Annotated in this window: 60 protein-coding genes, 1 tRNA gene and 1 pseudogene (1 of these 62 cut by a window edge); 56 read left to right on the top strand and 6 right to left on the bottom strand. The window is 68.0% G+C overall.

From position 1 onward, the window contains the following. Together ACZ499_RS17190 and ACZ499_RS17185 are read right to left on the bottom strand one after the other, a co-directional pair. Positions 1 to 78: the beginning of an adenosine deaminase gene (locus ACZ499_RS17190; RefSeq protein WP_468675780.1), read on the bottom strand. 942 nt of this gene lie to the left of the window's left edge; 78 of the gene's 1,020 nt are visible here — the first part of the coding sequence; the start codon lies at positions 76 to 78; its stop codon lies beyond the left edge, outside the window. A gap of 122 nt (positions 79 to 200) precedes the next feature. Then, the gene (locus tag ACZ499_RS17185; protein ID WP_385540260.1) at positions 201 to 1,427 is read right to left on the bottom strand and encodes a pyridoxal phosphate-dependent aminotransferase; all 1,227 of its coding nucleotides are present in this window, start codon (positions 1,425 to 1,427) and stop codon (positions 201 to 203) included. Positions 1,428 to 1,653: 226 nt separating this feature from the next. Here ACZ499_RS17185 and ACZ499_RS17180 point away from each other — a divergent pair. The 17 genes from ACZ499_RS17180 (at position 1,654) to tuf (ending at position 22,832) form a co-directional block, all read left to right on the top strand. Beyond that, positions 1,654 to 1,726: transfer RNA gene (locus ACZ499_RS17180), tRNA-Trp, on the top strand. Between the two features lie 106 nt (positions 1,727 to 1,832). Beyond that, positions 1,833 to 2,129, top strand: coding sequence for a preprotein translocase subunit SecE (gene secE / locus ACZ499_RS17175; RefSeq protein ID WP_385540262.1), 297 nt, complete (start codon positions 1,833 to 1,835; stop codon positions 2,127 to 2,129). Between the two features lie 76 nt (positions 2,130 to 2,205). Continuing rightward, the gene (gene nusG, locus ACZ499_RS17170; RefSeq protein ID WP_468675777.1) at positions 2,206 to 3,123 is read left to right on the top strand and encodes a transcription termination/antitermination protein NusG; all 918 of its coding nucleotides are present in this window, start codon (positions 2,206 to 2,208) and stop codon (positions 3,121 to 3,123) included. A gap of 169 nt (positions 3,124 to 3,292) precedes the next feature. Next, the gene (rplK, locus tag ACZ499_RS17165) at positions 3,293 to 3,727 is read left to right on the top strand and encodes a 50S ribosomal protein L11 (protein ID WP_053731185.1); all 435 of its coding nucleotides are present in this window, start codon (positions 3,293 to 3,295) and stop codon (positions 3,725 to 3,727) included. Between the two features lie 87 nt (positions 3,728 to 3,814). Beyond that, positions 3,815 to 4,537: a 50S ribosomal protein L1 gene (rplA, locus tag ACZ499_RS17160; RefSeq protein ID WP_385540265.1), complete on the top strand. Its 723-nt coding sequence runs from the start codon at positions 3,815 to 3,817 to the stop codon at positions 4,535 to 4,537. Positions 4,538 to 4,707: 170 nt separating this feature from the next. Then, positions 4,708 to 5,619 carry an SCO4651 family lipoprotein gene (locus ACZ499_RS17155; protein WP_468675776.1) on the top strand — a complete coding sequence of 304 codons (912 nt, stop codon included), beginning with the start codon at positions 4,708 to 4,710 and terminating at the stop codon, positions 5,617 to 5,619. A 131-nt stretch (positions 5,620 to 5,750) separates the two neighbouring features. Further along, the gene (locus ACZ499_RS17150; RefSeq protein WP_468675774.1) at positions 5,751 to 6,719 is read left to right on the top strand and encodes an SCO4651 family lipoprotein; all 969 of its coding nucleotides are present in this window, start codon (positions 5,751 to 5,753) and stop codon (positions 6,717 to 6,719) included. 278 nt (positions 6,720 to 6,997) lie between these two features. Continuing rightward, entirely contained in the window at positions 6,998 to 7,528 is a 531-nt protein-coding gene (gene rplJ, locus ACZ499_RS17145; RefSeq protein WP_358833573.1) for a 50S ribosomal protein L10, read from the top strand. A gap of 110 nt (positions 7,529 to 7,638) precedes the next feature. Further along, positions 7,639 to 8,022: a 50S ribosomal protein L7/L12 gene (rplL, locus tag ACZ499_RS17140; RefSeq protein WP_283142066.1), complete on the top strand. Its 384-nt coding sequence runs from the start codon at positions 7,639 to 7,641 to the stop codon at positions 8,020 to 8,022. Positions 8,023 to 8,627: 605 nt separating this feature from the next. Next, positions 8,628 to 12,113: a DNA-directed RNA polymerase subunit beta gene (gene rpoB, locus ACZ499_RS17135; RefSeq protein WP_371654185.1), complete on the top strand. Its 3,486-nt coding sequence runs from the start codon at positions 8,628 to 8,630 to the stop codon at positions 12,111 to 12,113. 97 nt (positions 12,114 to 12,210) lie between these two features. After that, entirely contained in the window at positions 12,211 to 16,110 is a 3,900-nt protein-coding gene (locus tag ACZ499_RS17130) for a DNA-directed RNA polymerase subunit beta' (RefSeq protein WP_468413640.1), read from the top strand. Positions 16,111 to 16,233: 123 nt separating this feature from the next. Further along, positions 16,234 to 16,518, top strand: coding sequence for a hypothetical protein (locus tag ACZ499_RS17125; RefSeq protein ID WP_468675771.1), 285 nt, complete (start codon positions 16,234 to 16,236; stop codon positions 16,516 to 16,518). A gap of 187 nt (positions 16,519 to 16,705) precedes the next feature. Beyond that, complete coding sequence (locus ACZ499_RS17120; RefSeq protein ID WP_468675769.1) at positions 16,706 to 17,143, top strand: helix-turn-helix domain-containing protein; 438 nt, start codon at positions 16,706 to 16,708, stop codon at positions 17,141 to 17,143. A gap of 1,322 nt (positions 17,144 to 18,465) precedes the next feature. Further along, complete coding sequence (gene rpsL, locus ACZ499_RS17115) at positions 18,466 to 18,837, top strand: 30S ribosomal protein S12 (RefSeq protein WP_007265893.1); 372 nt, start codon at positions 18,466 to 18,468, stop codon at positions 18,835 to 18,837. A 2-nt stretch (positions 18,838 to 18,839) separates the two neighbouring features. Next, complete coding sequence (gene rpsG, locus ACZ499_RS17110; protein WP_189821113.1) at positions 18,840 to 19,310, top strand: 30S ribosomal protein S7; 471 nt, start codon at positions 18,840 to 18,842, stop codon at positions 19,308 to 19,310. Positions 19,311 to 19,348: 38 nt separating this feature from the next. Beyond that, entirely contained in the window at positions 19,349 to 21,475 is a 2,127-nt protein-coding gene (fusA, locus tag ACZ499_RS17105) for an elongation factor G (RefSeq protein ID WP_385540279.1), read from the top strand. A gap of 163 nt (positions 21,476 to 21,638) precedes the next feature. Then, the gene (gene tuf, locus ACZ499_RS17100; protein WP_371654191.1) at positions 21,639 to 22,832 is read left to right on the top strand and encodes an elongation factor Tu; all 1,194 of its coding nucleotides are present in this window, start codon (positions 21,639 to 21,641) and stop codon (positions 22,830 to 22,832) included. Between the two features lie 89 nt (positions 22,833 to 22,921). Here tuf and ACZ499_RS17095 read toward each other — a convergent pair whose 3' ends face one another. Next, a complete protein-coding gene (locus ACZ499_RS17095; protein WP_468675766.1) occupies positions 22,922 to 25,069 on the bottom strand; it encodes a PIG-L family deacetylase in 2,148 nt (715 codons plus the stop codon). Between the two features lie 199 nt (positions 25,070 to 25,268). Continuing rightward, a pseudogene (locus ACZ499_RS17090) lies at positions 25,269 to 26,030 on the bottom strand (hypothetical protein); the annotation flags it as partial. 278 nt (positions 26,031 to 26,308) lie between these two features. Between ACZ499_RS17090 and ACZ499_RS17085 the strand changes: the two are divergent. The 33 genes from ACZ499_RS17085 (at position 26,309) to ACZ499_RS16925 (ending at position 45,849) form a co-directional block, all read left to right on the top strand. Then, entirely contained in the window at positions 26,309 to 26,617 is a 309-nt protein-coding gene (locus ACZ499_RS17085; protein WP_468675764.1) for a hypothetical protein, read from the top strand. A gap of 546 nt (positions 26,618 to 27,163) precedes the next feature. Then, entirely contained in the window at positions 27,164 to 27,472 is a 309-nt protein-coding gene (gene rpsJ, locus ACZ499_RS17080; protein ID WP_003948644.1) for a 30S ribosomal protein S10, read from the top strand. Between the two features lie 14 nt (positions 27,473 to 27,486). Next, entirely contained in the window at positions 27,487 to 28,131 is a 645-nt protein-coding gene (gene rplC, locus ACZ499_RS17075) for a 50S ribosomal protein L3 (RefSeq protein WP_067163147.1), read from the top strand. A gap of 7 nt (positions 28,132 to 28,138) precedes the next feature. Beyond that, positions 28,139 to 28,789 carry a 50S ribosomal protein L4 gene (gene rplD / locus ACZ499_RS17070; protein ID WP_371654199.1) on the top strand — a complete coding sequence of 217 codons (651 nt, stop codon included), beginning with the start codon at positions 28,139 to 28,141 and terminating at the stop codon, positions 28,787 to 28,789. Next, entirely contained in the window at positions 28,789 to 29,109 is a 321-nt protein-coding gene (gene rplW / locus ACZ499_RS17065; RefSeq protein WP_371654200.1) for a 50S ribosomal protein L23, read from the top strand. Before rplD ends, rplW begins: the two co-directional genes overlap by 1 nt. Before the next feature lie 39 nt (positions 29,110 to 29,148). Further along, positions 29,149 to 29,985, top strand: coding sequence for a 50S ribosomal protein L2 (gene rplB / locus ACZ499_RS17060; protein ID WP_101389600.1), 837 nt, complete (start codon positions 29,149 to 29,151; stop codon positions 29,983 to 29,985). Positions 29,986 to 29,997: 12 nt separating this feature from the next. Further along, positions 29,998 to 30,279, top strand: coding sequence for a 30S ribosomal protein S19 (gene rpsS, locus ACZ499_RS17055; protein WP_067163154.1), 282 nt, complete (start codon positions 29,998 to 30,000; stop codon positions 30,277 to 30,279). Positions 30,280 to 30,319: 40 nt separating this feature from the next. Continuing rightward, on the top strand, positions 30,320 to 30,667 hold the full coding sequence (gene rplV / locus ACZ499_RS17050; protein ID WP_004571827.1) for a 50S ribosomal protein L22: 348 nt from the start codon (positions 30,320 to 30,322) through the stop codon (positions 30,665 to 30,667). After that, positions 30,667 to 31,509: a 30S ribosomal protein S3 gene (gene rpsC / locus ACZ499_RS17045; protein WP_358835979.1), complete on the top strand. Its 843-nt coding sequence runs from the start codon at positions 30,667 to 30,669 to the stop codon at positions 31,507 to 31,509. The genes rplV and rpsC overlap by 1 nt, the downstream gene beginning before the upstream one ends. A 5-nt stretch (positions 31,510 to 31,514) precedes the next feature. Beyond that, positions 31,515 to 31,934, top strand: coding sequence for a 50S ribosomal protein L16 (gene rplP / locus ACZ499_RS17040; protein ID WP_053727610.1), 420 nt, complete (start codon positions 31,515 to 31,517; stop codon positions 31,932 to 31,934). Next, positions 31,934 to 32,158 carry a 50S ribosomal protein L29 gene (gene rpmC, locus ACZ499_RS17035; protein WP_067163159.1) on the top strand — a complete coding sequence of 75 codons (225 nt, stop codon included), beginning with the start codon at positions 31,934 to 31,936 and terminating at the stop codon, positions 32,156 to 32,158. Before rplP ends, rpmC begins: the two co-directional genes overlap by 1 nt. Continuing rightward, a complete protein-coding gene (gene rpsQ / locus ACZ499_RS17030) occupies positions 32,158 to 32,442 on the top strand; it encodes a 30S ribosomal protein S17 (RefSeq protein ID WP_283142059.1) in 285 nt (94 codons plus the stop codon). Before rpmC ends, rpsQ begins: the two co-directional genes overlap by 1 nt. 98 nt (positions 32,443 to 32,540) lie before the next feature. Further along, entirely contained in the window at positions 32,541 to 32,909 is a 369-nt protein-coding gene (rplN, locus tag ACZ499_RS17025) for a 50S ribosomal protein L14 (RefSeq protein ID WP_053727611.1), read from the top strand. A gap of 2 nt (positions 32,910 to 32,911) precedes the next feature. Further along, the gene (rplX, locus tag ACZ499_RS17020) at positions 32,912 to 33,235 is read left to right on the top strand and encodes a 50S ribosomal protein L24 (RefSeq protein ID WP_067163164.1); all 324 of its coding nucleotides are present in this window, start codon (positions 32,912 to 32,914) and stop codon (positions 33,233 to 33,235) included. After that, complete coding sequence (gene rplE, locus ACZ499_RS17015) at positions 33,235 to 33,792, top strand: 50S ribosomal protein L5 (RefSeq protein ID WP_067163167.1); 558 nt, start codon at positions 33,235 to 33,237, stop codon at positions 33,790 to 33,792. Before rplX ends, rplE begins: the two co-directional genes overlap by 1 nt. A gap of 5 nt (positions 33,793 to 33,797) precedes the next feature. Continuing rightward, positions 33,798 to 33,983 carry a type Z 30S ribosomal protein S14 gene (locus ACZ499_RS17010; protein WP_030890724.1) on the top strand — a complete coding sequence of 62 codons (186 nt, stop codon included), beginning with the start codon at positions 33,798 to 33,800 and terminating at the stop codon, positions 33,981 to 33,983. Between the two features lie 212 nt (positions 33,984 to 34,195). Beyond that, positions 34,196 to 34,594, top strand: a complete 399-nt coding sequence (gene rpsH, locus ACZ499_RS17005; protein WP_003966947.1) for a 30S ribosomal protein S8 — start codon at positions 34,196 to 34,198, stop codon at positions 34,592 to 34,594. A gap of 21 nt (positions 34,595 to 34,615) precedes the next feature. Further along, positions 34,616 to 35,155: a 50S ribosomal protein L6 gene (gene rplF / locus ACZ499_RS17000; protein WP_371654204.1), complete on the top strand. Its 540-nt coding sequence runs from the start codon at positions 34,616 to 34,618 to the stop codon at positions 35,153 to 35,155. A gap of 3 nt (positions 35,156 to 35,158) precedes the next feature. Then, the gene (gene rplR, locus ACZ499_RS16995) at positions 35,159 to 35,542 is read left to right on the top strand and encodes a 50S ribosomal protein L18 (protein ID WP_067163175.1); all 384 of its coding nucleotides are present in this window, start codon (positions 35,159 to 35,161) and stop codon (positions 35,540 to 35,542) included. A gap of 46 nt (positions 35,543 to 35,588) precedes the next feature. Then, complete coding sequence (gene rpsE, locus ACZ499_RS16990) at positions 35,589 to 36,191, top strand: 30S ribosomal protein S5 (protein WP_030214033.1); 603 nt, start codon at positions 35,589 to 35,591, stop codon at positions 36,189 to 36,191. After that, the gene (gene rpmD / locus ACZ499_RS16985; RefSeq protein ID WP_007826007.1) at positions 36,191 to 36,373 is read left to right on the top strand and encodes a 50S ribosomal protein L30; all 183 of its coding nucleotides are present in this window, start codon (positions 36,191 to 36,193) and stop codon (positions 36,371 to 36,373) included. Before rpsE ends, rpmD begins: the two co-directional genes overlap by 1 nt. A 1-nt stretch (position 36,374) precedes the next feature. Beyond that, positions 36,375 to 36,830 (top strand): 50S ribosomal protein L15, encoded by a 456-nt coding sequence (rplO, locus tag ACZ499_RS16980; RefSeq protein ID WP_067163177.1) that lies wholly within the window; start codon positions 36,375 to 36,377, stop codon positions 36,828 to 36,830. 216 nt (positions 36,831 to 37,046) lie between these two features. Next, positions 37,047 to 38,360 carry a preprotein translocase subunit SecY gene (gene secY / locus ACZ499_RS16975; RefSeq protein WP_468413617.1) on the top strand — a complete coding sequence of 438 codons (1,314 nt, stop codon included), beginning with the start codon at positions 37,047 to 37,049 and terminating at the stop codon, positions 38,358 to 38,360. Next, complete coding sequence (locus tag ACZ499_RS16970) at positions 38,360 to 39,019, top strand: adenylate kinase (protein WP_468675755.1); 660 nt, start codon at positions 38,360 to 38,362, stop codon at positions 39,017 to 39,019. Before secY ends, ACZ499_RS16970 begins: the two co-directional genes overlap by 1 nt. A 144-nt stretch (positions 39,020 to 39,163) precedes the next feature. Beyond that, positions 39,164 to 40,009 carry a type I methionyl aminopeptidase gene (gene map, locus ACZ499_RS16965; protein ID WP_385540314.1) on the top strand — a complete coding sequence of 282 codons (846 nt, stop codon included), beginning with the start codon at positions 39,164 to 39,166 and terminating at the stop codon, positions 40,007 to 40,009. A gap of 302 nt (positions 40,010 to 40,311) precedes the next feature. Then, a complete protein-coding gene (gene infA, locus ACZ499_RS16960; RefSeq protein ID WP_003956442.1) occupies positions 40,312 to 40,533 on the top strand; it encodes a translation initiation factor IF-1 in 222 nt (73 codons plus the stop codon). 28 nt (positions 40,534 to 40,561) lie between these two features. After that, positions 40,562 to 40,675 (top strand): 50S ribosomal protein L36, encoded by a 114-nt coding sequence (gene rpmJ / locus ACZ499_RS16955; RefSeq protein ID WP_003956441.1) that lies wholly within the window; start codon positions 40,562 to 40,564, stop codon positions 40,673 to 40,675. Between the two features lie 201 nt (positions 40,676 to 40,876). Beyond that, positions 40,877 to 41,257 carry a 30S ribosomal protein S13 gene (gene rpsM, locus ACZ499_RS16950; protein ID WP_356886083.1) on the top strand — a complete coding sequence of 127 codons (381 nt, stop codon included), beginning with the start codon at positions 40,877 to 40,879 and terminating at the stop codon, positions 41,255 to 41,257. A 66-nt stretch (positions 41,258 to 41,323) separates the two neighbouring features. Continuing rightward, positions 41,324 to 41,728 (top strand): 30S ribosomal protein S11, encoded by a 405-nt coding sequence (gene rpsK / locus ACZ499_RS16945; protein WP_003956432.1) that lies wholly within the window; start codon positions 41,324 to 41,326, stop codon positions 41,726 to 41,728. 180 nt (positions 41,729 to 41,908) lie between these two features. Next, complete coding sequence (locus tag ACZ499_RS16940) at positions 41,909 to 42,931, top strand: DNA-directed RNA polymerase subunit alpha (protein WP_003956430.1); 1,023 nt, start codon at positions 41,909 to 41,911, stop codon at positions 42,929 to 42,931. 82 nt (positions 42,932 to 43,013) lie between these two features. Further along, positions 43,014 to 43,505, top strand: coding sequence for a 50S ribosomal protein L17 (gene rplQ, locus ACZ499_RS16935; RefSeq protein WP_371654208.1), 492 nt, complete (start codon positions 43,014 to 43,016; stop codon positions 43,503 to 43,505). A gap of 100 nt (positions 43,506 to 43,605) precedes the next feature. Continuing rightward, entirely contained in the window at positions 43,606 to 44,472 is an 867-nt protein-coding gene (gene truA / locus ACZ499_RS16930) for a tRNA pseudouridine(38-40) synthase TruA (protein ID WP_468675751.1), read from the top strand. A gap of 75 nt (positions 44,473 to 44,547) precedes the next feature. Beyond that, a complete protein-coding gene (locus ACZ499_RS16925) occupies positions 44,548 to 45,849 on the top strand; it encodes a hypothetical protein (protein ID WP_468675749.1) in 1,302 nt (433 codons plus the stop codon). A gap of 114 nt (positions 45,850 to 45,963) precedes the next feature. Here the strand turns inward: ACZ499_RS16925 and ACZ499_RS16920 are convergent, their stop codons facing one another. Next, a complete protein-coding gene (locus ACZ499_RS16920; RefSeq protein WP_468675748.1) occupies positions 45,964 to 46,827 on the bottom strand; it encodes a hypothetical protein in 864 nt (287 codons plus the stop codon). Positions 46,828 to 46,883: 56 nt separating this feature from the next. Between ACZ499_RS16920 and ACZ499_RS16915 the strand changes: the two genes are divergently transcribed. From ACZ499_RS16915 to glmM, 4 genes are all read left to right on the top strand, one after another. Then, the gene (locus ACZ499_RS16915; protein WP_468675747.1) at positions 46,884 to 48,506 is read left to right on the top strand and encodes an ATP-binding cassette domain-containing protein; all 1,623 of its coding nucleotides are present in this window, start codon (positions 46,884 to 46,886) and stop codon (positions 48,504 to 48,506) included. Positions 48,507 to 49,565: 1,059 nt separating this feature from the next. Then, a complete protein-coding gene (rplM, locus tag ACZ499_RS16910; RefSeq protein WP_385549891.1) occupies positions 49,566 to 50,009 on the top strand; it encodes a 50S ribosomal protein L13 in 444 nt (147 codons plus the stop codon). 44 nt (positions 50,010 to 50,053) lie between these two features. Next, positions 50,054 to 50,572: a 30S ribosomal protein S9 gene (gene rpsI / locus ACZ499_RS16905; RefSeq protein ID WP_358836279.1), complete on the top strand. Its 519-nt coding sequence runs from the start codon at positions 50,054 to 50,056 to the stop codon at positions 50,570 to 50,572. A 131-nt stretch (positions 50,573 to 50,703) separates the two neighbouring features. Continuing rightward, positions 50,704 to 52,062 (top strand): phosphoglucosamine mutase, encoded by a 1,359-nt coding sequence (gene glmM / locus ACZ499_RS16900; RefSeq protein WP_468675745.1) that lies wholly within the window; start codon positions 50,704 to 50,706, stop codon positions 52,060 to 52,062. Positions 52,063 to 52,145: 83 nt separating this feature from the next. On the opposite strand, the gene coaA is transcribed toward glmM, so the two are convergent. Further along, positions 52,146 to 53,138, bottom strand: coding sequence for a type I pantothenate kinase (gene coaA, locus ACZ499_RS16895; protein ID WP_385549897.1), 993 nt, complete (start codon positions 53,136 to 53,138; stop codon positions 52,146 to 52,148). 121 nt (positions 53,139 to 53,259) lie between these two features. Here coaA and glmS point away from each other — a divergent pair, with 121 nt between their 5' ends. Together glmS and ACZ499_RS16885 are read left to right on the top strand one after the other, a co-directional pair. Next, entirely contained in the window at positions 53,260 to 55,107 is a 1,848-nt protein-coding gene (glmS, locus tag ACZ499_RS16890; RefSeq protein ID WP_385549900.1) for a glutamine--fructose-6-phosphate transaminase (isomerizing), read from the top strand. Next, a complete protein-coding gene (locus ACZ499_RS16885; RefSeq protein WP_385549903.1) occupies positions 55,104 to 55,472 on the top strand; it encodes a holo-ACP synthase in 369 nt (122 codons plus the stop codon). Before glmS ends, ACZ499_RS16885 begins: the two co-directional genes overlap by 4 nt. Positions 55,473 to 55,676: the final 204 nt, after the last annotated feature.

Here is a 55,676-nt window from a genome sequence, read left to right as displayed (position 1 = left end):
CGTGGGGCGCATCGACCCCGTGAAGTGCAGGTGCAGATGGGCCTTCGGCAGGTCTCGTACGTCGCGAACGTGCTCCATCGGCTGATCTTGCCGCACCCCGGGCCCGTCCGACAGCCCCTTTCCCCGATCGGGACCTTGCCCGAACGCAGGAACGGGCCACCGACTCATGTGAGTCGGTGGCCCGTTCCGGACGGAGCGCCTCAGTCGCGCGCTTCCGCCAGCAGCTTCTGGATCCGCGAGACGCCCTCGACCAGGTCCTCGTCGCCCAGCGCGTAGGACAGACGCAGATAGCCCGGGGTGCCGAAGGCCTCGCCCGGGACGACCGCGACCTCGGCCTCGTCCAGGATCAGCGCGGCGAGCTCGACGGAGGTCTGCGGGCGCTTGCCGCGGATCTCCTTGCCGAGCAGGCCCTTCACCGAGGGGTACGCGTAGAACGCGCCCTCGGGGGTCGGGCAGATCACGCCGTCGATCTCGCTGAGCATCTTCACCATGGTCTGGCGGCGGCGGTCGAAGGCCTTGCGCATCTCGGCGACCGCGTCGAGGTCACCGGAGACCGCGGCGAGCGCCGCCACCTGGGAGACGTTGGCCACGTTGGACGTGGCGTGCGACTGCAGGTTGGTCGCGGCCTTGATGACGTCCTTGGGGCCGACGATCCACCCGACCCGCCAGCCGGTCATCGCGTACGTCTTGGCGACGCCGTTGACCACGATGCACTTGTCGCGCAGCTCGGGCAGGAGCGCAGGCAGCGAAACGGAGACGGCGTCCCCGTAGACCAGGTGCTCGTAGATCTCGTCGGTCAGCACCCACAGGCCGTGCTCGACGGCCCAGCGGCCGATGGCCTCGGTCTCGGCCTCGGTGTAGACCGAGCCGGTCGGGTTGGACGGGGAGACGAAGAGGACGACCTTGGTCTTCTCCGTACGAGCGGCCTCCAGCTGCTCGACCGAGACCCGGTAGCCGGTGGTCTCGTCGGCGACGACCTCGACCGGGACGCCGCCCGCGAGGCGGATCGACTCCGGGTAGGTGGTCCAGTACGGCGCCGGGACGATGACCTCGTCGCCCGGGTCCAGGATCGCCGCGAACGCCTCGTAGATCGCCTGCTTGCCGCCGTTGGTCACCAGGATCTGGGACGGGTCGACCTCGTAGCCGGAGTCGCGCAGGGTCTTCTCGGCGATGGCCTTCTTGAGCTCGGGCAGGCCGCCCGCCGGCGTGTAGCGGTGGTACTTCGGGTCGTGGCAGGCCGCGGCGGCCGCCTCGACGATGTAGTCCGGGGTCGGGAAGTCGGGCTCACCGGCGCCGAAGCCGATCACCGGCCGCCCGGCGGCCTTGAGGGCCTTGGCCTTGGCGTCGACGGCGAGGGTCGCGGACTCGGAGATCGCGCCGATGCGCGCGGACACCCGGCGCTCGGTCGGAGAAGTTGCAGCGCTCATACGGCCCATCGTCCCAGACCTGCCGCACCCCGGGCACACCGGTTTCATGGACCGGACGGGGCAGTTGCACAGTGCTTTCGGCGCATCCGCGCGGAGCTGTCAGCAGCTATCTGTTCGACGCCGGGCCCCGGACCACGTACACTCACCTGTCGTTGGCCTCCACCAACCGATCGACTGCGGGCACTCGGTGCACTCGGTCGGATGCGGTAGGTTGGGGGAACCACAAAGGGTCGTAGCTCAATTGGTAGAGCACTGGTCTCCAAAACCAGCGGTTGGGGGTTCAAGTCCCTCCGGCCCTGCTACACACACCTTCGCCAGGATGTGTGCGCATGTACGTACTTCTATGCACCGCCGTGCGGCTCCACCGGGCGCGGCACGGCCACGACCCGGAATCAGGTGAGAAGCGTGACGGACGCCGTGGGCTCCATCGACATGCCTGATGCCCAGGACGAGGCGTCTGCGGACCAGGAGTCCAAGAAGAAGGCCCGCAAGGGCGGCAAGCGCGGCAAGAAGGGCCCCCTGGGCCGTCTCGCGCTCTTCTACCGCCAGGTCGTCGCCGAGCTCCGCAAGGTGGTCTGGCCGACCCGAAACCAGTTGTCGACGTACACCACCGTGGTGATCGTGTTCGTCGTCATCATGATCGGGATCGTGACCACGATCGACACCGGATTCCAGCACGTCGTCAAGTACGTCTTCGGCTGATCCGCTGCGTAAGGGCGCCCACCCGGCGCCTTTTTCGCATTGTTCCACCCATCTGTAGCCAGGAAGAAGCAGCCACGTGTCTGACCCGAACCTGAACGACGCCATCGAGTCGGCGGAGTCCGTGGAGGACCAGCTCGACATCGTCGAGGCGGCGGACGCCGTGGACCCGGACCAGGCCGAGGCTGCCGACGCCGATGCGGGCGAGGCGGCCGAGCAGGCCGCGCTCCACGTCGAGGACGAGGACGAGCTGGAGGCCGCCGAGTCCGAGGACGCGGCCGCCGAGGCCGTCGCTGACGTCGAGGACGAGGACGCCACCGAAGCCGAGGCCGACGAGGACGAGGACGCCGAGGAGGCTCCCGCGGAGCCCGCCGCGCCCGTCGACGCGGTCGAGGCGCTCCGCCAGGAGCTGCGCGGCCTGCCCGGCGAGTGGTACGTCATCCACACCTACGCGGGCTACGAGAAGCGGGTGAAGGCGAACCTCGAACAGCGTGCCGTCTCGCTGAACGTCGAGGAGTTCATCTACCAGGCCGAGGTGCCCGAGGAAGAGATCGTCCAGATCAAGAACGGCGAGCGCAAGAACGTCCGGCAGAACAAGCTGCCCGGTTACGTTCTCGTCCGCATGGATCTGACGAACGAGTCCTGGGGCGTCGTCCGCAACACCCCGGGCGTCACCGGCTTCGTGGGCAACGCCTACGACCCGTACCCGCTGACCCTGGACGAGATCGTCAAGATGCTCGCCCCGGAGGCCGAGGAGAAGGCCGCCCGCGAGGCCGCCGAGGCCGAGGGCAAGCCGGCTCCGGCCCGCAAGGTCGAGGTCCAGGTGCTCGACTTCGAGGTCGGCGACTCGGTCACCGTCACCGACGGCCCGTTCGCCACGCTCCAGGCCACGATCAACGAGATCAACGCCGACTCGAAGAAGGTCAAGGGCCTCGTCGAGATCTTCGGCCGAGAGACTCCGGTCGAGCTCAGCTTCGACCAGATCCAGAAGAACTAGTTCCTTCCGGACCACACGTCTTCCGAACAGGTCAGACGGGCTCTTCAAAGCCCGTCTGACCTGCTCGGTTTTTAGCCGCAGACAGATACCCGTTATCGTTGTGCGGTATGCCTCCATCCGGATGACCGGATGCCAGGCGGTTCACTCTCACTAGGACCCGGAGAGAGCAATGCCTCCCAAGAAGAAGAAGGTCACGGGGCTTATCAAGCTCCAGATCAACGCCGGTGCGGCGAACCCGGCCCCGCCGGTCGGCCCCGCGCTCGGCCAGCACGGCGTCAACATCATGGAGTTCTGCAAGGCCTACAACGCGGCGACCGAGTCGCAGCGTGGCTGGGTGATCCCGGTGGAGATCACGGTCTACGAGGACCGCTCCTTCACCTTCATCACCAAGACTCCGCCGGCCGCGAAGATGATCCTCAAGGCCGCGGGTGTGGAGAAGGGCTCCGGCGAGCCGCACAAGACCAAGGTCGCGAAGATCACCGAGGCCCAGGTCCGCGAGATCGCCACGACGAAGCTCGCCGACCTGAACGCCAACGACCTGGACGCCGCGTCCAAGATCATCGCTGGCACCGCCCGTTCCATGGGCATCACGGTCGAGGGCTGATCCCAGCCTTCCCCGTAGTACCCCAGTGGTAGGACCAAGCGCTGGTCCGCACCACGACTCCATGCCTGAACCAACACAGGAGCAGAAGTGAAGCGCAGCAAGACTCTCCGCGCTGCGGACGCCAAGATCAACGCGGACAAGCTCTACGCCCCGCTTGAGGCCGTCCGTCTCGCCAAGGAGACCTCCGCGACCAAGTTCGACGGCACCGTCGAGGTCGCCTTCCGCCTGGGTGTCGACCCGCGCAAGGCCGACCAGATGGTCCGTGGCACCGTGAACCTCCCGCACGGCACCGGTAAGACCGCCCGGGTCCTGGTCTTCGCGACCGGTGACCGTGCCGAGGCCGCGCGTGCCGCCGGCGCCGACATCGTCGGCTCCGACGAGCTCATCGACGAGGTCGCCAAGGGCCGCCTGGACTTCGACGCCGTCGTCTCCACCCCGGACCTCATGGGCAAGGTCGGCCGCCTCGGCCGCGTGCTCGGTCCGCGTGGTCTGATGCCGAACCCGAAGACCGGTACGGTCACCCCCGACGTCGCCAAGGCCGTCGAGGAGATCAAGGGCGGCAAGATCGAGTTCCGCGTCGACAAGCACTCGAACCTGCACTTCATCATCGGCAAGGTGTCCTTCGACGACGCCAAGCTGGTGGAGAACTACGGCGCCGCTCTGGAGGAGATCCTCCGTCTGAAGCCGTCCGCCGCCAAGGGCCGGTACATCAAGAAGGCGACCCTCACCACCACGATGGGTCCCGGTATCGCGCTCGACTCCAACCGCACCCGCAACCTCCTCGTCGAGGAGGACCCGGCCGCGGTCTGAGCCTGACGGCTCGCATCGGCTGGTCCAGAGCCGGGCCCCGCACCTCTTCGGAGGTGCGGGGCCCGGCTTTTTGTCGCAACCGCGTCCCAACAGCCCCGGGCGGGCGCGGTGTTGTCGTACCCCTGCGCTACCGTCGACGGGCAAGGGAAAAGGCATTCGAGGGGGGACGCATGAACACCAGGTCCGTACGGCGTACGTGTATTTCGCTGGTGGCGGTGGGCGCGGCGCTCTCGGGGCTCGCCGCCTGCGGTGGCTCCGACAGCGGGGACAAGAAGAGCGCGCCCGCCAAGGAGCAGCACAAGGCCGGGTCGGACTTCAGCCCGGTCGCGGCCCTCCAGGCGGTGCAGAAGAAGACCGACGGGGTGGGCTCCGCCAAGGTCGAGACGACGATGTCCATGGGCACCGTGATGGGCCTTGAGGGCACCGGCACCCTGGCGTGGGGCAACGGGACGACCGGCGCCATGCGGATGAAGTACACCCAGGGCACCATGGCGCAGACCATGAAGCAGATGGGCAGCGACAGCATCGACGCCCGCTATCTGCGCGACGCCTACTTCGCGAACATGGGCCCCGCGTTCGCCAAGTCCCTCGGCGGCAAGCACTGGATCCGTTACGGCTATGACGACATGGCCAAGCTGATGGGCCCCAGCGGCGCCGTCATGAAGGACCAGATGCAGAACTCGACGCCCCAGCAGGGCGTGAAGGTGCTGCTCGCCTCGGGCGACGTCAAGAAGGTCGGCACCGAGGACGTCCGCGGCGTCCAGGCCACGCACTACTCGGGCACGGTCGACATGGCCAAGCTGGTGGGCAGCAGCTCGGGCCTGGACGCGAAGACGCTGGAAGCCTTCAAGTCCCAGATGACCAAGAGCGGCATCTCCACCGACACGGTCGACATCTGGGTGGACAAGGACGACCTCCTGGTGAAGAAGACCGAGCGGGCCGCGACGAAGAACGGTGAGATGAACACCACCGCCTTCTACTCGGACTACGGAGTGAAGGTCTCCGCCGAGGCCCCGGCGGCTTCCGACACCGTGGACTTCACGAGCCTGATCAAGCCCAAGTCGCCCACCCAGCAGTCGTAACCGCACAACAGCGGTCGCAACCCACGCAACAGCGGCCATATTCAGTCTCGCCCGTCACACCCTTGGGTTACGGTGCAGATGATCGACCCGATCTACGGGATCACGGCACGGGGGAACAAGGGGTGGGGTACATGAGCAGGTCCGGATGGACGCGGGCGGCGCTGGCGACGGCGACGGCCGCCCTGGTGGTGGCCGGGGCCGCGGGCTGCGGTGGCGACGACAAGAAGGCCGAGGGCGCGGGGGGCGCCAAGAAGGCCGCCGCCGCGCCGCAGTCCCGTACCGCCGCGTCGCAGGTGCTCGCGGCGGCGTACAAGAAGACCGCCGCGGCCAAGTCCGCGAAGGTTCGGATGACCATGTCGGCGCCCGCTGCTGCAGGGGCGGGCGCGGAGAAGACCGAGACCAGCGGTGTCATGGCCTGGAACCCGACGGCCATGGACCTCACCGTGACCTCCTCGGCGGCCAAGGGCATGGCGGGCGCGCCCGAGAAGACCCGCATGCTCTGGGTGAACAACGTCATGTACATGGACATGGGCGCCATGGGCGAGTCCGCCAAGGAGTTTGGCGGCAAGCGCTGGATCAAGTTCGACCTGACGGCGCTCGCCAAGCAGTCGGGCAAGGACCAGCTGGTCAAGCAGATGACCGCCGGCATGGAGAACATGAACCAGGACCCGGCCCAGCAGCTCGCCCTGCTGCTCGACTCGCCGAACCTGAAGCACCTGGGCGCCGAGCAGGTCGACGGGGTCTCGTCCGAGCACTACAAGGGCACGCTCACCATCGACGAGATGATGAAGAGCAACAAGATGCTGGACACCCTGACCCCCAAGGAGCGCGAGCAGCTCCTGGCCAACATGAAGAAGACCGGGGTCCAGGGGTACGACACCGAGGTCTGGGTCAACACGGACGGCTACCCGGTCCGGATGGACGTCAACATGAGCAGCCCCCAGGGCAAGGTCGTCACGTCCACGCACTACTCGGACTACGGCACCAAGGCCCAGGTCACGGCCCCGTCCGCGGGCGAGACCACCGACCTGTTCGAGATGCTGAAGGGCCTGGGCGACCTGGGCAAGGACGCCGGAACGGGCGGCCTCGGCGGCGCCTGACGGCCCGGGCCGACCGCCCCGTACGACCGGATTTGCTCGATCCGCCACCCGTCACGTATTCTTCCACAGAAGCCAAAGACCGCTGGTCGTTGCCGTTCCTTCGCAAGAGGGGGCGGTGGCCGAAGGATCCGCTGCATGCGGACGACCCGCGCAGGTGACTGTGGAAAGTTCCCGGACTCGTTCCGGTCGAGCTACGCCCCGTGCACTTGCGCCGGGGCGTTTTTCATGTTGCGGCCCCTTCTGAGCGGTCCTCATCACCCGGAAGGAGGCCGACGCCCATGGCAAGGCCCGACAAGGCTGCCGACGTAGCCGAGCTTGAGGACAAGTTCCGCAGCTCGAACGCCGTCGTGCTGACCGAGTACCGGGGTCTCACCGTGGCGCAGCTCAAGACGCTGCGCCGTTCGCTCGGTGAGAACGCCCAGTACGCCGTGGTGAAGAACACGCTGACCAAGATCGCGGCGAACAACGCCGGGATCACCTCGCTCGACGACCAGTTCACTGGTCCGACGGGTGCCGCCTTCATCACCGGTGACCCGGTGGAGTCGGCCAAGGGTCTGCGTGACTTCGCCAAGGAGAACCCGAACCTGATCATCAAGGGCGGTGTCCTTGACGGTAAGGCGCTGTCCGCCGATGAGATCAAGAAGCTTGCGGACCTTGAGTCCCGCGAGGTTCTGCTCAGCAAGCTGGCCGGCGCGTTCAAGGGCAAGCAGTCTCAGGCTGCCTCGCTCTTCCAGGCGCTGCCGTCGAAGTTCGTCCGCACTGCGGAAGCGCTTCGCGTCAAGCTCGCCGAGCAGGGCGGTGCCGAGTAATTCGGCTCGCGCAGTGATCTACGCCGCCTAGTGCGTAGGTCGTAGCGGGCCGTTACGCCCGCCTCTATATACAACCGGCACCTGCCGAATTAGTGGAAGGATCGCCCATCATGGCGAAGCTCTCTCAGGACGACCTCCTCGCCCAGTTCGAGGAGATGACCCTCATCGAGCTCTCCGAGTTCGTGAAGGCCTTCGAGGAGAAGTTCGACGTCACCGCCGCCGCGGCCGTCGCCGTTGCCGGCCCCGCCGCCGGTGGCCCCGCCGCCGAGGCCGAGGAGGAGAAGGACGAGTTCGACGTCATCCTCACCGGTGCGGGCGACAAGAAGATCCAGGTCATCAAGGTCGTGCGTGAGCTGACCTCGCTGGGTCTGAAGGAGGCCAAGGACCTCGTCGACGGCACCCCGAAGCCGGTCCTCGAGAAGGTCAACAAGGAGGCCGCCGAGAAGGCTGCCGAGTCCCTCAAGGCTGCCGGTGCGGCCGTCGAGGTCAAGTGACCTTGTGAGTCTTCTGACTCTTCTGTGCGTGACGTCCACGGGCGTGTAACGCGCACACACTGAAGGGCGATCACCCATCTGGGTGGTCGCCCTTCGGCGTACCCGGGCGACGCGTCACGGCTGCCTTGCACGGAGGGCGACAGGGAGTATGGTGATCATCGCCGTACGCCCCGTGTGCGCCTCGTAGCCGTAGCAGCCGTAACGGAGCGATCTCTGCGGAGCTGAGGGGTCTTGACGAACCGCACGCAGCGCGCAATTCTCAGGACGCGTCGTCACAAGGATCCGGATCCGAGGCATGGATCGACGGCGAAGAGGGCAGTAACGATGTGCGTCGTCACGGCGCGTGGCTTGCCGAGGTACTGAGAAGAACAATGAGGGTCGCGAAAAACCCGCCCTGGACATCAGTGGGCCGATTGGCTACACTGACCCTTTGCGCTGCCTGTTAGCTGCCCCCTGCCCGTCACCAGGGGCATGCCCTCGCTTGAGCATCGTTGATTGAACTGCCCTGACCTGGCCTTTCAGCCTCCATCAGGAAATGTCTCTCTCTGTGCCCTCGTGGGACCGGTACGCGCGTAGTGAGTCCGAGCCCTCGGAAGGACCCCCTCTTGGCCGCCTCGCGCAACGCCTCGACCGCCAATACGAACAACGGCGCCAGCACCGCCCCGCTGCGCATCTCCTTTGCAAAGATCAAGGAGCCCCTCGAGGTTCCGAACCTCCTTGCGCTGCAAACCGAGAGCTTTGACTGGCTGCTCGGCAACGCCGCTTGGAAGGCTCGTGTCGAGTCGGCCCTGGAGAACGGACAGGACGTCCCCACCAAGTCCGGTCTGGAGGAGATCTTCGAGGAGATCTCCCCGATCGAGGACTTCAGCGGGTCGATGTCGCTGACCTTCCGCGACCACCGCTTCGAGCCGCCCAAGAACTCGATCGACGAGTGCAAGGAGCGCGACTTCACGTTCGCGGCCCCGCTCTTCGTCACCGCCGAGTTCACCAACAACGAGACCGGCGAGATCAAGTCCCAGACGGTCTTCATGGGCGACTTCCCGCTCATGACCAACAAGGGCACCTTCGTCATCAACGGCACCGAGCGTGTCGTCGTGTCGCAGCTCGTCCGCTCGCCGGGTGTCTACTTCGACTCCAACATCGACAAGACGTCCGACAAGGACATCTACACGGCCAAGATCATCCCGTCCCGGGGTGCCTGGCTCGAGATGGAGATCGACAAGCGCGACATGGTCGGTGTCCGTATCGACCGCAAGCGCAAGCAGTCCGTCACCGTCCTCCTGAAGGCTCTCGGCTGGACCACCGAGCAGATCCTTGAGGAGTTCGGCGAGTACGAGTCGATGCGCGCCACCCTGGAGAAGGACCACACCCAGGGCCAGGACGACGCGCTGCTCGACATCTACCGCAAGCTGCGCCCGGGCGAGCCGCCGACGCGCGAGGCCGCTCAGACGCTGCTCGAGAACCTCTACTTCAACCCGAAGCGCTACGACCTCGCGAAGGTCGGCCGCTACAAGGTGAACAAGAAGCTCGGCGCGGATGAGCCGCTGGACGCCGGCGTCCTCACCACGGACGACGTCATCGCGACCATCAAGTACCTGGTCAAGCTGCACGCGGGCGAGACCGAGACCACCGGTGAGTCGGGTCGGAACATCGTCGTCGAGACCGACGACATCGACCACTTCGGCAACCGTCGTCTGCGCAACGTCGGCGAGCTCATCCAGAACCAGGTCCGTACGGGTCTGGCGCGTATGGAGCGAGTCGTCCGCGAGCGGATGACGACCCAGGACGTCGAGGCGATCACGCCGCAGACCCTGATCAACATCCGGCCGGTCGTCGCCTCCATCAAGGAGTTCTTCGGCACCAGCCAGCTGTCGCAGTTCATGGACCAGAACAACCCGCTGTCGGGTCTCACCCACAAGCGCCGTCTGTCGGCGCTTGGCCCGGGTGGTCTCTCCCGTGAGCGGGCCGGCTTCGAGGTCCGTGACGTGCACCCGTCCCACTACGGCCGCATGTGCCCGATCGAGACCCCTGAAGGCCCGAACATCGGTCTGATCGGTTCGCTCGCCTCGTACGGCCGCGTCAACGCGTTCGGCTTCATCGAGACGCCGTACCGCAAGGTCGTCGACGGCCAGGTCACCGACGAGGTCGACTACATCACGGCCGACGAGGAAGACCGCTTCGTCATCGCGCAGGCCAACGCCGCGCTCAACGACGAGCTCCAGCTCACCGAGGCCCGCGTCCTGGTCCGCCGTCGTGGCGGCGAGGTCGACTACGTGCCGCCGGCCGAGGTGGACTACATCGACGTCTCGCCGCGCCAGATGGTGTCGGTCGCGACCGCGATGATCCCCTTCCTGGAGCACGACGACGCCAACCGTGCCCTCATGGGCGCGAACATGATGCGCCAGGCCGTGCCGCTCATCAAGTCCGAGGCGCCGCTCGTCGGCACCGGCATGGAGTACCGCTGCGCCACCGACGCGGGCGACGTGCTCAAGGCCGAGAAGGACGGTGTGGTCCAGGAGGTCTCCGCGGACTACATCACCATCGCCAACGACGACGGCACGTACACCACGTACCGCCTGCACAAGTTCTCCCGCTCGAACCAGGGCACCTCGGTCAACCAGAAGGTTGTCGTGGACGAGGGCGCGCGGATCATCGCGGGCCAGGTCCTCGCCGACGGTCCGGCGACCGAGAACGGCGAGATGGCGCTGGGCAAGAACCTGCTCGTGGCGTTCATGCCGTGGGAGGGTCACAACTACGAGGACGCGATCATCCTGTCGCAGCGCCTCGTGCAGGACGACGTCCTCTCCTCGATCCACATCGAGGAGCACGAGGTCGACGCCCGTGACACCAAGCTCGGCCCGGAGGAGATCACCCGGGACATCCCGAACGTCTCCGAGGAGGTCCTCGCCGACCTCGACGAGCGCGGCATCATCCGTATCGGTGCCGAGGTCGTCGCCGGCGACATCCTCGTCGGCAAGGTCACGCCCAAGGGTGAGACCGAGCTGACGCCGGAGGAGCGCCTGCTCCGCGCGATCTTCGGTGAGAAGGCCCGTGAGGTCCGTGACACCTCGCTGAAGGTGCCGCACGGCGAGACGGGCAAGATCATCGGCGTCCGCGTCTTCGACCGTGAAGAGGGCGACGAGCTGCCGCCGGGCGTGAACCAGCTGGTTCGTGTCTACGTGGCGCAGAAGCGCAAGATCACGGACGGTGACAAGCTCGCCGGCCGTCACGGCAACAAGGGTGTCATCTCCAAGATCCTGCCGATCGAGGACATGCCGTTCCTGGAGGACGGCACCCCGGTCGACATCATCCTCAACCCGCTGGGTGTCCCGTCCCGAATGAACCCGGGACAGGTCCTGGAGATCCACCTCGGCTGGCTCGCCAGCCGCGGCTGGGACGTCTCCGGTCTGGCCGACGACTGGGCCCAGCGCCTCCAGGCCATCGGCGCCGACCAGGTCGCCCCCGGCACCAACGTCGCGACGCCGGTCTTCGACGGCGCCCGCGAGGACGAGATCGCCGGTCTCTTCGAGGCCACGATCCCGAACCGCGACGGGGACCGCCTGGTCCAGCCGTCCGGCAAGGCCAACCTGTTCGACGGCCGCTCCGGCGAGCCGTTCCCGGACCCGATCTCGATCGGGTACATGTACATCCTGAAGCTGCACCACCTGGTCGACGACAAGCTTCACGCCCGCTCGACCGGTCCGTACTCGATGATCACCCAGCAGCCGCTGGGTGGTAAGGCCCAGTTCGGTGGCCAGCGCTTCGGTGAGATGGAGGTGTGGGCGCTGGAGGCATACGGCGCCGCCTACGCCCTCCAGGAGCTGCTGACCATCAAGTCCGACGACGTCACCGGCCGCGTGAAGGTCTACGAGGCCATCGTCAAGGGCGAGAACATCCCTGAGCCCGGCATTCCCGAGTCCTTCAAGGTGCTCATCAAGGAAATGCAGTCGCTCTGCCTCAACGTGGAGGTGCTGTCCTCGGACGGCATGTCCATCGAGATGCGCGACACGGACGAGGACGTCTTCCGCGCTGCGGAGGAGCTCGGTATCGACCTGTCCCGGCGCGAGCCGAGCAGCGTCGAAGAGGTCTGACGGGTCTGGTGGGGGCTCTCCCGTAGAGCCCCCACCGTCCCCGGACCCCCCTCAGACCATCTTGAAGAATCGACCCCGAAAGAGGGATTGACGACAAGTGCTCGACGTCAACTTCTTCGACGAGCTGCGGATCGGCCTTGCTACCGCTGACGACATCCGTCAGTGGTCCCACGGTGAGGTCAAGAAGCCGGAGACCATCAACTACCGCACCCTCAAGCCCGAAAAGGACGGACTCTTCTGCGAGAAGATCTTCGGTCCGACCCGGGACTGGGAGTGCTACTGCGGTAAGTACAAGCGCGTTCGCTTCAAGGGCATCATCTGTGAGCGCTGTGGCGTCGAGGTCACGCGCGCCAAGGTGCGCCGTGAGCGGATGGGCCACATCGAGCTTGCCGCTCCCGTCACCCACATCTGGTACTTCAAGGGCGTCCCCTCGCGCCTTGGCTACCTGCTCGACCTCGCGCCGAAGGACCTTGAGAAGGTCATCTACTTCGCCGCGTACATGATCACGTTCGTGGACGAGGAGCGCCGTACGCGCGACCTGCCGTCGCTGGAGGCCCACGTCTCCGTCGAGCGCCAGCAGATCGAGAACCGCCGCGACGCCGACCTCGAAGCCCGCGCCAAGAAGCTCGAGACGGACCTCGCCGAGCTTGAGGCCGAGGGTGCCAAGGCCGATGTGCGCCGCAAGGTGCGCGAGGGCGCCGAGCGCGAGATGAAGCAGCTGCGCGACCGTGCGCAGCGCGAGATCGACCGTCTGGACGAGGTCTGGTCGCGCTTCAAGAACCTCAAGGTCCAGGACCTTGAGGGCGACGAACTGCTCTACCGCGAGCTGCGTGACCGCTTCGGCACGTACTTCGACGGCTCGATGGGTGCCGCTGCCCTGCAGAAGCGCCTGGAGACCTTCGACCTCGACGAGGAGGCCGAGCGCCTCCGCGAGATCATCCGCACCGGCAAGGGCCAGAAGAAGACCCGTGCGCTCAAGCGCCTCAAGGTCGTCTCCGCGTTCCTGCAGACCAGCAACAGCCCCAAGGGCATGGTGCTGGACTGCGTCCCGGTCATCCCGCCGGACCTTCGCCCGATGGTGCAGCTGGACGGTGGCCGCTTCGCGACCTCCGACCTGAACGACCTGTACCGCCGTGTGATCAACCGCAACAACCGTCTGAAGCGTCTGCTCGACCTCGGTGCCCCCGAGATCATCGTGAACAACGAGAAGCGGATGCTCCAGGAGGCGGTCGACGCCCTCTTCGACAACGGCCGTCGCGGTCGCCCGGTCACGGGCCCCGGCAACCGTCCGCTGAAGTCCCTCAGCGACATGCTGAAGGGCAAGCAGGGTCGATTCCGTCAGAACCTGCTCGGCAAGCGTGTGGACTACTCCGCGCGTTCCGTCATCGTCGTCGGTCCGCAGCTGAAGCTGCACCAGTGCGGTCTGCCCAAGGCCATGGCGCTGGAGCTCTTCAAGCCGTTCGTGATGAAGCGCCTGGTCGACCTGAACCACGCGCAGAACATCAAGAGCGCCAAGCGGATGGTCGAGCGCGGCCGCACGGTCGTGTACGACGTCCTCGAAGAGGTCATCGCCGAGCACCCGGTTCTGCTGAACCGTGCGCCCACGCTGCACCGCCTCGGCATCCAGGCCTTCGAGCCCCAGCTGGTCGAGGGCAAGGCCATCCAGATCCACCCGCTCGTCTGCACCGCGTTCAACGCGGACTTCGACGGTGACCAGATGGCCGTGCACCTGCCGCTCTCCGCGGAGGCGCAGGCCGAGGCCCGCATCCTGATGCTGTCCTCGAACAACATCCTGAAGCCGGCCGACGGTCGTCCCGTCACCATGCCGACCCAGGACATGGTGCTCGGCCTCTTCTTCCTCACCACGGACGAGGAGGAGCGCGAGGTCAAGGGTGAAGGCCGCGCGTTCAACTCCACGGCTGAAGCGATCATGGCGTTCGACGCCCGGGAGCTCTCGCTCCAGGCGAAGGTCGACATCCGCTTCCCGATCGGCACCGTCCCGCCGCGTGGCTGGACCCCGCCGGTGGACCAGGACGGCGAGACGACCTGGCAGCAGGGCGACTCGTTCCGTCTGCGCACCTCCCTGGGCCGCGCGCTCTTCAACGAGCTGCTGCCCGAGGACTACCCGTTCGTCGACTACTCGGTGGGCAAGAAGCAGCTCTCCGAGATCGTCAACGACCTGGCCGAGCGCTACCCCAAGGTCATCGTGGCGGCGACGCTCGACAACCTGAAGGCGGCCGGCTTCTTCTGGGCGACCCGTTCCGGCGTCACCGTCGCCGTTTCGGACATCGTCGTCCCGGAGGCCAAGAAGGCCATCGTCCAGGGCTACGAGGCCCAGGACGAGAAGGTCCAGAAGCAGTACGAGCGCGGTCTGATCACCAAGGACGAGCGCACGCAGGAGCTCATCGCGATCTGGACCAAGGCGACCAACGAGGTTGCCGAGGCGATGAACGCGAACTTCCCGAAGACGAACCCCATCTTCATGATGGTTGACTCGGGTGCCCGAGGAAACATGATGCAGATGCGTCAGATCGCGGGTATGCGTGGTCTGGTGTCGAACGCGAAGAACGAGACCATCCCGCGTCCGATCAAGGCGTCCTTCCGTGAGGGCCTCACCGTTCTGGAGTACTTCATCTCCACGCACGGTGCCCGTAAGGGTCTGGCGGACACCGCCCTGCGTACCGCCGACTCGGGCTACCTGACCCGTCGTCTGGTGGACGTCTCGCAGGACGTGATCATCCGCGAGGAGGACTGCGGCACCGACCGCGGCCTGAAGCTGAAGATCGCGGTCAAGGGCGAGGACGGTGTGCTCCGCAAGACGGAGGACGTCGAGACCTCGGTCTACGCCCGCATGCTCGCCGAGGACGTCGTCGTCGACGGCAAGGTCATCGCGCCGGCCAACGTGGACCTCGGTGACGTGCTCATCGACGCGCTGGTCAACGCGGGCGTCGAGGAGGTCAAGACCCGCTCGGTCCTGACCTGTGAGTCGGCCGTCGGCACCTGTGCCTTCTGCTACGGCCGCTCGCTGGCCACCGGCAAGCTGGTCGACATCGGTGAGGCGGTCGGCATCATCGCCGCCCAGTCCATCGGTGAGCCCGGTACCCAGCTGACGATGCGTACCTTCCACACCGGTGGTGTGGCCGGTGACGACATCACCCAGGGTCTGCCCCGTGTCGTCGAGCTCTTCGAGGCTCGTACGCCGAAGGGTGTCGCCCCGATCTCCGAGGCGGACGGTCGCGTCCGTATCGAGGAGACCGAGAAGACCAAGAAGATCGTCATCACCCCCGACGACGGCAGCGACGAGACGGCGTTCCCGATCTCGAAGCGCGCCCGTCTGCTGGTGGGCGAGGGCGACCACGTCGGGGTGGGCCAGAAGCTCACCGTGGGTGCCACCAACCCGCACGACGTGCTCCGGATCCTCGGTCAGCGCGCGGTCCAGGTCCACCTGGTCGGCGAAGTCCAGAAGGTCTACAACTCGCAGGGCGTGTCGATCCACGACAAGCACATCGAGATCATCATCCGGCAGATGCTGCGCCGCGTGACGATCATCGAGTCCGGCGACGCGGAGCTGCTGCCGGGCGAGCTGGTCGAGCGCGGCAAGTTCGAGACCGAGAACCGTCGGGTCGTGACGGAAGGCGGCCACCCGGCCTCCGGCCGTCCGCAGCTGATGGGTATCACCAAGGCCTCGCTGGCGACGGAATCCTGGCTGTCGGCCGCCTCCTTCCAGGAGACGACCCGAGTCCTGACGGATGCGGCGATCAACGCCAAGTCCGACAGCCTCATCGGCCTCAAGGAGAACGTCATCATCGGTAAGCTCATCCCGGCCGGTACGGGTCTGTCCCGCTACCGCAACATCCGGGTGGAGCCGACCGAGGAGGCCAAGGCCGCGATGTACTCGGCCGTCGGCTACGACGACATCGACTACTCGCCGTTCGGCACCGGTTCCGGCCAGGCCGTTCCGCTGGAGGACTACGACTACGGTCCGTACAACCAGTAAGGCGTACGTCCACTGAAGGGCGCCCACTCCGTTTCACACGGGGTGGGCGCCCTTCGGCGTATCGTGGGTGGCCTTGTCGAACGCATATGCGAAATGTGAGCAGCGGGAGAGGCGGTGCGGCCGATGACGGCGGGTGCTCAGGAGCGGCTGGTGGACGTGGTGGTGGCCGCGGTGGAGGTGGCGGCCGAGGCGGGGGAGTCCGGTACGTACACCGCCGATGTCGGCCGGACGCTCGGGGCGGTCGTGGCCAAGGTGGGGGCGCGGATCGCCGTCGACGGGGAGGCGCGGGGGTTCTCCAGCGGGTGGCGGGAGGCCATGGCGTTCGTGTCCGGGGGTGGCGCTGAGGGCGGGGCGCGGGTGGTGCGGATGCCGGTGCGCGGGGGAGAGGGTGAGGTCACTCCCGGGTGAGCGGCACGTGCCCCGGGAAGTTGCGGGGGCGCACGCTGGTGGCGTGCGAGCGTGCACGCAAATACGGAGGAGAGTGACAAGGCCCGGAATCTTGGCACAAAACTCTTGCAGCGCTGGCCGGGCGGGCCATTAATTCCTTGCGCGCAAGCGCGATAGTCTGGTCCTTGCCGCGGAGGAGGCGATCACCATGACCACCAGCGAGCTGGACCGGTTCGCGACCTGGATCGAAGACCTGATCCGTCGGCGCGGCTTCGACATCGACAGCCCGCGCGGTGGCGGCAGGTCGCGCCTCGCCGATGAGGCCGGGGTGCACAGGGCCGCCGTCACCCGTCTGCTGCAGCGCCAGAGCATGCCCGACCTGGAGACCACCCGGCGGCTGGCGCATGTGCTCCAGGTGCCGGTACGGGAGATGCTGATCCGCTCCGGGCGGCTCACCGAGGACGATCTTCCGCTGCCGTCCCTGCGCGGTGCCTGCGCGGGTGGTGGCGGGGCGCCGTGGCAGCTGACCCTGGAAGAGGCGGCTGTCGGGCTCGGCGTGCCGCCGGAGCAGCGGGCGATGTTCATCAAGGTCGCGGGGCAGTTCCTGCCGGACGCGGCCTCCCGGGGGTCTGTGGAGTCCCGCTAGGGCCTGTTCCGGGGGATCTGGTCGCCTGCGAGGTGCCTGCGCCTTCCGGTCCTGGTGAGCGGGGTCCTGGCACGCCCTCCCCCCTGGCCCTTGAGGCCTTGCGGGAGGGCGTGCCAGGACCCCGCGTCCCAGACAAGATCCGCCGGACAGGCCCCAGGTGCGGCTCTGGGGGGTGATCGCCCGCGGACCGTGCGCGGCTGATCGCGCCCACGCGACGGGGCCGCACAACGTCACAGCCCCGCGCCCCCAAGGGTGCTCGCAAGCACGTCTCGTACCGACAAGGGTGGCTCGGGGCCCCGCCCAGTAAGCTGTCACGGCCTGTCCCACGTCCCATGGGCGGGACTGGCGGCGAGGGGACGCGAGAGAGAGCCGTGCATGGCTGAGAGCGACGGGTTCTCCCGGCCCAGCGGCGACCGAGCCGGTCGTGCGGGCCGCGATCCCGGGTCCCGTCCACCCGACGACCGCCGCGACCCGCGCCCCGCCTCCCCGTACGACCGCCCGGAAGGTGCCTCGACGGGTGCTGGGGCCTCCGGGGGCCTGCCGCCGCCCCCGGACAGTCTGTCCGGGCTGCTGGCCTCCTTGGGGGCCCATCTCGAACGCCACTCCGCCGAGGAGCTGGTCGTCATGCTCCGGGACGAGCTGGAGCGGCGTGAGCTGCGGGCGTACGCGGCCGGCTGGCGCGACGCGGCCGCCCAGTACCAGCTCGCCCTGGACGAGACCGCCTCGGCCGCCAGGGCGCGGAGCTTACGGAGGGTGGGCCGCCGGGCCGGGCAGGGCGAGGTCATCCCGCTGCACAGGGAGTCCCGTACGCCGCCGGATCCGGGAGAGATACCCGACACCCCGGAAGCCCCCGAGCCGTCCGCCTCCCCGCCGCGGCCCCGTGCCGAGGACGCCGCGCCCGGGGCCGCGCCCGACCCCGACGCCCCGCCCGGCACGCCAGGGCTCGTGCCCAAGAGCCCGCGTTCCAGGGCGCCGACGATCCCCCGGCTGGCCGCGCCCCGGCGGGAGCGGGGACGGGGGGCCGACGAGTCTTCGGAGGAGGGGCCCGCGTGAGACGCGTCTCACCGGGTCCGCAGGGTGTCCCGCGTGTGGGTATTTGTTTTGACCCAAGTCGATGAGGTAGGTACGCTCAGACCTTGTGCCTGGGGTGTGCCTGGGCTCCCCTGCGTGCCTACGTCCGCAGGACGAGCCAGATACGGCCACCGCAATCTGCGCCCTCTCCGTGCCCACGGTGAGACCCGCAGCATTCGACACACCCGACCGCGTGGGTCGGCGACGTTCCAGGTTAGTTTCACCAACGGCACACAGAAACCGGAGAAGTAGTGCCTACGATCCAGCAGCTGGTCCGGAAGGGCCGGCAGGACAAGGTCGAGAAGACGAAGACGCCCGCGCTTGAGGCCTCGCCCCAGCGTCGCGGCGTCTGCACGCGTGTGTTCACGACCACCCCGAAGAAGCCGAACTCGGCGCTGCGGAAGGTCGCGCGTGTGCGTCTGACCTCCGGCATCGAGGTCACGGCCTACATTCCGGGTGAGGGACACAACCTGCAGGAGCACTCGATCGTGCTCGTGCGTGGTGGCCGTGTGAAGGACCTGCCGGGTGTTCGTTACAAGATCATCCGCGGTGCGCTTGACACGCAGGCTGTCAAGAACCGCAAGCAGGCCCGCAGCCGCTACGGCGCCAAGAAGGAGAAGTAAGAATGCCTCGTAAGGGCCCCGCCCCGAAGCGCCCGGTCATCATCGACCCGGTCTACCAGTCTCCTCTTGTCACCTCGCTGATCAACAAGATCCTGCTGGACGGCAAGCGCTCCACCGCCGAGCGCATCGTCTACGGCGCCATGGAAGGCCTCCGCGAGAAGACCGGTGCTGACCCGGTCATCACGCTGAAGCGCGCGCTGGAGAACGTCAAGCCGTCCCTTGAGGTCAAGTCCCGCCGTGTCGGTGGCGCGACCTACCAGGTGCCGATCGAGGTCAAGCCCGGCCGCGCCGCCACCCTCTCGCTCCGCTGGATCGTGGGTTACTCCCGCGCCCGCCGCGAGAAGACCATGACCGAGCGCCTCATGAACGAGCTGCTCGACGCCTCCAACGGTCTTGGCGCTGCCGTCAAGAAGCGCGAGGACACGCACAAGATGGCCGAGTCCAACAAGGCCTTCGCGCACTACCGCTGGTAGTCGCAACCCACATCGAGACCGAGAGAAGACTGAGCCTTATGGCCACCACTTCGCTTGACCTGGCCAAGGTCCGCAATATTGGGATCATGGCCCACATCGACGCGGGCAAGACGACCACCACTGAGCGGATCCTGTTCTACACCGGCGTTTCGTACAAGATCGGTGAAGTCCACGACGGCGCTGCCACGATGGACTGGATGGAGCAGGAGCAGGAGCGCGGCATCACCATCACGTCCGCCGCGACGACCTGTCACTGGCCGCTCGAGGACGTCGACCACACCATCAACATCATCGACACCCCGGGTCACGTGGACTTCACGGTCGAGGTGGAGCGTTCGCTCCGCGTCCTCGACGGTGCCGTCACCGTGTTCGACGGTGTCGCGGGTGTGGAGCCGCAGTCCGAGACGGTCTGGCGTCAGGCCGACCGTTACGGCGTTCCGCGCATCTGCTTCGTCAACAAGCTCGACCGCACCGGCGCCGAGTTCCACCGCTGCGTCGACATGATCGTGGACCGCCTCGGCGCGACCCCGATCGTGATGCAGCTGCCGATCGGTGCCGAGGCGAACTTCGAGGGTGTTGTCGACCTCGTTCGTATGAAGGCTCTTGTCTGGTCCGCCGAGGCCACCAAGGGCGAGATGTACGACGTCGTCGACATCCCGGCCACACACGTCGAAGCCGCTGAAGAGTGGCGCGGCAAGCTGGTCGAGACCGTCGCGGAGAACGACGACCAGATCATGGAGCTGTTCCTGGAGGGCGTCGAGCCCACCGAGGAGCAGCTGTACGCCGCGGTCCGTCGTATCACCATCGCGTCCGGCAAGGGCGGGGACACCACGGTGACCCCCGTCTTCTGCGGCACCGCGTTCAAGAACAAGGGCGTTCAGCCCCTGCTCGACGCGGTCGTGCGCTACCTGCCTTCGCCCCTGGACGTCGAGGCCATCGAGGGCCACGACGTCAAGGACGCCGAGGTTGTCGTCAAGCGCAAGCCGTCGGACGACGAGCCGCTGTCGGCTCTCGCGTTCAAGATCGCGAGCGACCCGCACCTCGGCAAGCTCACCTTCATCCGGATCTACTCCGGTCGCCTGGAGGCCGGCACCTCGGTGCTGAACTCCGTCAAGGGCAAGAAGGAGCGCATCGGCAAGATCTACCGCATGCACGCGAACAAGCGTGAGGAGATCGAGGCGGTGGGCGCCGGCGACATCGTCGCCGTCATGGGCCTGAAGCAGACCACCACCGGTGAGACGCTGTGCGACGAGAAGAACCCGGTCATCCTGGAGTCCATGGACTTCCCGGCGCCGGTCATTCAGGTCGCCATCGAGCCCAAGTCCAAGGGTGACCAGGAGAAGCTGGGTGTCGCCATCCAGCGTCTCGCGGAGGAGGACCCCTCCTTCCAGGTGCACTCGGACGAGGAGACCGGCCAGACCATCATCGGTGGTATGGGCGAGCTTCACCTCGATGTCCTCGTCGACCGTATGCGTCGCGAGTTCAAGGTCGAGGCGAACGTCGGCAAGCCGCAGGTCGCGTACCGCGAGACGATCCGCAAGGCCGTCGAGCGTCATGACTACACCCACAAGAAGCAGACCGGTGGTACCGGTCAGTTCGCCAAGGTGCAGATCGCGATCGAGCCCATCGAGGGCGGCGAGGCGTCGTACGAGTTCGTGAACAAGGTCACCGGTGGCCGCATCCCCCGGGAGTACATCCCGTCGGTGGACGCGGGTGCGCAGGAGGCCATGCAGTTCGGCATCCTGGCCGGCTACGAGATGACTGGCGTCCGCGTCATCCTTCTCGACGGTGGCTACCACGAGGTCGACTCCTCCGAGCTCGCGTTCAAGATCGCCGGTTCGCAGGCCTTCAAGGAGGCCGCGCGCAAGGCTTCCCCGGTGCTCCTTGAGCCGATGATGTCCGTCGAGGTCACCACGCCCGAGGACTACATGGGTGAAGTCATCGGTGACATCAACTCCCGCCGTGGCCAGATCCAGGCCATGGAGGAGCGCAGCGGCGCTCGCGTCGTGAAGGGCCTCGTGCCCCTCTCGGAGATGTTCGGCTACGTCGGAGACCTCCGCAGCAAGACCTCGGGTCGCGCAAGCTACTCGATGCAGTTCGACTCCTACGCCGAGGTTCCGCGGAACGTCGCCGAGGAGATCATCGCGAAGGCCAAGGGCGAGTAACTCTTCCGAGTTCAATCGCTTTAGGCTTGTCACCGGAGCCCAGTGGGGCATTCGGCGCAATGCGAGAGTATTGCGGTGAATGCCCCCGGCCCCGGCATCCCAGCAAAGATCACCTGGCGCCGATGAGTAAGGCGTACCAGAACCACTCCGCAGGAGGACCCCAGTGGCGAAGGCAAAGTTCGAGCGGACTAAGCCGCACGTCAACATCGGCACCATCGGTCACATCGACCACGGTAAGACGACCCTCACGGCCGCCATTACCAAGGTGCTGCACGACGCGTACCCGGACCTGAACGAGGCCTCGGCCTTCGACCAGATCGACAAGGCTCCCGAGGAGCGCCAGCGCGGTATCACGATCTCGATCGCGCACGTCGAGTACCAGACGGAGTCGCGTCACTACGCGCACGTCGACTGCCCGGGTCACGCTGACTACATCAAGAACATGATCACGGGTGCGGCGCAGATGGACGGCGCCATCCTCGTGGTCGCGGCCACCGACGGCCCGATGCCGCAGACCAAGGAGCACGTGCTCCTGGCCCGCCAGGTCGGCGTTCCGTACATCGTCGTCGCCCTGAACAAGGCCGACATGGTGGACGACGAGGAGATCCTGGAGCTCGTCGAGCTCGAGGTCCGTGAGCTCCTCTCCGAGTACGAGTTCCCGGGCGACGACCTTCCGGTCGTCCAGGTCTCGGCGCTCAAGGCTCTTGAGGGCGACGCCAAGTGGGGCCAGACCGTTCTCGACCTGATGAAGGCCGTCGACGAGTCCATCCCGCAGCCCGAGCGTGACGTCGACAAGCCGTTCCTGATGCCGATCGAGGACGTCTTCACGATCACCGGTCGTGGCACCGTCGTCACCGGTCGTATCGAGCGTGGTGTCCTCAAGGTCAACGAGACCGTCGACATCATCGGCATCAAGACCGAGAAGACCACCACCACGGTCACCGGCATCGAGATGTTCCGCAAGCTGCTCGACGAGGGCCAGGCCGGTGAGAACGTCGGTCTGCTCCTCCGTGGCATCAAGCGCGAGGACGTCGAGCGCGGCCAGGTCATCATCAAGCCGGGTTCGGTCACGCCGCACACCGAGTTCGAGGCCCAGGCGTACATCCTGTCCAAGGACGAGGGTGGCCGTCACACGCCGTTCTTCAACAACTACCGCCCGCAGTTCTACTTCCGTACGACTGACGTGACCGGTGTCGTTACCCTCCCCGAGGGCACCGAGATGGTCATGCCGGGCGACAACACCTCCATGACGGTGAACCTGATTCAGCCCGTCGCCATGGAGGAGGGCCTCAAGTTCGCCATCCGTGAGGGTGGCCGGACCGTGGGCGCCGGCCAGGTCGTCAAGATCAACAAGTAATTACTTGTTGTCTGACCTGGTAGCTCGCAACTGAGCACCAAGAGAGGGCCCCGCACCGAAAGGTGCGGGGCCCTCTTGCTGTACGCGTCTCAGCCCGCGGCCCGCACCGGAGGAGCCCCGGCCGACCCCAGCGCCCACACCCACGGCGCCCCGTCGACGCCAAGGCCGACGGCGACCGGCCCGCGTGCGGTGAGGTGCAGGGTCGGGGCGTCGACCGGGACGGCGCCCTGCGTACGGATCCGGCGCTCACCCCCGACGAGGGCCTGCACCCGCCCCTTGACGTCCTTGCCGAGCACGACGAGCCCGTCCCTGGGCGCCAGGAGCGCGCCGACGGGCCCGTACCCGTCGAAGTCGTGGGGCGCGGGGGCGCGGCCGGTCCCATCGGCGCGTACGGAGACGAGCCGGGGGTCGGCAGGAGCGAGCCCCTTGCCCTTGGTCTTCCGTGGATCGGTGAGCGTCCGGTAGAGCAGTTGCACACCACCCTCCGGCAGGCCCACGGGGGTGGGGGCGTCGACGGCGAGCGGCAGCCGGCGCCCACTCCTGACGTACGCGAGGGGCTCGCCGGGCGCGTCCTGCGTCCAGTGGTGGACGAAGTCGTACCCCGGCGCGAAGATGTGCACGCGCCCCTGGGCGTCCACGGTCGCGCCGAGTCCGTCCTGCACGGTTTCCCCGCCGAGCGCACGCCAGGCGCCCCAGGAGCCGTCCGCCTCGCGCACGCGCGTACTGACCCCCTTGTCGGCGTTGCGTACGAACAGATGGACGCGGCCGTCGGGGGCGGTGACCGCGACGGGGGAGCCGATCCTGCGCCCCCGGTCGTCACCGGCCTCCGGATTCCCCAGCCCCCGCCAGGCCCGGAAGGGCCCGCCGGGGGAAGACTGCTCCAGAAGTACAACTTCTCTCGTGTTGGCGCCGGCGCGCCCGGCTGTCGCGGCGAACCGCACCCCGAAGAGCAGCTGCCGGCCGTCCCTGAGCGCGGCCCCGCCGAGCACGGGCGCGAGCGGCCCGCCGCCGAGGTCGTCCGCCGCCCCGAACCGCCCGCTGCCGGGCGCGGTCTCCCGCCACCGCACGGCGCGCAGCCCCAGCACCCCGTACGCGGCGAGCCGCCCGTCGGGCTCGTCGCCGACGACCGGCCGGGGCCCGGGGAAGCGGTAGTGGGTGGAGCGCACCCACCCCTTCCAGTTGGTCAGCGGCCGCTTCCCGCCGACGTTGTAGTCCCCGCAGCCGCCGGGGTTGCCGCACTGCCAGTCGGGGGCGCCGCCGTAGGGCTTGAGGTGGGAGGCCTTCTCGGCGAGGACGGCGGGAGGGAGGTTCTTGGGCCAGTGCCGGTTGTAGTAGGCGCGATAGGAGGTAACGGCAAACCCGGGCACGCCCTTCTGCTGCTCGGTGGCCTGGGCGACATACCGCACCATCCCCGCCCAGGCGAAGGAGGCGGCGGCGGTGTGGTCGGCGTGGTCGGCGTACCCCGGCTGCTCGCTGTCGTGCTGGCGGGCCTTCTCGGTGCTGTGCTGGATGTCGGGGTCGGGGTCGAGGGTCTGGACGAGGGTGGGCGCGTACGTGTCGAGCAGCCCGGCGACGACCTCGACGAGTTCGTCGTACGTGTACGGGGCTGCCGCGGTCAGCGGCGAGCCCTCGGCGATGACGACGGGCAGGGAGAGCGCCCGGTCCTCCCAGAGGCTGGGCAGCCCCATCCGGCCGCCGCGCAGGGTGTGCATGGCGGTGTTCACGAACACGAGCTCGACGTGGCGCCCGTTGTGGCTGAGCGTGTCGACCTCGGCGCGGTGGCCGCCGCGCAGCTCCCGTACGGACTTCTCCCACGGCGTGAAGAGCGGCAGCCCGAGCAGCGAGGCGTAGGCCTGGCGGAGCCCCTGGTGGCGGGCGGAGGAGTAGGCGGCCTTGTCGTGGCCCCGGCCGGAGGGATCGCTGACGACCCGGTTGTCCCCGTTGGCCTCACCCCCGGTGAGATACACGCTGACGACCTTGGCCCCGCCGTCGAGGGCGTGCTGGGTGTCCGGGTTCATGAAGTACAGATCGTCGTCGGGGTGCGCCACGATCTGCAGGAGCACGGCACCCCGCCCGGCGGAGACGGGCCGGCCGGGGGCGGCGGTGGGGGTGTCGTGGGGGTGCCGGTGGCTGTCGGGCACGGAACACGCGCCGACGAGCCCCGCCGCGCCGACGGTGGCGGCGGCCCCGAGCACGGCGCGTCTGCTGGGCCGCCGCCCCTTGAATGCTCCGAACACGCGCGTTCCCCGTTCCCGTCCATTTCTTCCGGTCTTTGGTCGCCGGATTAGACGGGGGGGAGGGGGATGGGGTTGCTTGGTGGATTTGATTAAGGGGTGATGTGAAAAAGGGGGTGGGAATTGTTGGTGCGGAGTTTTCTACGGCGTAATCCGCTATTCATTCGAGCCGCCAGGCCCCGCACGCACCCGGCGTCTCCGGCTACTCCTCCGCGAAGATCTCCGCAATGGTGGCGGCGGTGATGGCGCGGTCGAACCAGCGGCTGAGGGCGTCGAGGTCGCCGCAGTCGGCGATGCGCTCGCGGGCCTCGGCGGGGACCTCGACTCCGCGGCGGTCCAGCAGGTGCAGGATGTCTTCGGCGCGGCTCTCGGCGATGCCTTGGACGCGGCCTTCCGTACGGCCCTCGATGCGGCCCTCGTCCGGGATCTCCTCCGAGATCGGGGACTTGAAGAAGGAGAGGTCGGCGGCCATCAGATTCCTCCACAGGTGTGAGGCCGGGCGCTTGCCCAGGCCCTGCGCGGTGAGTTCGGCGAGGACGATCGACAGGTCTTGGGGCGCGTCCCGCAGCGCCGCGGAGAGTGTTTTCAGTATGGCAATGTCCGGACTGGCCGCGTGGGTGATGGCGGACAGCGTGGCAAGGCCGAGGTCCTGACGTGCCTCTTCGAGATCGGTGATCACCGGCATGTTGTGCGGCCCCACGACGGAGGGGCTCAAGGTGAGGGTGGGCAGCTGGGCCGGCCCGCTCGCAACCGGCCGCTGTGCCCACTCCGCGGTGGCGCGGTCCTGGCACACGACCAGGAGGGCGGTGGGCAGCCGGTACTTGGTCCAGAGGTACGAGGTGTAGTACGCCCAGTTCGCCGGCTTGTCCGGGTCCTTCTTGCCCTGCGCCTCGACGGCGAGGAGAAAGGCGCCGTGTTCCGCGGTCTGAAGGCGTAACAGGGTGTCGACCCGGCGTTCGATGGGACTGGCTGGAAAAGGCGCGCGGATGGCTGCGTGCTACCTACGGTGACGATGTCGAACTCGTAAACCCGCGCCTTGCCGACGAGATGGGGCGTGGTGCGAGCAGACCACGGCCGGCCCGCGCACCCCGAACCCCGCCACGCTGACCTGGGACCACGACGGCTGCGCCCGATGGCGCAGACGGAACGGATCAGCGCGGACAAGGCGTTCCGGGAGGTCATCGACGAGCGCTTTCATCGACCAACTCATACGAGGCTTCCGTGTCGGTAGATTCCCGACAGTTGCTGGAACTGCTCCGCGGCCTGGTCTCCCCGGACCTCCGGGGCCGGGAGAGGAGCGCCGACAGAGCAACCGACTGGGTATCCGCATACTCCGAGGCCGACGGGAGGATGCTCGCTGTAGTCCTGTCTGCCTGCGCAGCGTCCGAACCGAGTCATCCGGCTCTGGAGGCACAGCTGAACGCGTTGCTGGCGCTCGGCGCGGGCGGGTTCACGGACGATAGGACCCTGGAGCGGCTCCGGGCCATCGACCAGGATGCCGTCCCGGGTCCCCTTCGCGAGTACCTCGATGATCTGCTGGAGAGGGAGTAGGCGCGTCGGCGGAGCGCCCGTGCTTCCCGGTGCATGGAAGCTGCACGTGGTCCGCTACCGCTGGCCTCCGGCGTCCGGCGCGGACAGGCGCCCCACGCCCGCCGCCCGCCCCCACGGCCCGATAGGGCCGCCCCGCGCATGCCCCCATGTGACGTGGGGTACGATCCTCGGCTCGATTGGCCAGGGCCCGGCCGTGTATGGCAGACTGTCGGGGTTGCTCGGTTGAGTGCCGATGCTGCGCGCCTCCCGCCGGGAGGACCGGAAGCGAGTCCCACAGTACTCGTCGCCCCATCTGTCGCCTGCGGCAGCGCTGAGGCGGACGTACGGGAATCTTTCGGGAAGTGTCAGCGGGGCTCCAGCCAGGCGCCCGGTGGGTGTTCTGCCCCCGTTCGCGAGGTCCACGGCCCGCATCCCCTTGGTTGGGAAATCCTTATGGGATTTCTACGTAGAGGGAGTGCGACACGCCCGACCGCGTGGGTCGGAGGTGGAGGCCATCAGAACCCCCGGGTTCCAGAGCGTTACGAGACAAAGGACTACTAGGTAGCCATGGCGGGACAGAAGATCCGCATCCGGCTCAAGGCCTACGACCACGAGGTCATCGACTCCTCGGCGAAGAAGATCGTCGAGACGGTGACCCGCACTGGTGCGTCGGTCGCGGGCCCGGTGCCGCTGCCCACTGAGAAGAACGTGTACTGCGTCATCAAGTCGCCGCACAAGTACAAGGACTCTCGCGAGCACTTCGAGATGCGCACCCACAAGCGCCTCATCGACATCCTCGACCCCACGCCGAAGACGGTTGACTCGCTGATGCGTCTCGACCTGCCGGCCGGTGTCGACATCGAGATCAAGCTCTGAAGGGACGGGCCGAGATGAGCAAGAACATCAAGGGCGTCCTGGGCGAGAAGCTCGGCATGACGCAGGTGTGGGACGAGAACAACCGCGTTGTTCCGGTCACCGTCGTCAAGGCCGGGCCGTGCGTCGTGACGCAGGTTCGCACGAACGACGTCGACGGCTACGAGTCGGTCCAGATCGCCTTCGGCGAGATCGACCCGCGCAAGGTGAACAAGCCCCTCAAGGGCCACTTCGCCAAGGCCGACGTGACCCCGCGCCGCCACCTGGTGGAGCTCCGCACCCCTGACGCCAGCGAGTACACGCTGGGCCAGGAGATCACTGCCGAGGTGTTCGAGTCCGGCGTCAAGGTTGACGTCACGGGCAAGAGCAAGGGCAAGGGCTTCGCCGGTGTCATGAAGCGTCACAACTTCAAGGGCCTGGGCGCCGGTCACGGTACCCAGCGCAAGCACCGCTCGCCCGGTTCCATCGGTGGCTGCGCCACCCCTGGCCGTGTGTTCAAGGGCCTCCGCATGGCGGGTCGCATGGGCAACGAGCGTGTGACCACCCAGAACCTGACCGTCCACGCCGTTGACGCCGAGAAGGGTCTGCTGCTCATCAAGGGCGCCGTCCCCGGCCCCAACGGTGGCCTCGTCCTGGTCCGTACTGCGGCCAAGGGGGTTTGAGGAACCGATGAGCACCATTGACATCCTTTCGCCGGCTGGCGACAAGGCCGGGACCGTCGAGCTCCCCGCGGAGATCTTCGACGCGAAGACCAGCGTTCCGCTGATCCACCAGGTCGTCGTCGCTCAGCTCGCGGCTGCCCGCCAGGGCACGCACAAGACCAAGACCCGCGGCGAAGTCCGTGGTGGTGGCAAGAAGCCTTACCGCCAGAAGGGCACCGGCCGCGCCCGTCAGGGTTCGACCCGTGCGCCGCAGTTCGCCGGCGGTGGCGTCGTCCACGGCCCGCAGCCGCGTGACTACTCGCAGCGCACCCCCAAGAAGATGAAGGCCGCCGCCCTGCGCGGTGCCCTCTCCGACCGGGCGCGCCACTCCCGCATCCACGTCGTCACCGGCGTGGTCGAGGGTGCGGTTTCCACCAAGGCCGCCAAGACGCTGTTCGGCAAGATCTCGGAGCGCAAGAACCTGCTCCTGGTCGTCGACCGCGCCGACGAGGCCGCGTGGCTGTCCGCTCGCAACCTGCCCCAGGTGCACATCCTGGAGCCGGGCCAGCTGAACACGTACGACGTGATCGTCTCCGACGACGTGGTCTTCACCCAGGCCGCTTTCGAGTCCTTCGTGTCTGGCCCCCAGACCGCTGAGACCGAAGGGAGCGACGCCTGATGAGTGAGGCGACCGTTACCAGCAAGACTTTCTCGGACCCGCGCGACCTGCTGATCAAGCCGGTCGTCTCCGAGAAGAGCTACGCGCTGCTGGACGAGAACAAGTACACGTTCATCGTGAAGCCGGGCTCCAACAAGACCCAGATCAAGCAGGCCGTCGAGGCGGTCTTCTCGGTCAAGGTCATCGGGGTCAACACGATCAACCGCCAGGGCAAGCGCAAGCGCACGAAGACCGGTTTCGGCAAGCGTGCCGACACCAAGCGCGCCATCGTGACCCTTGCTGAGGGCGACCGTATCGACATCTTCGGCCAGGCCTCCTAACGGAGCGCCCTGGTCCGAATATCGGACGAGGACTGAGAAATGGGTATCCGCAAGTACAAGCCGACGACTCCGGGCCGTCGTGGCTCCAGCGTCGCCGACTTTGTCGAGATCACGCGGTCCACGCCGGAGAAGTCGCTGGTCCGCCCCCTGCACAGCAAGGGCGGCCGTAACAACACCGGTCGTGTGACCGTCCGCCACCAGGGCGGTGGCCACAAGCGCGCCTACCGAGTGATCGACTTCCGTCGTCACGACAAGGACGGCGTGCCGGCGAAGGTCGCTCACATCGAGTACGACCCCAACCGCACCGCGCGCATCGCGCTCCTGCACTACGCGGACGGCGAGAAGCGCTACATCATCGCCCCCCGTGGCCTGAGCCAGGGCGACCGTGTCGAGAACGGCCCGGCCGCCGACATCAAGCCCGGTAACAACCTGGCGCTGCGCAACATCCCGGTCGGTACGACCATCCACGCCATCGAGCTGCGGCCCGGCGGCGGCGCGAAGTTCGCCCGTTCCGCGGGTGCCTCCGTGCAGCTGCTGGCGAAGGAGGGCACGATGGCCCACCTTCGTATGCCGTCCGGCGAGATTCGCCTGGTCGACGCCCGCTGCCGCGCCACCATCGGCGAGGTCGGCAACGCCGAGCAGTCGAACATCAACTGGGGCAAGGCCGGCCGTATGCGCTGGAAGGGCGTCCGCCCGACCGTCCGCGGTGTCGCGATGAACCCGGTTGACCACCCGCACGGTGGTGGTGAAGGCAAGACTTCCGGTGGTCGCCACCCGGTCTCGCCGTGGGGTCAGAAGGAGGGTCGTACTCGCTCGCCGAAGAAGGCATCGAGCAAGTACATCGTCCGCCGCCGCAAGACGAACAAGAAGCGCTAGGAGCGGGTTTAGATGCCGCGCAGTCTCAAGAAGGGGCCCTTCGTCGACGGACACCTCATCAAGAAGGTGGACGTACAGAACGAGGCAGGCACCAAGAACGTCATCAAGACCTGGTCCCGTCGCTCGATGATCATCCCCAGCATGCTGGGTCACACCATCGCGGTGCACAACGGCAAGACCCACGTCCCGGTGTTCGTCACCGAGTCGATGGTCGGCCACAAGCTCGGCGAGTTCTCGCCGACTCGCACCTTCCGCGGCCACGTCAAGGACGACCGGAAGTCGAAGCGCCGCTAACGCGGGGTGACTGACTATGACTTACACCGAAGGGACAACCATGGAAGCCAGGGCCCAGGCGCGGTACATCCGCGTCACGCCCATGAAGGCCCGCCGAGTGGTGGACCTCATCCGTGGCATGGATGCCACGGAGGCTCAGGCGGTCCTGCGCTTCGCCCCGCAGGCCGCGAGCGTGCCGGTTGGCAAGGTGCTGGACAGCGCCATTGCCAACGCTGCACACAACTACGACCACACCGACGCCTCTTCGCTGGTCATCAGCGAGGCGTACGTGGACGAGGGCCCGACCCTGAAGCGGTTCCGTCCGCGTGCTCAGGGCCGTGCCTACCGGATCCGTAAGCGGACCAGCCACATCACCGTGGTCGTCAGCAGCAAGGAAGGAACCCGGTAATGGGCCAGAAGGTAAACCCGCACGGGTTCCGGCTCGGCATCACCACGGACTTCAAGTCCCGTTGGTACGCCGACAAGCTGTACAAGGACTACGTCAAGGAAGACGTCGCCATCCGTCGGATGATGACGTCCGGCATGGAGCGCGCCGGCATCTCGAAGGTTGAGATCGAGCGCACCCGTGACCGCGTGCGTGTGGACATCCACACCGCTCGTCCGGGCATCGTCATCGGCCGCCGTGGCGCCGAGGCCGACCGCATCCGCGGCGACCTCGAGAAGCTCACGGGCAAGCAGGTCCAGCTGAACATCCTCGAGGTCAAGAACCCCGAGATGGACGCTCAGCTGGTCGCCCAGGCCGTTGCCGAGCAGCTCTCCTCCCGCGTCTCCTTCCGTCGCGCCATGCGTAAGAGCATGCAGGGCACGATGAAGGCCGGCGCCAAGGGCATCAAGATCCAGTGCGGCGGCCGCCTCGGCGGCGCCGAGATGTCCCGCTCGGAGTTCTACCGCGAGGGCCGTGTGCCCCTGCACACGCTCCGCGCGAACGTGGACTACGGCTTCTTCGAGGCCAAGACGACCTTCGGCCGCATCGGCGTGAAGGTCTGGATCTACAAGGGCGATGTCAAGAACATCGCCGAGGTCCGCGCCGAGAACGCAGCGGCCCGTGCGGGTAACCGCCCGGCCCGTGGTGGCGCCAACGACCGTCCGGCCGGTGGCCGCGGTGGTCGTGGCGGCGAGCGTGGCGGTCGCGGCCGCAAGCCGCAGCAGGCTGCGCCGGCTGCCGAGGCCCCCAAGGCCGAGGCTCCCGCCGCTGCCGCTCCGGCTGAGAGCACCGGAACGGAGGCCTGACCGAAATGCTGATCCCCCGTAGGGTCAAGCACCGCAAGCAGCACCACCCCAAGCGCCGCGGTATGGCCAAGGGTGGTACGACGGTTGCGTTCGGCGAGTACGGCATCCAGGCCCTCACGCCGGCGTACGTGACCAACCGCCAGATCGAGGCGGCTCGTATCGCGATGACCCGCCACATCAAGCGTGGCGGCAAGGTCTGGATCAACATTTACCCGGACCGCCCCCTGACGAAGAAGCCTGCCGAGACCCGCATGGGTTCCGGTAAGGGTTCTCCGGAGTGGTGGGTCGCGAACGTTCACCCGGGCCGGGTGATGTTCGAGCTGTCCTACCCGAACGAGAAGATTGCTCGTGAGGCGCTCACCCGCGCTGCTCACAAGCTCCCGATGAAGTGCCGCATCGTTCGGCGCGAGGCAGGTGAGGCGTGATGTCGGCCGGAACCAAGGCGTCCGAGCTGCGCGAGCTGGGCAACGAGGAGCTTGTTGCCAAGCTCAGCGAGGCCAAGGAAGAGCTGTTCAACCTCCGCTTCCAGGCGGCGACCGGTCAGCTCGAGAACCACGGTCGGCTCAAGTCCGTCCGTAAGGACATCGCCCGGATCTACACCCTGATGCGCGAGCGCGAGCTGGGCATCGAGACGGTGGAGAGCGCCTGATGAGCGAGAAGAATGTGACTGAGACGACTGAGCAGCGCGGTTTCCGCAAGACCCGTGAGGGTCTCGTCGTCAGCGACAAGATGGACAAGACCGTCGTCGTCGCTGTCGAGGACCGTGTGAAGCACGCGCTGTACGGCAAGGTCATCCGCCGTACGAACAAGCTCAAGGCGCACGACGAGCAGAACGCTGCCGGCGTCGGCGACCGCGTCCTCATCATGGAGACGCGTCCGCTGTCGGCGACGAAGCGCTGGCGCATCGTCGAGATCCTCGAGAAGGCCAAGTAATTTCCTGAGCTTTTGCTCAGGATGAGTTCCGCCAGGCTCGGTCGGGGCTTGAGAGATCAAGCCCCGGCCGGGAACCGGCAGACGATCAGGAGATAGACGTGATCCAGCAGGAGTCGCGACTGCGTGTCGCCGACAACACTGGTGCCAAGGAGATCCTTTGCATCCGTGTTCTCGGTGGCTCCGGTCGCCGCTACGCGGGTATCGGTGACGTCATTGTCGCCACCGTCAAGGACGCGATCCCCGGTGGCAACGTGAAGAAGGGCGACGTCGTCAAGGCTGTCGTCGTGCGCACCGTCAAGGAGCGTCGTCGTCAGGACGGCTCGTACATCCGCTTCGACGAGAACGCGGCCGTCATCCTCAAGAACGATGGCGACCCCCGCGGCACCCGCATCTTCGGCCCGGTGGGCCGGGAGCTGCGCGAGAAGAAGTTCATGAAGATCATCTCGCTCGCGCCGGAGGTGCTGTAAGCATGAAGATCAAGAAGGGCGACCTGGTTCAGGTCATCACCGGTAAGGACAAGGGCAAGCAGGGCAAGGTCATCGCGGCCTTCCCCCGCGAGGACCGCGTCCTGGTCGAGGGTGTCAACCGGGTCAAGAAGCACACGAAGGCCGGCCAGACCGCTCGCGGTTCGCAGACCGGCGGCATCGTGACGACCGAGGCCCCGATCCACGTGAGCAACGTTCAGCTCGTCGTGGAGAAGGACGGCAACAAGGTCGTCACGCGTGTCGGTTACCGCTTCGACGACGAGGGCAACAAGGTTCGCGTTGCCAAGCGGACGGGTGAGGACATCTGATGGCTACCACCACCACTCCGCGTCTCAAGACGAAGTACCGCGAGGAGATCGCGGGCAAGCTGCGTGAGGAGTTCTCCTACGAGAACGTCATGCAGATCCCCGGCCTCGTCAAGGTCGTCGTCAACATGGGTGTGGGCGACGCCGCCCGCGACTCCAAGCTGATCGACGGCGCTATCCGCGACCTGACCACGATCACCGGCCAGAAGCCGGCCGTGACGAAGGCCCGGAAGTCCATCGCGCAGTTCAAGCTGCGTGAGGGTCAGCCGATCGGCTGCCACGTCACCCTCCGTGGTGACCGCATGTGGGAGTTCCTGGACCGTACGCTGTCGCTCGCGCTGCCGCGTATCCGTGACTTCCGTGGTCTGTCGCCGAAGCAGTTCGACGGCCGTGGCAACTACACCTTCGGTCTCACGGAGCAGGTCATGTTCCACGAGATCGACCAGGACAAGATCGACCGTACCCGGGGTATGGACATCACCGTGGTCACCACGGCGACCAACGACGCTGAGGGCCGCGCGCTCCTTCGTCACCTCGGCTTCCCGTTCAAGGAGGCGTAAGCGAGATGGCGAAGAAGGCTCTTATCGCGAAGGCTGCCCGTAAGCCCAAGTTCGCTGTGCGTGCGTACAACCGCTGCCAGCGCTGTGGCCGGCCGCACTCCGTGTACCGCAAGTTCGGCCTGTGCCGCGTGTGCCTCCGTGAGATGGCTCACCGTGGCGAGCTGCCGGGCGTGACCAAGAGCTCCTGGTAAACCCCGTAATTTCGGGTTTTTCCGGAGTCTCTCGGTAAGTAAAGGGTGGGCGGAGGCCCCTCTCTCCATGGCTTAGGCTAGGAGGGTTGGGCGTCCGCCGCCCAGACGACTTACTACGCCGTAGGTCCCCGTGCCGCACCCGTCCCGCCCATGAGTGGGGAGAGGGATGGCGCATACAGGAAACCCCGGCGAGAGAGGCCGAAGGCCAATTCATGACCATGACTGACCCCATCGCAGACATGCTCACGCGTCTGCGTAACGCGAACTCGGCGTACCACGACTCCGTCGTGATGCCGCACAGCAAGATCAAGTCGCACATCGCGGAGATCCTCCAGCAGGAGGGCTTCATCACCGGCTGGAAGGTCGAGGACGCCGAGGTCGGCAAGAACCTCGTCCTCGAGCTGAAGTTCGGCCCGAACCGTGAGCGCTCGATCGCTGGCATCAAGCGGATCTCGAAGCCGGGTCTGCGTGTGTACGCGAAGTCCACCAACCTGCCGAAGGTCCTCGGTGGCCTGGGCGTGGCGATCATCTCCACGTCCCACGGTCTCCTGACCGGTCAGCAGGCAGGCAAGAAGGGCGTGGGTGGGGAAGTCCTCGCCTACGTCTGGTAGTCGGGAACGGAGGAAAAGCTAATGTCGCGAATCGGCAAGCTCCCCATCCAGGTTCCCGCTGGTGTGGACGTCACCATCGACGGCCGTACGGTCAACGTGAAGGGCCCCAAGGGCACCCTCACGCACACCGTTGCCGCGCCGATCGAGATTGTTAAGGGCGAGGACGGCGTTCTCAACGTCACCCGTCCCAACGACGAGCGTCAGAACAAGGCCCTGCACGGCCTGTCCCGCACGCTGGTGGCGAACATGATCACCGGCGTGACCCAGGGATACATCAAGGCGCTCGAGATCAGCGGTGTCGGTTACCGCGTCCAGGCGAAGGGCTCCAACCTGGAGTTCGCGCTCGGATACAGCCACCCGATCACCATCGAGGCTCCCGAAGGCATCACCTTCAAGGTCGAGTCGCCCACGAAGTTCTCGGTCGAGGGCATCGACAAGCAGAAGGTCGGCGAGGTCGCGGCGAACATCCGCAAGCTGCGGAAGCCCGACCCGTACAAGGCCAAGGGCGTCAAGTACGCCGGCGAGGTCATCCGCCGCAAGGTCGGAAAGGCTGGTAAGTAAGCCATGGCATACGGTGTGAAGATCGCCAAGGGCGACGCTTACAAGCGTGCGGCCAAGGCGCGCCGACACGTCCGCATCCGCAAGCACGTGTCGGGTACGGCGGAGCGTCCGCGCCTCGTCGTGACGCGTTCCAACCGCGGTATCACCGCTCAGGTCATCGACGACATCAAGGGTCACACCCTGGCGTCGGCGTCGAACCTGGACGCTTCGATCCGCGGTGGCGAGGGCGACAAGTCCGCGCAGGCCAAGTCGGTCGGCGCCCTGGTCGCCGAGCGCGCCAAGGCCGCCGGTGTCGAGGCCGTCGTGTTCGACCGTGGTGGCAACAGGTACGCCGGGCGCATTGCCGCTCTGGCTGACGCCGCCCGCGAAGCCGGGCTGAAGTTCTAAGCCCCGGTTCCGGGACTAACGGACGTAACAGAGAGAGGTAAATCCAATGGCTGGACCCCAGCGCCGCGGAAGCGGTGCCGGTGGCGGCGAGCGGCGGGACCGGAAGGGCCGTGACGGTGGCGCTGCCGCCGAGAAGACCGCTTACGTTGAGCGCGTTGTCGCGATCAACCGCGTCGCCAAGGTTGTCAAGGGTGGTCGCCGCTTCAGCTTCACCGCGCTGGTCGTGGTGGGCGACGGTGACGGCACTGTAGGTGTCGGATACGGCAAGGCCAAGGAAGTTCCCGCGGCCATCGCCAAGGGTGTCGAGGAAGCCAAGAAGAACTTCTTCAAGGTTCCGCGCATCCAGGGCACGATCCCTCACCCGATCACGGGCGAGCGTGCCGCGGGCGTCGTGCTCCTGAAGCCGGCTTCCCCCGGTACCGGTGTTATCGCCGGTGGCCCGGTGCGCGCCGTCCTGGAGTGCGCCGGCGTTCACGACATCCTGTCGAAGTCGCTTGGCTCGTCCAACGCGATCAACATCGTGCACGCGACCGTGGCGGCCCTCAAGGGCCTGCAGCGTCCCGAGGAGATCGCGGCCCGCCGCGGTCTGCCCCTTGAGGACGTCGCCCCCGCGGCTCTGCTCCGTGCGCGTGCCGGGGCGGGTGCGTAATGGCTCGCCTCAAGATCACGCAGACGAAGTCGTACATCGGTAGCAAGCAGAACCACCGCGACACCCTGCGTTCGCTCGGGCTCAAGCGCCTGAACGACACGGTTGTCAAGGAGGACCGCCCCGAGTTCCGCGGAATGGTTCACACCGTCCGCCACCTCGTGACGGTTGAGGAGGTCGACTGATATGGCGGAGAACAAGCCGCTCAAGGCCCACGACCTCCGTCCCGCCCCGGGCGCCAAGACCGCCAAGACCCGTGTGGGTCGTGGTGAGGCGTCGAAGGGTAAGACGGCCGGCCGTGGTACCAAGGGTACGAAGGCCCGTTACCAGGTTCCGGAGCGCTTCGAGGGTGGCCAGATGCCCCTCCACATGCGTCTTCCGAAGCTGAAGGGCTTCAAGAACCCGTTCCGCACCGAGTTCCAGGTCGTGAACCTGGACAAGCTCGGCGCCCTCTACCCCGAGGGTGGCGAAGTCACCGTTGCCGACCTGGTCGCCAAGGGTGCCGTGCGCAAGAACAGCCTCGTCAAGGTCCTGGGCCAGGGCGAGATCTCCGTGGCGCTGCAGGTGACGGTCGACGCCGTCTCCGGCTCCGCCAAGGAGAAGATTGCCGCCGCAGGCGGCACCGTCACCGAGCTCGTCTGAGACAGCTCGTTGGCCTGAACATCCGACCGGGGATGCCCTCTCAAATGGGGCATCCCCGGTTGGTCGTTCCTAGGGGGGCAGGGTCGCCGGTAAGGTGGCGTGCACTGTCTAAGTTTCCGTGCGGTATGCCGTGCGGTTCCTCTGACTCATCCATATCCGTCGATCCTCAAGACCGTCACCTCTGACGCACCTAGCGCGGGGGTCGCAGGAGGCACCGTGCTCACCGCGTTCGCCCAGGCGTTCAAGACGCCTGACCTGCGCAAGAAGCTGCTCTTCACGCTCGGCATCATCGTGCTCTACCGGATGGGGACGCACGTCCCGATCCCCGGTGTGAGCTACAAGAACGTGCAGATCTGTGTGGACCAGGCCCAGCAGGGCAACAGCCTTTTCGGCCTGGTGAACATGTTCAGCGGCGGCGCGCTGCTGCAGATCACGATCTTCGCGCTGGGCATCATGCCGTACATCACGGCGAGCATCATTCTGCAGCTGCTGACCGTGGTGATCCCGCGCCTGGAGGCCCTCAAGAAGGAGGGCCAGGCCGGCACGGCAAAGATCACGCAGTACACGCGTTATCTGACCGTGGCGCTGGCGATCCTGCAGGGCACCGGCCTGGTGGCCACCGCCCGCAACGGCGCGCTGTTCAGCGGCTGCCAGGTCGCCACCGAGATCGTGCCGAACCACTCGATCTTCACCACCATCACGATGGTGGTCACCATGACCGCCGGCACCGCCGCCGTCATGTGGCTCGGTGAGCTCATCACCGACCGCGGCATCGGCAACGGCATGTCGATCCTGATGTTCATCTCGATCGCCTCCAGCTTCCCGACCTCGCTGTGGGCCATCAAGAAGCAGGGCCACCTGGCGCAGGGCTGGATCGAGTTCAGCACCGTCATCCTGGTCGGCCTCGTCATGGTCGCCCTGGTGGTCTTCGTGGAGCAGGCCCAGCGCCGCATCCCGGTGCAGTACGCGAAGCGCATGATCGGCCGCCGTTCCTACGGCGGTACATCGACCTACATCCCGCTGAAGGTCAACCAGGCGGGTGTGATTCCCGTCATCTTCGCGTCGTCGCTGCTCTACATCCCGGCGCTGGTCGTGCAGTTCTCCAATTCGACCGCGGGCTGGGCGACCTGGGTCAAGGACAACTTCGTCAAGGGCGACCACCCCTACTACATCGTCACCTACTTCCTCCTGATCGTGTTCTTCGCCTTCTTCTATGTGGCGATCTCGTTCAACCCCGAGGAAGTCGCTGACAACATGAAGAAGTATGGTGGCTTCATCCCGGGCATCCGGGCTGGTCGACCTACTGCTGAGTACCTGAGCTACGTGCTCAACCGGATCACCTGGCCGGGGTCGCTGTATCTGGGACTGATCGCGCTCGTACCGACGATGGCGTTGGTGATCTTCGGGGCCAACCAGAGCTTCCCGCTGGGCGGGACAAGCATCCTCATCATCGTGGGTGTGGGTCTGGAGACCGTGAAGCAGATCGAGAGCCAGCTCCAGCAGCGCAATTACGAAGGGTTCCTCCGCTGATGCGAATCGTCCTCGTCGGGCCGCCCGGTGCCGGCAAGGGAACGCAGGCCGCGTTCCTCGCCAAGAACCTCGGGATCCCGCACATCTCCACGGGCGACCTCTTCCGTGCCAACATCAGCCAGGGCACGGACTTGGGCAAGCAGGCCAAGTCGTACATGGACGCCGGCAACCTGGTGCCGGACGAGGTCACCATCGGGATGGCCAGGGACCGCATGGCCCAGGCGGACGCCGAGGGCGGCTTCCTGCTCGACGGGTTCCCGCGCAACGTGGTGCAGGCCGAGGCGCTCGACGAGGCGCTGAAGGCGGACGGTCTGGGGCTCGACGCCGTCCTGGACCTCGAAGTGCCCGAGGACGAGGTCGTGAAGCGGATCGCCGGCCGGCGCATCTGCCGCACCGACTCCGCCCACGTCTTCCACGTCACCTACAACGCGCCGAAGACCGAGGGTGTCTGCGACACCTGCGGCGGCGAGCTGTACCAGCGCGGCGACGACACCGAGGACACGGTCCGCAAGCGACTTGAGGTCTACCACAACGAGACCGAGCCGATCATCGACTTCTACCGGGCCCAGGGCCTGGTCGTCACGATCTCGGCGCTCGGCAAGGTCGACGACGTCACGGAGCGCGCGATGCACGCCCTGAAGGCCGAGAACACGGCCTGACTTCCGGTACGCAGTTGAACGGCCGCGGTGCCCCTCCGGGCGCCGCGGCCGCTGCCGTGTCCGGGCCCGGCTGGCCGTATCGTGGACGTACCCCCGTATCCGTTCCTCCTTCCCCCGCCCTCGTTCAGAAAGGCGTCAGTCGCCATGGTGGAGATCAAGACCCCCGAGCAGATCGCGAAGATGCGCGAGGCGGGGCTGGTCGTCGCCGCCATCCACGCGGCGACCCGCGAGGCCGCGGTGCCCGGCGCCACGACGAAGGACCTGGACGAGGTCGCCCGCAAGGTGATCGCCGAGCACGGCGCCAAGTCGAACTTCCTGGGGTACGGCGGGTTCCCCGCCACCATCTGCACCTCGGTCAACGAGGTCGTCGTCCACGGCATCCCGGACGAGAAGACCGTCCTGAAGGACGGCGACGTCATCTCCATCGACGCGGGCGCGATCATCGACGGCTGGCACGGCGACGCGGCCTTCACGGCCTTCGTGGGCTCCGGTCACGCTCCGGAGCTGATCGAGCTCTCCCGGGTGACCGAGGAGTCGATGTGGGCCGGCATCGCGGCGGTGAAGAAGGGCAACCGCCTGGTGGACGTCTCCCGGGCGATCGAGGGCTACATCCGGCGCCAGCCGCGCCCGCCGAAGGGCAAGTACGGGATCATCGAGGAGTACGGCGGCCACGGCATCGGCTCCGAGATGCACATGGACCCGCACCTCCTGAACTACGTGGACAAGCGCCGCCTGCTCGGCCGCCACAACCCGAAGCTGATCCCCGGCTTCTGCCTGGCCATCGAGCCGATGGTGTCCCTGGGCACGCCCCGCACCGAGGTGCTGGAGGACGACTGGACGGTCATCACGACCGACGGGACCTGGTCCTCGCACTGGGAGCACTCGGTCGCCCTGACCGAGGCGGGCCCGATCGTCCTGACCTCCCCGGACTGCGGCAAGGCGAAGCTGGCGGAGTACGGCGTGACGACGGCGCCGGACCCGCTGGCCTGAGCGGGCTGGGCCCGGGGCCCACTCGCCGGCCGGAGGCCGGCGCAGCCGCTCGAAGCCTGTGAGGCGCGCCGGCGCCGAGCCCGCGAGGGCGGCAAAGGGAGGGGCCGGCGTGAGGACGGCGCCGGATCCCCTGGGATGAACCGGCCCGTGTCACCCGCTTAACGATCTAGTGTTGAGGGCAAGCTTCCCTGATTCGTCTTTTCGGGTGCCCTGACGTAGACTGATGCGTCGGCTCTGGTGTACCCGTGTGTCCGCACGCGAACGCGAGAGTCGATCAAGGTAGCCGATTCGAAAGGCGAAGCGTGGCCAAGAAGCAAGGTGCCATCGAAATCGAGGGCACCGTGATCGAGTCCCTCCCGAACGCCATGTTCAAGGTGGAACTCCAGAACGGTCACAAGGTCCTCGCGCACATCAGTGGCAAGATGCGGATGCACTACATCCGTATCCTCCCGGATGACCGGGTCGTGGTGGAGCTCTCTCCGTACGACCTGACGCGTGGCCGGATCGTCTACCGGTACAAGTAGATCTCACGACCCGGAGAACCTGAATCCCATGAAGGTCAAGCCGAGCGTCAAGAAGATCTGCGACAAGTGCAAGGTGATCCGCCGTCACGGCCGGGTCATGGTCATCTGCGACAACCTGCGCCACAAGCAGCGCCAGGGCTGACGCACGCCGACCGACCTGCATTTACGCAGTTCTTCGCGCGACGCACGTAAACGTACATACGCAGAGCCCGTCGGGCCGTGTTCCACGGTTGACGACACCTCCGGCGGGGGCCGGGGACCCGGACGTACCACCTCTCAGCAGAGACGGTCGGCGGTCGGGAGTGGTTCTGCGGAAGACCCCCGAACACACAGGAGCCATTGAATGGCACGCGTTTCCGGTGTTGACATCCCCCGCGAAAAGCGGGTGGAGATCGCACTCACCTACGTCTTCGGTATCGGGCGCACCCGGTCCAAGGAGATCCTCGACTCCACCGGTGTGAACCCGAACACCCGCGTTCGTGACCTGGCCGAAGAGGACCTGGTCAAGATCCGCGAGTACGTGGACGCCAACCTCCGCACCGAGGGTGACCTCCGCCGCGAGATCCAGGCCGACATCCGCCGCAAGGTCGAGATCGGCTGCTACCAGGGTCTGCGTCACCGTCGTGGCCTTCCGGTCCACGGCCAGCGCACCAGCACGAACGCCCGTACCCGCAAGGGCCCGCGTCGCGCGATCGCCGGTAAGAAGAAGCCGGGCAAGAAGTAGTCCTCAGCCGGACGCTTACTCAGCGGTCTTCGCTGTAGGACCGACCACCTCCCGTAGGAGATTTAGATGCCCCCCAAGGGTCGTCAGGGCGCTGCCAAGAAGGTGCGCCGCAAGGAAAAGAAGAACGTCGCTCACGGGCACGCCCACATCAAGAGCACGTTCAACAACACCATCGTCTCGATCACGGACCCCTCGGGCAACGTGATCTCCTGGGCGTCCGCCGGCCACGTCGGCTTCAAGGGCTCCCGCAAGTCGACTCCGTTCGCCGCGCAGATGGCCGCCGAGTCGGCCGCCCGCCGCGCGCAGGAGCACGGCATGCGCAAGGTTGACGTCTTCGTCAAGGGTCCGGGCTCCGGCCGCGAGACCGCGATCCGCTCCCTCCAGGCCACTGGCCTTGAGGTCGGCTCGATCCAGGACGTCACCCCGACGCCGCACAACGGCTGCCGTCCGCCCAAGCGCCGCCGCGTCTGATCCGGGGCGGCGCCCTCTCCGCGCCAGCGGAGGTGAACCGCGCCGCCGCGTCTGACGCACGGCTGCTGGACTGAGGTTTTCGGGCGGTACGGCTCTTCGGAGGCGTGCCGCCCGTACCCTTGCAGTACGTACCACCACGAGGGCGTCAAATAGTGGGCGCCCACGACTGAAGGAACACACATGCTTATCGCTCAGCGTCCCTCGCTGACCGAAGAGGTCGTCGACGAGTACCGCTCGCGGTTCGTGATCGAGCCGCTGGAGCCGGGCTTCGGCTACACCCTCGGCAACTCCCTGCGCCGCACCCTCCTGTCCTCGATCCCGGGCGCCGCTGTCACCAGCATCCGGATCGACGGCGTTCTGCACGAGTTCACCACCGTGCCGGGCGTCAAGGAGGACGTGACCGACCTCATCCTCAACATCAAGCAGCTGGTCGTCTCCTCGGAGCACGACGAGCCGGTCGTGATGTACCTGCGCAAGCAGGGCCCGGGTCTCGTCACCGCCGCCGACATCGCGCCCCCGGCCGGTGTCGAGGTGCACAACCCCGACCTGGTCCTCGCCACGCTGAACGGCAAGGGCAAGCTGGAGATGGAGCTGACCGTCGAGCGCGGTCGCGGCTACGTCTCCGCCGTGCAGAACAAGCAGGTGGGCCAGGAGATCGGCCGTATCCCGGTCGACTCCATCTACTCGCCGGTGCTCAAGGTCACGTACAAGGTCGAGGCGACCCGTGTCGAGCAGCGCACCGACTTCGACAAGCTGATCGTCGACGTCGAGACCAAGCAGGCCATGCGCCCGCGTGACGCCATGGCGTCCGCCGGTAAGACCCTGGTCGAGCTGTTCGGTCTGGCGCGCGAGCTCAACATCGACGCCGAGGGCATCGACATGGGCCCGTCCCCCACGGACGCCGCCCTCGCCGCTGATCTCGCCCTGCCGATCGAGGAGCTTGAGCTCACCGTTCGGTCGTACAACTGCCTCAAGCGTGAGGGCATCCACTCCGTGGGTGAGCTCGTGGCGCGCTCCGAGGCCGACCTGCTCGACATCCGCAACTTCGGTGCGAAGTCGATCGACGAGGTCAAGGCGAAGCTGGCCGGCATGGGCCTGGCCCTCAAGGACAGCCCGCCCGGATTCGACCCGACCGCCGCCGCCGACGCCTTCGGCGCCGACGACGACGCGGACGCCGGTTTCGTCGAGACCGAGCAGTACTAAGAGAAACTTCCGGCTCGCACTAGCGGGTCGGTAACTGACACCGGTACCTGACACGGCCGGTGCAGACACTAGGAGAAACACCATGCCGCGTCCCGCAAAGGGTGCCCGTCTGGGCGGCAGCGCCGCGCACGAGCGTCTGCTTCTCGCCAACCTGGCGAAGTCGCTGTTCGAGCACGGCCGCATCACGACGACCGAGGCCAAGGCCCGCCGCCTGCGTCCGGTCGCCGAGCGCCTGATCACCAAGGCGAAGAAGGGCGACATCCACAACCGTCGCCTGGTGCTGCAGACGATCACCGACAAGGGCATCGTCCACACCCTCTTCACCGAGATCGCGCCGCGCTTCTCGGAGCGTCCGGGTGGTTACACCCGTATCACCAAGATCGGCAACCGCCGTGGTGACAACGCGCCGATGGCCGTGATCGAGCTGGTCGAGGGCGAGATCGCCAAGAAGGCGACCGTCGCCGAGGCCGAGGCCGCTGCGAAGCGCGCCGTCAAGGAGGCCGACGAGGCCAAGGCCGCCGAGGCGACCGAGGTCGAGGACGCCGCTCCGGCGGAGGAGTCGAAGGACGCGTAAGCGTTCCGCAGACTGACGGACGGGTCCGTTCCCTTCGGGGGACGGGCCCGTTCCGCTTTTGCTGCCGGTCCTGGAGGACCGGTCTGAGAGGATCAGTTACGTGAGTGATGAGGTGGAGCCCGGCCGCGTCCGGGTGCGTCTTGACCTGTCGTACGACGGCAAGGACTTCTCCGGCTGGGCCAAGCAGCCCAGCGGCCGTCGGACGGTCCAGGGCGAGATCGAGAGCGCGCTGCGCACGGTGACGCGGTCGCCCGAGACGTACGACCTGACGGTCGCCGGGCGCACCGACGCGGGCGTGCACGCGCGCGGGCAGGTGGCCCATGTCGACCTGCCCGAGGAGGTCTGGGCCGAGCACCGTGAGAAGCTGCTGCGGCGCCTCGCGGGACGGCTGCCGCACGACATCCGGATCTGGCGGGTCGCGGAGGCCCCCGGCGGGTTCAACGCGCGCTTCTCCGCGATCTGGCGGCGGTACGCGTACCGGGTGACCGACAACCCCGGCGGCGTCGACCCGCTCCTGCGCGGCCATGTGCTGTGGCACGACTGGGAGTTGGACGTCGAGGCGATGAACGCGGCCTCGGCCGCGCTGCTGGGCGAGCACGACTTCGCGGCGTACTGCAAGAAGCGCGAGGGCGCCACCACCATCCGCACGCTCCAGAAGCTGTCCTGGGTGCGGGGCGAGGACGGCATCATCACGGCGACCGTGCGGGCGGACGCGTTCTGCCACAACATGGTCCGCTCGCTGGTGGGTGCGCTGCTGTACGTCGGTGACGGGCACCGGGGTGTGGAGTGGCCGGGCAAGGTGCTGGCGGCGGCGGTACGGGACTCGTCGGTGCACGTGGTCAAGCCGCACGGGCTCACCCTGGAGGAAGTCGGCTACCCCGCCGACGAGTTGCTGGCCGCGCGCAGCCGCGAGGCGCGGAACATGCGGACGCTGCCGGGGGCCGACGCGGGAGCGGGCTGCTGCTGACGGGGGTAGGGGGGTGCCGCTTGGGCGGGGTTTCCGCAGGACAACCATCTTCGGTGGTCGCTGGTCTGGGTGACCATGAGATCTGTCCAGAAGAGGAGACCCATCCCTTCTCTCGCCGCGGTCGCGGGGCTGGTCGCGGGGCTGGTCGCGCTGGGCCTCGCGGGCCCGGCGCGGGCCGCCGAAACGCCGGGTGACGCGGCGCAGTTGGCGTTCGGCTGGACCGACATGCCGAAGCAGTCCAAGGCGGACACCGTTCTGCACAGCCGGTTCGCCCTGGTCAACAAGGGCAAGGCCGCCGTCCCCGACGGGGTGATCCTCTCCATCCGGGCCACCCGGGGCCTGGACCTGACGCAGCACTTCTCCAACTGCGAGTACGGCGACAGCAAGTGGTACTCGTACGAGCGTCGGCTCCTGTGCTTCGTGCCGGGTGCCGTCGAGGCGGGCGCGGCCTACGAGCTGTCGTCGAAGCTGGATGTGGCGGCGGGTCACATCGCGTACAAGGAGTGGCTCTTCGCCGCCGCGCTCCCGGACACGCCGGCCAACCGGGCGGAGCTGCGCGGCGACGCCAAGGCGGTCAAGGGCGAGGGCCCCGAGCTGAAGCTGAACAGGCTGCCGGAGGGTGCGCCGGACCCGAAGCCGCTGGGCGAGGACGAGTTCATCTTCGAGAACAAGGCCGACTTCGCGGTGACCGGCACCCGCGTGAAGGGGGCGCCGGGCCAGACCGTGAAGGCGACCGTGGAGTTCCGCAACCTCGGGCCCGCGTGGGTGAACGAGCTGTGGCGCCAGCGGTCCATCACGGGCGTCGCGATCGACTTCCCCGCCGGTGTCGAGGTGACCAGGGCGCCGGCCCACTGTGCCCCGCCGAGCCCCCCGGACTTCCCGTCCAAGCCCGGCGTCGACTACACGTGCTTCACCAGCTACATCGTGACCGAGGACGAGCGGGACGCGTTCACGTTCGAGGTGCGGCTCGGCAAGAAGGCCGGGACGACCAAGGGGAGCGCCGAGATCACGGCAGCGCCGATCGACACCACCAAGAAGAACAACACGGCTGAGCTGGTCTTCGAGACGGCGGCCGAGGGTTCTGGGACGGGCGGGACTACGGGCGGAACCACGGGTGGCACCACGACGACGGGCGGCGGCACGTCCGGCTCCACCGGGGGCTCCACCTCGGGCGGGTCCACCTCTGGTGGTCCGTCCCGCACATCCGCCTCGTCCGTCGGTGGCACCACGGGCGGCACATCCGGGACCACCGGCGGATCCGGCGGCCAGCTCGCCGCGACTGGTACCTCGGTCACCCCCGCCCTGGGCGGTGGGGCGCTGCTCCTGGTGGTCTCGGGCACGGCCGCGAGGATCGCGGCCAAGCGCCGTCGGGGCTGAGGTTCCGCTTCGGCTGCGGGCCGTCTGTGGCGGGTCGCTCCCCCAAGTTCTCGGCTTCGCTCGAACAGGTGACCCCCATCGCGGCGGAGCCGCACATGTCACAGCCCCGCGCTCCTATGGGGCGCCCGGTGCCGTCGCGGCCGCCTGGGCCTGGGCCTCGCCGCGGGCGACGATCTGGCGGAAGGTGAATTCGGCCAGATCGTCGCCCGCGGCGAAGGCGTTCTTGTCGCCCTTGGTGACGCTCTTGCCGTCGGTGTAGCCGCTGATGCTGAAGTACGCGTACCGGCCGTACGAGTTGGAGAGGTTGCGGCAGACCGCGTGGCCGCCGTCGCAGAACCCGGAGGCCCCGTCGCCGGTGAGCGGGGCGAGGCCGATGCCCGCCTGCTGCTTGGCGCGCAGCGCTTTCGCCTCGGTCTCGAAGGTGGCCACGCCTATGGTCACGGCGACGCCGTCCCTCACATAGGTGGCCCGGATGACCTGGTCGCAGCCGTTGGACGTGAGGGCCGAGCCGAGCGAGCCGCGGGTCGCGGCGGCGCAGTCGGTGGTCCGGGCGGTGGCGGCCTTGGTGTAGGTGCGGTCGCCCATCTTCAGCGTCCTGCCGGGGAAGAGCGTGTCGGCGCTCAGCGGCGCCTTGTCCTTCTTGGCGCTGGATATGAAGTCGTGCGGGTTGGGCGGGGGCGGCGGCGCCACCGACGAGAACGACGGCTGCGGCTCGGCGGTGCCGCTGGGCAGCGTCTGCGGGGAGGGCAGCTCGCTGGCGGACTTCCCGTCGGCGCCGTTCTTGGAGTCACCGGTGCTCACGATGGCGGTCGCGACGATGGCCACCACCGCGGCCGTGGCGATCGCCCCGCCGCCGATCAGCAGCCAGCGCTTCTTGCGGCCGCGCGCCGCGGCCTCGTCGGCGAGCGCCGCCCAGTCCGGTGTGCCGTTGCCGTTGTCCCCCGGGCCCCATGCGGGTCCCCCTTGCCCAAAGCTCATGGCGCGCATCTTAATTCGGTTGTGGGCGGACGTACGGAGTGGGCGACAATCCGCGTATGGGACATGTAGAGGCCGCACACCTGGAGTACTACCTGCCGGACGGGCGGGTCCTGCTCGGCGACGCGTCGTTCCGGGTGGGGGAGGGTGCGGTGGTGGCCCTGGTCGGGGCGAACGGCGCCGGGAAGACGACCCTGCTGCGGATGATCTCCGGCGAGCTCCAGCCGCACGGCGGGACCGTCACCGTGGGCGGCGGGCTCGGTGTGATGCCGCAGTTCGTGGGCTCGGTGCGGGACGAGCGTACGGTCCGTGACCTGCTGGTCTCGGTGGCTCAGCCGAGGATCCGGGAGGCGGCGGCCGAGGTGGACCGGGCCGAGCACCTGATCATGACGGTCGACGACGAGGCCGCGCAGATGGCGTACGCGCAGGCGCTGAGCGACTGGGCGGAGGCGCGGGGGTACGAGGCCGAGACGGTCTGGGACATGTGCACGATGGCCGCGCTCGGCGTTCCGTACGAGAAGGCGCAGTTCCGGCAGGTGCGCACGCTCTCCGGCGGCGAGCAGAAGCGGCTCGTCCTGGAGTCGCTGCTGCGCGGCCCGGAGGAGGTGCTGCTGCTCGACGAGCCGGACAACTACCTCGACGTGCCGGGCAAGCGGTGGCTGGAGGAGCAGCTGGGCGCCACCCGCAAGACGGTGCTCTTCGTCTCGCACGACCGGGAGCTGCTCTCGCGGGCCGCCGACAAGATCGTGAGCCTGGAGCCGAGCCCTGTGGGCACGGACGTGTGGGTGCACGGCGGCGGCTTCGCCACTTACCACGACGCCCGCAAGGAGCGGTTCGCCCGCTTCGAGGAGCTCAAGCGGCGCTGGGACGAGGAGCACGCGCGGCTGAAGGCGCTGGTGCTGCGGCTGCGCAACCAGGCGGCGATCAGCCCGGACATGGCGTCGCGGTACCGGGCGATGCAGACCCGCTTCAAGAAGTTCGAGGAGGCCGGGCCGCCGCCGGAGCCGCCGCGCGAGCAGGAGATCTCGATGCGGCTGCGGGGTGGGCGTACCGGTATACGTGCCGTGACCTGCGAAAACCTTGAGCTGACCGGGCTCATGAAGCCGTTCTCGCTGGAGATCTTCTACGGCGAGCGGGTGGCGGTCCTCGGGTCGAACGGTTCCGGGAAGTCGCACTTCCTGCGGCTGCTTGCCGGGGACGCGTCGGTGGCGTCCACGGGCACCTGGAAGCTGGGGGCGCGGGTGATTCCCGGCCACTTCGCGCAGACCCACGCGCACCCGGAGCTGCTGGGGCGCACGCTCGTCGACATCCTGTGGACGGAGCACGCGAAGGACCGGGGCGGGGCCATGTCGGTGCTGCGGCGGTACGAGCTGGAGCGCCAGGGCGACCAGGCCTTCGAGAAGCTCTCCGGCGGCCAGCAGGCCCGCTTCCAGATCCTCCTCCTGGAGCTGTCCGGGACCACGGCGCTGCTCCTGGACGAGCCGACGGACAACCTCGACCTGGAGTCGGCGGAGGCGCTCCAGGACGGGCTGGAGGCGTACGAGGGCACGGTCCTCGCCGTCACCCACGACCGCTGGTTCGCGAAGTCCTTCGACCGCTATCTGGTCTTCGGCTCGGACGGGGTCGTACGGGAGACGGGGGAGCCGGTGTGGGACGAGCGGCGGGTGGAGCGGGCGAGGTGAGCCCCACCCCGCCCCTTCCCTAAACCCTCCGGGGGTGGGTGGGGGCGAAGGTGGCTCTCCTGGGGGCTACGCCCCCAGACCCCGGGGCGGGGCTACGCCCCTGCACCCCTGGCGCCCCTGCACCCCTGGCCGGGGCTGCGCCCCCGGCCCCCTGGCGGAGCCTGCGGCCCCTGCACCCTGCTTACGGGGGCTTCGCCCCCGGTACCCCCGCCGGGGCTGCGCCCCCGCCCCCGCTTCGGGGCTCCGCCCCGGACCCCGCTCCTCAAACGCCGGAGGGGCTGAATGTACGGGCCCCGCCGCGCAAACGCCGGAGGGGCTGAATGTGCAGGCCACACCCCTCACTCCGGAGGGCTGAATGTGCCCGGGCCCCGTGCTGCCTCAAGGGGCGCGGGGAACTGCGCGGCCAGCCGCACACGGCCCGCTGACGAACCCCGCACCCTCGAAGGGCCTCGCGGTGAACTGCGCGGCCAGGCACACACGGCCCGCTGACGAACCCCGCACCCTCGAAGGGCCTCGCGGGGAACTGCGCGGCCAGGCACACACGGCCCGCTGACGAACCCCGCACCCTCGAAGGGCCTCGCGGGGAACTGCGCGGCCAGGCACACACGGCCCGCTGACGAACCCCGCACCCCCGCAGGGCCCCGCGGGGAACTGCGCGGCCAGCCGCACACGGCCCGCTGACGAACCCCGCACCCTCGAAGGGCCTCGCGTGGAACTGCGCGGCCAGCCCCCACCCGCCCGCAGACGAACATGCGCCCACGGAGGGCGCGCCCCCATCGGCCCGCAGGGCGAAACCCGCACCCCCCGCCGCGCGGTTTTGACCCGCACGGGGGACCCCGGGTATTCTTCTGGTTCGTTATGCGTATTGGCTTGGTCGTTCTCACGCGAGGGGCCCTTACGCCGGTCCACCGGGCCGATGACCAGCGGCAGGCACTCGGGTTGCGTCCCCGATGTGCCGCCAGGGCTGTCGTGATCGTCCGGGTGGCCTTGTCAGGACCCTTCCCCTAGGTCTTAACGACCTGGGGGAGACCCCACTCTGAAGAAGCGAAGGCTACGACCGTGCGTACGTACAGCCCTAAGCCCGGCGACATCACTCGCCAGTGGCACGTCATTGACGCGCAGGACGTCGTCCTGGGCCGTCTGGCGACGACCGCTGCCAACCTCCTCCGGGGCAAGCACAAGCCTGTGTATGCGCCCCACATGGACATGGGTGACTTCGTCATCATCATCAACGCCGACAAGGTTCACCTGTCCGGCAACAAGCGCGAGCAGAAGCTGGCCTACCGCCACTCCGGCTACCCGGGCGGTCTGCGCTCGGTGCGCTACGACGACCTGCTGAAGAACAACCCGGAGAAGGCCGTCGAGAAGGCCATCCGCGGCATGATCCCCAAGAACACCCTGGGCCGTCAGATGCTCTCGAAGCTGAAGGTCTACTCGGGCGACCAGCACCCCCACGCTGCCCAGCAGCCGGTGCCGTTCGAGATCACCCAGGTCGCGCAGTAGTTCCGGCCCCACCCCCTAAGACAGAAAAGAATCTGAGGAGCATCGTGGCCGAGACCACTGTCGAGACCCCCGTCGAGGGCGAAGAGACCTACGCGGAGGTCACCACCTTCGAGTCCGAGGTCCCCGTCGAGGGCGAGTACACCACCGAGTCGCTGGCGTCCCGCTTCGGCGACCCGCAGCCCGCCGCCGGCCTGGGCCGTCGCAAGAACGCCATCGCCCGCGTCCGGATCGTCCCGGGCACCGGCAAGTGGAAGATCAACGGGCGTACGCTCGAGGACTACTTCCCGAACAAGGTCCACCAGCAGGAAGTCAACGAGCCCTTCAAGGTGCTCGAGCTCGACAACCGCTACGACGTCATCGCCCGCATCTCGGGTGGCGGCGTGTCCGGCCAGGCCGGCGCCCTGCGCCTCGGCGTGGCCCGTGCGCTGAACGAGGCGGACGTCGAGAACAACCGCCCGGCGCTGAAGAAGGCCGGCTTCCTCTCCCGCGACGACCGTGCGGTCGAGCGCAAGAAGGCCGGTCTCAAGAAGGCCCGTAAGGCCCCGCAGTACAGCAAGCGCTAAATCGCGCCTGCCGCCTGTACGGCTCTCGTCCGCCCCGGCAGCACTCTTCGTGCTGCCGGGGCGGGCTTGTTTTTGGCACCAGTGGTGGGCGCCCGGGTGCGGCGCCTGGTGGATCTCTATGGAGGACAGCAGTGGGACGACTCTTCGGCACCGACGGTGTACGCGGTATGGCCAATGCCGATCTGACGGCTGAGCTCGCGCTCGGCCTGTCGGTCGCGGCGGCCCATGTACTCGCCGAGGCGGGTACCTTCGCGGGCCATCGGCCCACCGCGGTGGTCGGGCGCGACCCCCGCGCGTCCGGGGAGTTCCTGGAGGCCGCGGTCGTCGCGGGCCTCGCCAGCGCGGGCGTCGACGTGCTGCGCGTCGGTGTGCTGCCGACCCCGGCCGTGGCGTATCTCACGGGCGCGCTCGGCGCGGACCTCGGCGTGATGCTCTCCGCCAGCCACAACGCCATGCCCGACAACGGCATCAAGTTCTTCGCGCGCGGCGGCCACAAGCTCGCCGACGAGCTGGAGGACCGCATCGAGCGCGTCTACGACCAGCACCGCACGGGCGAGCCGTGGGAGCGGCCGACCGGTGCCGGCGTGGGCCGCGTCCGCTCGTACGAGGAGGGCTTCGACAAGTACGTCGCCCACCTCATCGGCGTGCTGCCGAACCGCCTCGACGGTCTGAAGGTCGTCCTCGACGAGGCGCACGGCGCGGCCGCCCGGGTCTCGCCGGAGGCCTTCACGCGGGCCGGTGCCGAGATCGTCACGATCGGCGCCGAGCCGGACGGGCTCAACATCAACGACGGCTGCGGCTCGACCCATCTCGACCTGCTGAAGGCCGCCGTCGTCGAGCACGGCGCCGACCTCGGCATCGCGCACGACGGCGACGCGGACCGCTGCCTGGCCGTCGACGCGCAGGGCAACGAGGTCGACGGCGACCAGATCCTCGCCGTGCTCGCGCTGGCCATGCGCGAGCAGGGCACCCTGCGGGGCGACGCCGTCGTCGGCACGGTCATGTCGAACCTCGGCTTCAAGATCGCCATGGAGCGCGAGGGCCTCCAGCTGGTCCAGACGGGCGTTGGCGACCGGTACGTCCTGGAGGCGATGAAGGAGCACGGCTACGCGCTGGGCGGCGAGCAGTCCGGCCACGTGATCATCCTCGACCACGCGACCACCGGCGACGGCACGCTCACCGGTCTGATGCTGGCGGCCCGCGTCGCCGCGACCGGCCGTACCCTGGCCGACCTCGCGGGCGTCATGGAGCGCCTGCCGCAGGTCCTGGTCAACGTGCCGGACGTCGACAAGTCCCGGGTGTCCACCTCGGCCGAGCTGACCTCCGCGGTCACCGAGGCCGAGCGCGAGCTGGGCTCCACGGGCCGGGTGCTGCTGCGCCCGTCGGGCACCGAGCCGCTGGTGCGCGTCATGGTCGAGGCCGCCGACATCGACCAGGCGCGGTCGGTGGCGGGCCGTCTGGCCGACGTGGTGAAGTCCGCGCTGGGCTAGGCCGGTCGCGTACGTTCGTACGCCCAACGAGCGGGCCCGCCGGGGGAGTTCCCCCGGCGGGCCCGTCTGTGTTCGCGGACCGGCTACAGCTTGCGCAGGGACAGCTTCTGGACCTTGTGGTCGGCGCCCTTGCGGACGACGAGGGTGGCGCGGCCGCGGGTGGGGGCCACGTTCTCCACCAGGTTGGGCCGGTTGATGGTCCGCCAGGCGGTGCGCGCGTAGTCGAGCGCCTCCTCCTCGGAGACCTGGGTGTACTTGCGGAAGTACGAGGACGGGTTCTGGAAGGCCGTCTCGCGCAGTTTGCGGAAACGATTCAGGTACCAGGTCTCGATGTCCTCGGTACGGGCGTCCACGTACACGCTGAAGTCGAAGTAGTCGGCGAGGCCGACCCGGGTGCGGCCGTCCTGGCCCGGCAGGGCGGGCTGGAGCACGTTGAGGCCCTCGACGATGAGGATGTCCGGGCGGCGCACGGTGAGCACCTCGCCGGGCACCCTGTCGTAGATCAGGTGCGAGTAGACGGGCGCGGTGACCTCGTCCTTGCCCGCCTTGATGTCGGCGACGAACCGCGTCAGCGCGCGGCGGTCGTAGGACTCCGGGAAACCCTTGCGCGACATCAGACCGCGCCGCTGGAGCTCGGCCATCGGGTAGAGGAACCCGTCGGTGGTGACGCGCTCCACGCGCGGGTGCTCGGGCCAGCGGGCCAGCATCGCCTGGAGGAGCCGGGCCACCGTGGACTTGCCGACGGCGACCGATCCGGCCACGCCTATGACGAACGGGGTGCCGCGCTGGGCGCCGTGCCCGTTCTTGCCCGCGTCGCCCAGGAACGTGTTGAGGGCGCCGCGCAGCTCGGCGGTGGCCTGGACGTACAGGTTGAGCAGTTGCGAGAGCGGCAGATAGATGTCCCGGACCTCGTCGAGGTCGATGACGTCGCCGAGTCCGCGCAGCCGCTCCACCTCCTCGGCGGTCAGCGGCAGCGGTGTCTTGTCCCGCAGTGCGCTCCACTCGCTGCGGGTGAGGTCGACGTACGGCGTCGAGTCCGCCCGGCGTTGGGCGCTTCGTGGCGGCGAAGTGATCACAGGCCCATTGTCGGGGCTGGCGGCCGGATGTGGGGGGTGGGGTGGGTCACGCGGCGGACCGCCCCGGGCGGGGCCGCGGCAGCGGGCCCGATTCGCGGCCGTACGGTCGTAGGCTGCCGCCATGTGCGGAATCGTCGGGTACGTGGGAGCGCAGTCAGCGCTCGATGTTGTCATCGCCGGGCTGAAGCGGCTCGAATACCGGGGCTACGACTCGGCGGGGATCGCGGTCCTCGCCGACGGCGGGCTGGCCGCGGCCAAGAAGGCGGGCAAGCTCGTCAACCTGGAGAAGGCCCTGGTGGACCGGCCGCTGCCGAGCGGCTCCACGGGCATCGGACACACCCGCTGGGCCACCCACGGCGGGCCGACCGACGCCAACGCCCATCCGCACCTCGACAACGCGGGCCGGGTCGCGGTCGTCCACAACGGGATCATCGAGAACTTCGCGGCGCTGCGGGCGGAGCTGGAGGAGCGCGGCCACGCCCTGGCCTCCGAGACGGACACCGAGGTCGTCGCCCACCTCCTGGCGGAGGCGTACTCCTCGACCGAGGACCTCGCGGAGGCGATGCGGCAGGTGTGCCGACGGCTCGACGGGGCGTTCACGCTGGTCGCGGTGCACGCCGACGAGCCGGACGTGGTGGTCGGGGCGCGGCGGAACTCCCCGCTGGTGGTGGGCGTTGGAGAGGGTGAGTCCTTCCTCGCCTCGGACGTGGCCGCGTTCATCGCCCACACGCGGTCCGCGATCGAGCTGGGCCAGGACCAGGTCGTGGAGCTGCGGCGGGACGGTGTGACGGTCACCGACTTCGACGGGGCTCCCGCACAGGTGCGGTCGTACCACGTGGACTGGGACGCGTCGGCCGCGGAGAAGGGGGGCTATGACTACTTCATGCTCAAGGAGATCGCCGAGCAGCCCAAGGCCGTGGCCGATACGCTGCTCGGCCGGATCGACGGCGCGGGTTCGCTGACGCTCGACGAGGTCCGCATCCCGGCCTCGGTGCTGCGCGAGGTCGACAAGGTCGTGATCGTCGCGTGCGGTACGGCGTACCACGCGGGCATGATCGCCAAGCTGGCGATCGAGCACTGGACGCGGATCCCCTGCGAGACGGAGCTCGCCAGCGAGTTCCGCTACCGGGACCCGATCCTCGACCAGCGCACGCTGGTGATCGCGATCTCGCAGTCCGGCGAGACCATGGACACCCTGATGGCACTTCGGCACGCCCGCGAGCAGGGTGCGAAGGTGCTGGCGATCTGCAACACCAACGGCTCGACGATTCCGCGCGAGTCGGACGCGGTGCTGTACACGCACGCGGGCCCGGAGGTCGCCGTCGCGTCCACGAAGGCGTTCCTGACCCAGCTGGTGGCCTGCTATCTGGTCGCCCTGTATCTGGGCCAGGTGCGCGGGACGAAGTGGGGCGACGAGATCCGGGCGGTGATCCGGGACCTGGCGTCGATCGCGCAGGACGTCGACCAGGTGCTGGAGACGATGGAGCCGGTGCGGGAGCTGGCGCGCTCGCTGGCGGCGAAGAACACGGTGCTGTTCCTGGGCCGTCATGTGGGCTACCCGGTGGCGCTGGAGGGCGCGCTGAAGCTCAAGGAGCTGGCGTACATGCATGCGGAGGGGTTCGCGGCGGGGGAGCTCAAACACGGCCCGATCGCACTGATCGAGCCGGATCTGCCGGTGGTGGTGGTCGTTCCTTCGCCGCGTGGCCGGTCGGTGCTGCACGACAAGATCGTGTCCAACATCCAGGAGATCAGGGCGCGCGGGGCGCGGACGATCGTGATCGCGGAGGTCGGGGACGAGGCGGTGGTGCCGTACGCGGACCATCTGATCCGTATCCCCGCGACGCCGACGCTGCTGCAGCCGCTGGTCGCCACGGTCCCGCTCCAGGTCTTCGCCTGCGAGCTGGCCACGGCGCGGGGCAACGAGGTCGACCAGCCGCGCAATCTGGCGAAGTCGGTCACCGTCGAATGATCATCGGGGTCGGGATCGACGTGGCGGAGGTCCGGCGCTTCGGGGAGTCCCTGGAGCGGACGCCCGGGCTGCTCCAACGGCTCTTCGTGGAACAGGAGTTGCTGCTGCCGAGCGGGGAGCGGCGGGGCACGGCGTCCCTGGCGGTCCGCTTCGCGGCGAAGGAGGCCCTGGCGAAGGCGCTGGGCGCGCCGGCGGGGCTGCACTGGACGGACGCGGAGGTGTACGTGGAGGAGAGCGGGCAGCCGCGGCTGCGGGTGCGGGGGAGTGTGGCGGCTCGGGCTGAGGCGTTGGGGGTTCGGGGGTGGCATGTTTCGCTGAGTCATGATGCGGGGGTGGCTTCGGCGGTGGTGATCGCGGAGGGGTGACGTTGCCCCACCCCGCCCCTTTCCCCAAACCCTCCGGGGGTGGGGGGAGGGTGAAGGTGGGTTCTCCCGGGGGCTGCGCCCCCGGCCCCCCGTTGCGGGGCCTGCGGCCCCTGCGCCCCGGACCCGTTCGTCTGCGGGCTGTGTGTGGCTGGTCGCGCAGTTCCCCCCGCCCCTCACCCCCCCCAGGGGCGGGGGGGAACTGCG

The organism is Streptomyces sp. NPDC031265 (genome assembly GCF_055570295.1).
The sequence above is the reverse complement of the archived record's forward strand: the minus strand, read 5'-3'. Positions and strand labels throughout refer to the sequence as shown.

Excerpts from the sequence above, each read along its gene's own strand:
- ACZ499_RS17185 (WP_385540260.1), bottom strand. The coding sequence starts at position 1,427 with ATGAGCGCTGCAACTTCTCCGACCGAGCGCCGGGTGTCCGCGCGCATC.
- rplK (WP_053731185.1), top strand. The coding sequence starts at position 3,293 with ATGCCTCCCAAGAAGAAGAAGGTCACGGGGCTTATCAAGCTCCAGATC.
- ACZ499_RS17155 (WP_468675776.1), top strand. The coding sequence starts at position 4,708 with ATGAACACCAGGTCCGTACGGCGTACGTGTATTTCGCTGGTGGCGGTG.
- ACZ499_RS17150 (WP_468675774.1), top strand. The coding sequence starts at position 5,751 with ATGAGCAGGTCCGGATGGACGCGGGCGGCGCTGGCGACGGCGACGGCC.
- rplJ (WP_358833573.1), top strand. The coding sequence starts at position 6,998 with ATGGCAAGGCCCGACAAGGCTGCCGACGTAGCCGAGCTTGAGGACAAG.
- rplL (WP_283142066.1), top strand. The coding sequence starts at position 7,639 with ATGGCGAAGCTCTCTCAGGACGACCTCCTCGCCCAGTTCGAGGAGATG.
- ACZ499_RS17125 (WP_468675771.1), top strand. The coding sequence starts at position 16,234 with ATGACGGCGGGTGCTCAGGAGCGGCTGGTGGACGTGGTGGTGGCCGCG.
- ACZ499_RS17120 (WP_468675769.1), top strand. The coding sequence starts at position 16,706 with ATGACCACCAGCGAGCTGGACCGGTTCGCGACCTGGATCGAAGACCTG.
- rpsG (WP_189821113.1), top strand. The coding sequence starts at position 18,840 with ATGCCTCGTAAGGGCCCCGCCCCGAAGCGCCCGGTCATCATCGACCCG.
- fusA (WP_385540279.1), top strand. The coding sequence starts at position 19,349 with ATGGCCACCACTTCGCTTGACCTGGCCAAGGTCCGCAATATTGGGATC.
- rpsJ (WP_003948644.1), top strand. The coding sequence starts at position 27,164 with ATGGCGGGACAGAAGATCCGCATCCGGCTCAAGGCCTACGACCACGAG.
- rplC (WP_067163147.1), top strand. The coding sequence starts at position 27,487 with ATGAGCAAGAACATCAAGGGCGTCCTGGGCGAGAAGCTCGGCATGACG.
- rplD (WP_371654199.1), top strand. The coding sequence starts at position 28,139 with ATGAGCACCATTGACATCCTTTCGCCGGCTGGCGACAAGGCCGGGACC.
- rplW (WP_371654200.1), top strand. The coding sequence starts at position 28,789 with ATGAGTGAGGCGACCGTTACCAGCAAGACTTTCTCGGACCCGCGCGAC.
- rplB (WP_101389600.1), top strand. The coding sequence starts at position 29,149 with ATGGGTATCCGCAAGTACAAGCCGACGACTCCGGGCCGTCGTGGCTCC.
- rpsS (WP_067163154.1), top strand. The coding sequence starts at position 29,998 with ATGCCGCGCAGTCTCAAGAAGGGGCCCTTCGTCGACGGACACCTCATC.
- rplV (WP_004571827.1), top strand. The coding sequence starts at position 30,320 with ATGGAAGCCAGGGCCCAGGCGCGGTACATCCGCGTCACGCCCATGAAG.
- rpsC (WP_358835979.1), top strand. The coding sequence starts at position 30,667 with ATGGGCCAGAAGGTAAACCCGCACGGGTTCCGGCTCGGCATCACCACG.
- rplP (WP_053727610.1), top strand. The coding sequence starts at position 31,515 with ATGCTGATCCCCCGTAGGGTCAAGCACCGCAAGCAGCACCACCCCAAG.
- rpmC (WP_067163159.1), top strand. The coding sequence starts at position 31,934 with ATGTCGGCCGGAACCAAGGCGTCCGAGCTGCGCGAGCTGGGCAACGAG.
- rpsQ (WP_283142059.1), top strand. The coding sequence starts at position 32,158 with ATGAGCGAGAAGAATGTGACTGAGACGACTGAGCAGCGCGGTTTCCGC.
- rplX (WP_067163164.1), top strand. The coding sequence starts at position 32,912 with ATGAAGATCAAGAAGGGCGACCTGGTTCAGGTCATCACCGGTAAGGAC.
- rplE (WP_067163167.1), top strand. The coding sequence starts at position 33,235 with ATGGCTACCACCACCACTCCGCGTCTCAAGACGAAGTACCGCGAGGAG.
- ACZ499_RS17010 (WP_030890724.1), top strand. The coding sequence starts at position 33,798 with ATGGCGAAGAAGGCTCTTATCGCGAAGGCTGCCCGTAAGCCCAAGTTC.
- rpsH (WP_003966947.1), top strand. The coding sequence starts at position 34,196 with ATGACCATGACTGACCCCATCGCAGACATGCTCACGCGTCTGCGTAAC.
- rplF (WP_371654204.1), top strand. The coding sequence starts at position 34,616 with ATGTCGCGAATCGGCAAGCTCCCCATCCAGGTTCCCGCTGGTGTGGAC.
- rplR (WP_067163175.1), top strand. The coding sequence starts at position 35,159 with ATGGCATACGGTGTGAAGATCGCCAAGGGCGACGCTTACAAGCGTGCG.
- rpsE (WP_030214033.1), top strand. The coding sequence starts at position 35,589 with ATGGCTGGACCCCAGCGCCGCGGAAGCGGTGCCGGTGGCGGCGAGCGG.
- rpmD (WP_007826007.1), top strand. The coding sequence starts at position 36,191 with ATGGCTCGCCTCAAGATCACGCAGACGAAGTCGTACATCGGTAGCAAG.
- rplO (WP_067163177.1), top strand. The coding sequence starts at position 36,375 with ATGGCGGAGAACAAGCCGCTCAAGGCCCACGACCTCCGTCCCGCCCCG.
- ACZ499_RS16970 (WP_468675755.1), top strand. The coding sequence starts at position 38,360 with ATGCGAATCGTCCTCGTCGGGCCGCCCGGTGCCGGCAAGGGAACGCAG.
- map (WP_385540314.1), top strand. The coding sequence starts at position 39,164 with ATGGTGGAGATCAAGACCCCCGAGCAGATCGCGAAGATGCGCGAGGCG.
- rpmJ (WP_003956441.1), top strand. The coding sequence starts at position 40,562 with ATGAAGGTCAAGCCGAGCGTCAAGAAGATCTGCGACAAGTGCAAGGTG.
- rpsM (WP_356886083.1), top strand. The coding sequence starts at position 40,877 with ATGGCACGCGTTTCCGGTGTTGACATCCCCCGCGAAAAGCGGGTGGAG.
- rpsK (WP_003956432.1), top strand. The coding sequence starts at position 41,324 with ATGCCCCCCAAGGGTCGTCAGGGCGCTGCCAAGAAGGTGCGCCGCAAG.
- ACZ499_RS16940 (WP_003956430.1), top strand. The coding sequence starts at position 41,909 with ATGCTTATCGCTCAGCGTCCCTCGCTGACCGAAGAGGTCGTCGACGAG.
- rplQ (WP_371654208.1), top strand. The coding sequence starts at position 43,014 with ATGCCGCGTCCCGCAAAGGGTGCCCGTCTGGGCGGCAGCGCCGCGCAC.
- ACZ499_RS16925 (WP_468675749.1), top strand. The coding sequence starts at position 44,548 with ATGAGATCTGTCCAGAAGAGGAGACCCATCCCTTCTCTCGCCGCGGTC.
- ACZ499_RS16920 (WP_468675748.1), bottom strand. The coding sequence starts at position 46,827 with ATGAGCTTTGGGCAAGGGGGACCCGCATGGGGCCCGGGGGACAACGGC.
- ACZ499_RS16915 (WP_468675747.1), top strand. The coding sequence starts at position 46,884 with ATGGGACATGTAGAGGCCGCACACCTGGAGTACTACCTGCCGGACGGG.
- glmS (WP_385549900.1), top strand. The coding sequence starts at position 53,260 with ATGTGCGGAATCGTCGGGTACGTGGGAGCGCAGTCAGCGCTCGATGTT.
- ACZ499_RS16885 (WP_385549903.1), top strand. The coding sequence starts at position 55,104 with ATGATCATCGGGGTCGGGATCGACGTGGCGGAGGTCCGGCGCTTCGGG.